Consider the following 49,248-nt stretch of genomic DNA (forward strand, 5'->3'; position numbering starts at 1 on the left):
ATAGAGCACCGCTCTCCTAAAGCGGGTGTCGGCAGTTCGAATCTGCCCTGGGGCACTCCCCGAGAAACCGCCGGTCACGACGACCGGCGGTTTCTCTCATTCCCACAACAGCGTGTGCCCCGACCACGGGATCTCGTCGGGTGTCACCTCGAACAGCTCGCCCGCCTGAAGCTGGCGCTCCTCCTCGCGTGCGTGCGGGCAGATGATGTCCACGACCGCCTCAGCCACCTGCTGCGCCTCGGAATCCGCGAAGCCGGTGGCACCCACGGGGCTGTCGGCACCCGAACCGATCGTCCGTATTCGCCGCTGCCCCACCGGCTGTCCGGGGTGCTCGATGGTCCACTGCTCCACCAGGGAAGCGGTGTCCTCTTCGTCCCCGTCGGTGAAGACCACCCCGACATCACGCCCCAGGCGTCGCTCCAGCTCGGTGATCACCTCCTGCTCCACCTCGGGCAGGATCAGCATAGTCACCAGTTCTGTGCGGCTCATGTCCACGCACCCTACCGGTTCTCCCCGGCCACCAGATCCGATCGCCGAGAATGTGCGTCAACGCCGGTACCAGGAACGAGCGCACCAGGAAGGTGTCGATCAGCACGCCCAGGGAGATGATGATCGCCAGCTGCACCAGGAACTGGATCGGGATGACCAGCAGCGCGGCAAAGGTCGCGGCCAGCACGATGCCCGCACTCGTGATCACCCCGCCGGTGCTGACCAGCCCGCGGCTGACCCCCTCGGCAGTGCCGTGGACCATGGACTCCTCGCGGACACGCGTCATGAGGAAGATGTTGTAGTCGATCGCCAACGCCACCAGGAACACGAATGCGTACAGCGGCACCGACGGATCAGACCCGCTGAACCCGACCAGCGAGAAGATCACCGCCCCCACTCCCAGCGCCGTACCGAAGCTCAGCACCGTGGTGGCCAGCAGCACCAGCGGTGCGACCACCGCACGCAGCAGCAGCGCGAGCATCACCGTGATCACCAGCAGCACGATCGGGATGATCAGCGTGCGGTCGGCGACGGAGGTCTCCTTGGTGTCCAGTTCGGTGGCGGTCGTCCCGCCGACCATCGCTCCCAGGTCCCCGACCTCCGCGCGGATCTCGCGCACGGTGTCCTCCGCCGCATCGGAGTACGGGGAGTCGGCGAGCGTGACCTCGAGCAGGACGTCTCCGTCGGCCTCGGTGCGTCCTTCCGGGGAGTCAGCGCCGGTGGCGTCCACCGACGCCACACCGTTCAGCGCGGCCACCGCCGACTCCACCTCGTCCTGGTTCCCGGCGGGTGTGAGCACGTACGTCGGTGCCCCGGAACCGCCCGGGAAGTGCTCGTCGAGGACGTCCTGCCCGTCGCGCGCGTCACTCTGTCCGATCACGTAGTCGCTGGTGGGCACGCCGTCGGCGTCCAGGGCGAACAGGCCGGCGCACCCGGCCACCAGGACGACGCCGACGCCGGCGGCGATGCGGCGCGGGTGGCGTCCGACGACCTCCGCCACACGTGGCCACAGGCCACCGCCGGACGCTGCGGCGTCCTGTGCGTCCTGTGCGTCCTGTGCGTCGTGCGGCACACGCGGCCAGAAGACCCGGCGCCCCAGCAGCGCCAGCACCGCCGGCAGGAACGTCAACGAGGTGAGGAACGCCGCAGCGATGCCCACCGCGGCCACCGGACCGAGCCCTGCGTTGGACGCCAGGTCGGACAGCAGCAGGCACAGCAGCCCCGCGCTCACCGTCGCCGCCGAGGCGAGCACCGGCTGCCACGTGCCGCGCAATGCCGCCACCGTCGCCGACCAGGCGTCCGGGTGACGTCCCAGTTCCTCGCGGTAACGTGCGGTGTACAGCAGCCCGTAGTCCGTGGCCGCGCCGATGACCAGGATGAACAGGATCCCCTGGATCTGACCGTTGATCATCACCACCCCGGAGCGCGCCAGGGCCACGTTGACCAGCACCGCGGCGCACAGGGCCACCATCGAACTCAGCAGGACGATGAACGGCAGGAACGGCGAGCGGTACACCAGCACCAGGATCACCAGGACCGCGGCGACGGCGACGAGCAGGAGCAGGCCGTCGATGCCGGCGAAGGCCTCCGAGAGGTCCGCACTGAACCCGGCGGGGCCGGTGATGCGGGCGTCCAGGGTGTCCGGGAGAGCTTCGTTCAGGGCTGAGTTCAAGGCTGAGTTCAGGGCGTCGACCGCGTCCGCCGGGGCCACACCCTCCGGCGGCAGGACGATGAGCTGCACCGCCTCACCGTCCTCCGAGGGGATCGGCGGGCTGGCCTCGGTGCCGGTGCCCTCCCCCAGCCCGTCGACGGCGGCGATGAGCCGGTCGGGCAGATCAGCGAGGCCGGCCAGGGTCGCGGGGTCCAGGGAGGTGTCGCCCTGACCGGTGAGCACCACGATCGCCGGGGCGGCCCCGGAGTCCTGGAAGTCCGCCAGCCGCTCGCCGACCTGCGTGGACTCGGCGGATTCGGGCAGGAAGGACGACTGGTCGTTGGTGGCGACCTCGCTGATCTCCCCGAACTTCGGGCCGCCGACGGCCGCGACCACGAGCCACAGCAGGATCAGCAGGGCCGGGAGCAGTCGTCGCAGCAGGGTGGTCGTTGCGGTCGCTGTAGTTGCTGAATGCACGGTGGCGTCTCCTCGGGCGTCGTCGCCACGGGAGCCCACGGCGTTGAGACCCAAGAGTGCCAGAAACCGGCAACCAGAATTCGGTGCCTAATCCATGAGCCGGAGGTCAGGAACCCGAGTGCGCCTTCAGCAGGGCCTCGAAGCCGCCGATACCGCCGGTGTCGGCGTCGCCAAAGGCGTCGTCAGTGGCGTCGTCAGAGGCGGGGGCGGCGGGAGCCACGGTTCCAGCCACCAGCCCTGTACCCAACTCTGCGGCCAACTCGCGCCCGGCGCGGGCGATGCGCTCCTGCAGGTCGCCGTCCTCCCCGTCGGACCCGGCCTCGCCGAACTCGCCGGTGGCGACGAAGACACCGGTCGGCAGGACCGTGGCCTGCAGGAACGACAGCAGCGGGCGCATGGCGTAGTCCAGCACCATCGAGTGCCGGGGTGTGCCGGCGGTGGCGACGAGGCTGACCGGAACTCCCCGCAGCGCGTGCTTCTCCAGGGTGTCGAAGAACATCTTGAACAGTCCGGCGTAGCTGCCCTGGAAGACCGGCGTGGCGGCGATCAGCGCGTCCGCGCCGGAGACGAGTGCGCGGGCACGGTCCAGCTCGGGGGTGGGGATCATGGTGGTCATGAACGTGGCCAGGTCACCGGCCAGCGAGCGCAGGTCCACGATCTCAACAGCTGCGCCAGCACCCACCGCGGCATCCGCGACCCGCACGGCGATGTCGCGGGTGCTCGACGGGTTGCTCAGCCCCGCGTTGACGACGACCAGCGTCCGGTCGTTGCCCGGACCGTTCTGCAGGTTGCTCACTTCGTGCTCCTCTCCTTCACGGGGTCAACGTCGTGGAAGGGGTCGTCCATTCCCGCGGCCACGAGGGAGGCGTGGGACGGCGGCCCGGAGGGCACGTGCGCAGGGCGCCTGGCCTCGAGCTCACGGCGCAGCACCGGGACGACCTCGGTGCCGAGGATCTCGATCTGCTCCATCACGACCTCCTTCGGCAGTCCGGCGTGGTCGACGAGGAACATCTGGCGCTGGTAGTCGCCCACGGCGTCGGCGTAGCCGAGGTAACGCTCGATGACCTGGTCGACCGTCCCCACGGTCAGCGGGGTCATGCGGGTGAAGTCCTCCATGCTGGGGCCGTGGCCGTAGACCGGCGCGTTGTCGAAGTAGGGCCGGAAGAAGTCCTTGGCCTTCTGCTCGGTGTCGCCGATGAAGACCTGCCCGCCCAGGCCCACGAACGCCTGGTCGGCCGAGCCGTGGCCGTAGTGCTCGAAACGTTCACGGTAGGTGTTCACCATCTGTGCGGTGTGCTCGATGTTCCAGAAGATGTGGTTGTGGAAGAAGCCGTCGCCGTAGTACGCGGCCTGCTCGGCGATCTCCGGGGAGCGGATCGAGCCGTGCCAGACGAACGGCGGGACGTCGTCCAGCGGACGCGGCGTGGCGGTGAAGTTCTGCAGCGGCGTGCGGAACTCGCCCTTCCAGGAGACGTCCTGCTCGCGCCACAGTCGGCGCAGCAGGTGGTAGTTCTCCACGGCCAGCGGGATGCCCCGGCGGATGTCCTTGCCGAACCAGGGGTACACCGGGCCGGTGTTGCCGCGGCCCATCATCAGGTCGATGCGTCCGCCGGTGAGGTGCTGGGCGTAGGCGTAGTCCTCGGCCAGACGGACCGGGTCGTTGGTGGTGATCAGGGTGGTGGCGGTGGAGAACCGGATGTTCTCGGTCACCGCGGCGAGGTGGGCCATGAGGATCGGCGGGTTCGCCGGGGCGACGAAGGGCGGGTTGTGGTGCTCACCGGTGGCGAAGACGTCGAGGCCGACCTCCTCGGCCTTCTTCGCGTACTCGACGGTGTCGGCGATGCGCTCGTGTTCGCTGGGGGTGCGTCCGGTGGTGGGGTCCGTTGTGACGTCACCGATGGTGAAGATTCCGAAGTCCATGTCCCAATGATCCACCCAAAGTAGATGACGTGTCAACTACTTTGGGTTTGTCCCCGGTTTTCCGAAGGTCTCCGGGTCGACCGGCCAGCGCTTCCGCGGCAGGTTGTTGGCCACCACCAGACGGTAGGACTCGGTCACCAGCTCACGCACCAGATCCTCTTCTAACCCCTCACCGTTCCCCGGTTTCAGGGTGATCCAGTGCCGCTTGTTCATGTGGTAGCCCGGCATAATCAGCCGGTACTGCTCCCGCAACGCCGTCGACTCCACCGGGTCGGACTTCAGGATCACGATCGGCTCACCGGTGACCTCCGTGAGCAGCATGAAGACCTTGCCGTGCACCTTGTGCACCTCCCAGTCCTGCCCGAAGGGCGCGGTCGGACGCGCCCCCGGCAGCTCCTCCGCGCGCTCACGCGCGACCTCCTGCGGCTCACGCATCGGCGTCCTCCTTACTCAGCGCTTCCTGCGTTTTCTGTGTTTTCTGTGTTTTCTGTGTCCTACGCGCCCACCACTGCACCAGCCGGTGCACCGCCTCGATCGCCGCACAGCCCACCGCGCCGACCACCAGACCGGTCAGCATCAGGCCGGTGTCGCCAGGCTCCAGCAGCACCAGCTCGCGCAGGAACGGCACCGTGAACAGCAGCACGTAGCCGGTCACGCAGCCCACCAGCAGCAGCATCTTCCACCACACCAGCGGCCGTGCCACGATGCCCAGCACCCACAGCCCCATCACGATCAGCGCCAACAGCACCGCCGTGCCCGCCTGGGCCCGCTCCATCGCCGGGGCGTCGCCACCGGGGTACACCACGATCCACATCGCCACGGCGATGCCGCCGACAAGCACGCCGGACGGCACGGCCAGTGCGAGCACGCGGCGCAGGAAGCCGTCCCGCGGACGCTCGTTGTTCGGCGCCAGCGCCAGGATGAACGCCGGGATCCCGATGGTGAACCAGCCGGTGATGGTCACGTGAATCGGCTGGAACGGGAAGGACATGCCCAGCACCGCCACCACAAGCGCCAGCACCACCGAGTACACGGTCTTGGTGAGGAAGAGGTTCGCCACCCGCTCGATGTTGCCGATCACCCGGCGGCCCTCCCCCACCACCCGCGGCAGCGCGGAGAACCGGTCGTCCAGCAGCACCAGCTGCGCCACGCTGCGCGTCGCCGGGGCACCCGCACCCATGGCCACGCCGATGTCTGCCTTCTTCAACGCCAGCACGTCGTTGACCCCGTCGCCGGTCATCGCCACCGTGCGCCCCGCCCGGTGCAGTGAGCCGACCATCTGCTGCTTCTGCTCGGGACGCACCCGGCCGAAGACGTTGGCGCGGGCGACCTCGGCGTCGAAGCCCTCCTCCGACAGGTCATCGAGGTCGCGGGCGTCCACGGCAACCAGCTCGTGGTCGGTGGCACCGCGGGCGACGGCGGCCACGGAGTCCGGGTTGTCCCCGGAGATGATCTTCAGGTCCACGTCCTGGGTGTCGAAGAAGTCGAGAGTCTCCCGGGCGTCGGGACGCAGCTGCTGGCCGAGCGCGACGAGCGTCGGGTCCTGGAGTGTCGGTACGGTCGAGCCGTCCTGCGCGGGTGTGCCGTCCACCCGCCCGAACGCCAGGACGCGCAGTCCCCGGTCGCCGAGCTCGCGAGCGGTCGCCGCGGCGACCCCGTCGGCGAGCAGGACGTCCGGCGCGCCGAGGATCCAGGCGGCGCCGTCCAGCTGCACGCCGGAGTACTTCCACGCCGACCCGAAGGGGATTTCCGTGCCCTCGAAAGGCTCCGGCGCGGAATCAGCGTCCCCGTAGGACGCCAGGATCGCCTCGGCGGTGGTGTTGCGGTCCTGCTGGGACGCCACCAGGCGGCCCAACGCCTCGCGCGCCGCGGGCGACGCCACGGACCCGTCGGCGGCGTAGACGCCGTCCAACTCCATCTCGTTGGTGGTCAGCGTGCCGGTCTTGTCCGTGCACACCGTGTTCACGCGGGCCAGGCCCTCGATCGCGACGAGCTCGTTGACCAGCGCCTTGTACCTGCCGAGGCGTACCACCCCGGCGGCGAAGGCGATGGACGTCATCAGCACCAGCCCCTCGGGGACCATCGGCACGATCGCCGCCGCCATCGACAGGATCGACTCGCGCACGCCGGTGCCGGAACGCACCAGCTGCGTCCAGATCGTGAGCACACCGGTGGGGATCAGCAGCCAGGTGATCACCCGCAGGATGGAGTTGATGCCGCTCATCAGTACCGAGTCGGTCAGCGAGAACTCGCTGGCCTCGGCGGCGAGCTTGGCGGCGTAGGCGTCCTGCCCCACCCGCCCGGCGCGGAACACCGCGGTGCCGGCGGAGACGAAGGACCCGGAGAGCACCTCGTCGCCGACCTGCTTGGACACCGCGTCCGCCTCACCGGTGAGCTGCGACTCGTCGACGGAGAAGCCGCTGTCGGCCACGGCCACCAGTGGGCCGTCGACCACGATCTCGTCGCCGGTGCGCACCACGACCAGGTCGTCCACCACGACCTCGGACTGGTGCACGGTGCGGCGTTCCCCGTCGCGCAGCACGGTGGGCTGCGTCTCCCCGACGATGCGCAGGTTGGACAGCGTGCGCTTGGCACGCAGCTCCTGGATTACCCCCACCGCCGAGTTGGCGATGATCAGCAGGCCGAACGCCGCGTTGATCCACGACCCGGTGGACAGCACGATCACGCACAGCACGCCGAGGATCGCGTTGACCCGGGTGAAGACGTTCGCCCGGATGATCTGCCACACGCTGCGGCCGGTACTGCGTCCGACCTCGTTCGTCCTGCCCTCACGGACGCGCTGCGCCACCTCCGCCGAGCTCAGCCCGGTCAGGTCACCGCCGATGTTCTGGGACACCGCCACCTACCTTCCTCGAAAACCTACCGTCCCTCGAAGACCGGGGGACGCTTCTCCTCACGGGCCCGGCGCGCCTCCGCGGCGTCGCGGCTGAGCCAGCAGGCCCCGCCGAGCCGGTCGATCTCCCCGGCGAGCTCCTCGTCCGGTGACGGGTTGTTCATCGCCAGCTTGAAGTAGTGCATCGGCATCGGCGCCTGGCCGGCCATGGTGCGGACCAGCTCCAGGGCGTCGTGCGCGGGACCGCCGAGTGTGGCGAACCCGGTGGACACGGCCATGGCCTGGCCCACCTGCGCCCCGGCGATCAGCACGTTGCGCGCCACCGAGCCGCCGAGCAGCTCCACCGCACGGGCGACCGTCCAGCGGTCGAGGCTGAAACCGTGGCGCACCGCGGGCACCCACACCCGTGCCTTCGGGCCCATCACCCGCAGGTCACAGGCGAGCACGAGCTGGCAGCCCGCGCCGACCGCCGGGCCCTGCACGTCGGCGACGACGGGCACCGGGGCCTCGGTGACGGCCCGGATCATACGTTCGAGACTGCCGAAGAAGTCGGTGGCGTACACCCCGCCCTTCAGGTTCGCGCCCGCGCAGAAGGCGGGTCCCTCGGCGCGCAGGAGGATCACGCGCACCGGGTCGCCGGAAGCTACAAAGCCCTCCACCGCCTCGGCGACGGCCACGCACGCGTCCGCGTCCAGCGCATTGCGCCGTTCCGGACGGCACAGCGTGATGATGCCGACTCCCGGCGTGGTGCCGTCGCGCGTGACCCGTACCCCTGATCCCGCCTGTGCCTCTGCCATACCCTCAACTGCCTTCCCGTCCGGTTGGTCTCCGGTGGCCCATTGTCCCCGAAAGTTCCGGCGGCGGTGGGGTGAACACCTCAAACGAGGGGCAGGTCACTCCTCCGGGACGCCGAAGGACGCCTCGCGCGGGTCCGCGCCGACACGCCCGGCGGCGGCCTCGTCGTCGTCCAGGGCGGTGATGCGGTCGATCTGCTCGTCGCTGAGCTCGAAACCGTCCACCGCGAGGTTCTCCTTCACCCGCTCGGCCTTGCTGGAGCGCGGGAACACCACGATGCCCTGCTGCAGGTGCCAGCGCACGATGACCTGCGCGGCGGACGCCCCGACCTCATCGGCCACGGCCGTGACGACCGGGTGGTCCAGCAGTCCACGGCCCAGCGGCGACCAGGCCTCGGTGACGATGCCGCGCTTGGCGTCGTCGGCGCGCTGCGCCTGCTGGGACAGGCCCGGGTGCAGCTCGATCTGGTTGACGGCCGGGACCACACCGGTGGCGTCGATGATCTCGTCGAGCACCTCCGGGTAGAAGTTCGACACACCGATGGAGGTCGTCTTACCCGCCTCGCGCGCCTCGATCAGCGCGCGCCACGCCTCGACGTAACGGCCGTAGGACGGCACGGGCCAGTGGATCAGCCACAGGTCGACGTGGTCGAGACCGAGGTTCGCCAGGGAGGTGTCGATCGCCCCGGCGGCCTTGCCCGGTGCCTGGTCGGCGTTCCAGAGCTTGGTGGTCACGTAGAGGTCGTCGCGGGTGACCTCACCCTCGGCGATGGCGTCGGCGATGGCACGTCCCACGTCCGTCTCGTTGCCGTAGGCCGCGGCGGTGTCGATGTGGCGGGCGCCGGCGCTAATCGCCGCGCGGGTGGAGGCGTAGGCGTCCTCCGGGGAGAGCTCCCACACGCCCAGGCCGAGCTGCGGGATCTCGTGGCCGTCGTTGAGCGTGACTGTCTGCGCTGTTTGCGCTGTTTCTGCGTTTGTCATGGCCGCCAGCGTAGGCCTGCCCCTGGTCCGTCCGCCACCTAAAATTCTTGACAAATCGTTGGGTTTATACAACACTTTGTGCCATGTCCCCGAAGAAGAAGCCCGCCACCCCGATCCACAACAGGATCCCGGTGCTGCGCGCGGAACGGGACATGTCGCGCGCGGACCTGGCGGCACTCATCGACGTGAACCCCCAGACCGTGGGCGCACTGGAACGCGGCGACCACTCTCCCAGCCTCGACCTGGCCTTCCGCGTCTGCGAGGCCTTCGACCTCCCCGTCGCCGCGGTGTTCAGCCGCACGGAGTTCGGCCCCATGTCCACCGAGATCTACCGGAAGGATCAGTGATGAGCGTCCTCACCACAGTCAACGACTGGGCGGAAAACCGAGCCGAGAACCGCGCCGAGCGCTGGCGGCGCCGCGAGGAGGCCCTTTCCACCCAGGCACCGTCCTGGCGGACCGAGGCCCGCGTCCGCCTCCTGATCAGGATCTACCTGTGGTCCCTCGTGCTCGGGGTCGCCACCACCGTGGCACAGATCTTTTGGCTGCCGCTGATCCTCGCGTGGCTGCCCTTCACCGTCATCGTCTGCGTGAGCTGGACGATGCTGCGCACCGTGATCAACACCCGCGACGTGGCCCCGGACTCCGAGCTCGACGAGTACGAGGCGAAGGTCTTGAGCACCTGGCAGTCCGTCGCCTACGGCTGGACCACCCTGTTCCTCCTGGTCGTCGCGCTGTTCATGATCTTCGTCGCCGTCGCGAACCCGGAGAGCCTGCACCGCTGGGTCTACACCGGCGGCCTGCTGACCGTTCTCTCGATGATGGCAGCGACGGCGATGCCCACCATCGCCTACGCCACGACCTTCGGCCCCGTTCCGGTTCCCCCTCCAAACAACTAGTCTGGCCACCACGTCCCCACAACCAGAGGAGCAACCCGTGCCCACCCTGGAAATCGACCACCTCAACAAGACCTTCGGCAGCGGCGACTCCGCCGTCCGCGCCCTGACCGACATGACCTTCACCGTGCGACCCGGCGAGGTCTACGGTTTCGTCGGATCCAACGGTGCCGGCAAATCCACCGCCATGCGCATCGCGCTCGGCGTGCTGACCTCGGACACCGGGGAGGCCCGCGTGGACGGCACCCCGATCAACGACGACATCCGCCGCACCATCGGATACATGCCCGAGGAACGCGGCCTCTACGACAAGGAGAAGATCGCCGACCAGCTGATCTTCTTCGGACGCCTGCACGGACTCACCAAGCAGGCCGCCACCACCGCCACCGACGAGCTCCTCGAGCAGCTCGGCCTGACCGAGCGCGCCAACTCGAAACTCCAGGAGCTCTCCCTCGGTAACCAGCAGCGCGTGCAGCTGGCCGCCTCCCTGGTGCACCACCCCGAGCTGCTCATCCTCGACGAGCCGTTCAGCGGTCTCGACCCCGTCGCGGTCTCGGTGATGAGCGAGCTGCTGCTGGCGAAGGCCGCCGAGGGCGTGCCGGTCCTCTTCTCCTCCCACCAGCTCGACCTGGTGCAGCGACTGTGCCACCGGGTGGGCATCATCACCAAGGGCCAGATGAAGGCCGAGGGCACGGTGGACGACCTGCGCGACCGCGGCCCCGTCCTCTACGAGGTCCGCACCACCGCGCGGGACTGGTACCCGGCGGGCACGCGGGTCGTCGAGTCGGACGCGGATTCCGTCGTCCTGGACGCCGGACACGTCGGCGACCAGCAGATCCTCCACGCCGCGCTCGACGCGGGCACCGTCCACGGTTTCTCCCGCCGCGTCCCCGACCTGACCGATCTTTTCAAGGAGGTCGTCTCTTCATGACCACGCGAACCCCCACGCAGACCCCAACCCCCGCCTCCTCCGGCTACTCGCGCGCCGGTGCGATCCGCACCGTCACCGAGCGTGAGATCCAGGTCGCCACGAAGAACAAGGCGATCATCGCCACCTTCATCATCGTGCTCGTCGGCGTGATCGCCGCGGTATTCATCGTCAACTTCTTCACCGGCAGAGACAGCGACAACCCCGAGCTCGTCGTCGGTGGCACGGACTCCTCCGTCGTCTCCGAGATCGCCGGCGACGGTATCGACGTCAGTGCGGTCGACGACCGGGACGCCGCGGTCTCGGCGGTCCAGGACGGGAAGGACGCTGCGCTCGTCCGCACGTCCGACGGTTTCGAGCTCATCGCCGACGGCACGCCGGCCCCGGCCGTCGCCGCTGCCGCGCAGGCCGCGGCGTCCGCCGTCGCCCAGAACGAGGCGCTGGACGCCGTGGGCGTGGATCCCGACGACTTCGCCGCCTCACTCCCCGACGCGGCGGTGACGACCGTCGACGTCTCCGAGGACGCCCAGGACGACAACATCGCCGCCGTGGTGACCACCATGCTCGGCACCTCGGTCATCCTGATGTTCATCATGATCTTCGCCGGCAACGTGGGCGGACGGGTCACCGAGGAGAAGTCCTCGCGCGTCGTCGAGATCATCCTCGCCACCATCCGTCCGATCGACCTGCTCGTCGGCAAGATCCTGGCGATGCTGATCATCGGTTCCATCGGCACGGTGGTGATCCTCGGAGCCACATTCGCCGCGCTCGGGATGACGGGCATGCTCACCGACATCCAGATCGACGCGGCGACGATTCCGGTGCTCCTGGTCTCCTTCATCCTGGGCATGCTCTTCTTCAGTGCACTGTGGGCGGCCGCCGGGTCACTGGTGAGCAAGGCCGAGGACCTGAGCAGCACACAGATGCCGGTGATGCTCGTCTTCTTCGTGGTGCTGTACCCGCCGATCTTCGGCTGGAGCGCACCGGACTCCACGGTGATGCAGGTGCTTTCGTGGGTGCCGCCGATGTCGCTGGGTGTCGCGCCGATGCGTTACGCCTCCGGAGACATGTCGCTGGGGCTGCTGGTCGCGTCCTTCGCGCTGCTGGCGCTGACCATCTTCCTGGTGCTCCTGCTGGTCGCCCGGATCTACCGTGGTTCGATCCTCAACAACGGCAAGAAGATGACCTGGATGCGCGCCATCAAGGCCGGAAAGTAAAACATTTCCGCTGTTCAGATCGCCTTTCCTTGGAAGACTGTGGTGGTCGTCGACCACCACAGGAAGGCCCTGAGAACCGTGACAGACCACCGCACCGAGGACCAGAAAGCCGCCGCCGTCGACGCGTCGATGACCATGGCCGGCCAACCCTTGAGCCAGGACACCGAGGCCGAGGTCCGGCGGATCCTCCGGGGTGAAGCCAGCGCCGACAACTCGGTGCTGGCGATGCTGGAGCACGACGGCTACGGCGATTCCGCCCGTGCCGGTGAACTGCGCGAGCGGGTGGCCGGGGCATGACGGGCAGCGCCCCGGAGAACTTTTTCAGCATCACCGACCTCGCGGAACTGGAGTCGCTGGCCGGACGGACCGCCGCCCTGCGCCTGGCCGAACTCGAGCGCGGCGATCCCCTGACCAGCTTCACCCGTGATGAACTGGTCAGGGTCCACTCGTACCTGATGCAGGACGTGTACCCGTGGGCGGGTGCTGTGCGCACCACCGAGGTCGGTGCGATGGGCATGGCGATGTGCCGCGCCCAGTTCGTCGACAAGGAACTCGACCGGGTGCTCCACGACATCGACCGCAAGCCCCCGTCGGACTCGGACCTCGACGCGGCGGTGCGCACCGTCGCCGATCACTGGGCGGAGATGACGATGGTGCATCCCTTCCAGGACGGCAACAGCCGGACGCAACGCTACTTCTTCGACCAGCTGCTCCGGCACGCCGGTTGGACGGTGGACTGGACGCGGATCAACGCCGAGCAGGTGCACGCCGCCCGCTACGTCGGTGCCGCGACGGTCGACCCATCCTACCTCGCGCAGATGCTGCGCCCGGGTGTGCTTGCCGACGGTGCAGGTCCGGACACTGATGCAACTAGTGACGACCGTTCCTCCGCCGAGATCTTCCACGACATGATGACCTTCCGGCGCAACAACCCCCGCGGAACCCCGTATATGGTGCACTAACGACCGCTGTTCGAACAGGTGCACGTTTCATGTCCGGGCCCTGGCATACACTTCATCCAACAAATGGAAGAAAGGGGAAACCAGGGATATGACCACCACCGACGAGCCAGCCACTGTCGACATCGACGCACTGCAGCGCCACATCAACATCGTCGAGATGGGCCTGATCATCCACCTGCGCCAACTACCGGCCAGCGAGCGCCTCGGCTCAGCACTGGCCCTACGCGGACGCTCCCGCAACGACGCCACCCGCTTCGCTCACGCAGGCGAACTCGCCGCACGCAACCTCGAACTCTTCTGCACTGTCGTCACCACCGGCATCCTCGCCGCCGACCACCTCGCACTGATCCGCCGGATGATCCACGCCCAACTATCCACCGTGCCCAAAGGACGCCACGACGAGATCACCGCCTGCCTCGACGCGGCAGTCAACACCCACGTCACCCCGTGGCTGCGTGAAACCACCCGCCTGGTCACCCTGCGCGAACTCGGCGACCGCGTGCGCGCAGCAATCCTCGATGCCGCACCGGTGCTGGCCGACAATACCGCCCAGGCCCAGGAAGACACCGTCACCCTCAAACGCCGCGGCAACAAGATGATCCTCACCGGCGGCGACATCGTCACCCTGGCGGCCATCGACGACGAACTCGACAAGAAAGCCCGCGTCATGCTCGCCGACGCCCGACGCCTTCAAGAAAACCTCCCCGAAGACGAACGCTCCGAGCTACCGACCCGCTCCCAGCTCAAAGCACAGGTCATGCTCGAACAACTCGGCGACAACCCGAACTCAATGGAAATCCGGGTGCACCTCTACCGCGCGACGATCGACGGGGTGCATGGCACCGGGGCGGGCTACGTCGCCGGAGTTGGGTGGATCAACCCGGCCACCGCCGAGCGCTTCGAAGGGGCCTGTGATCCGAAGAAGGTCAAGGAAATACCCGTCGACCCGCAGGACTACCCCGAGTCGCCGGGCTACCCGTTCCTGTTGGGCCACCGCACCTACCTAGAGGGCCGCGACGCGACGTGCCGATTCCCCAACTGTGACGTGCCGGCCACACTCTGCGACAACGACCACATCATCAACTCGCCACACACCGACCCCACCAGCGACGGCGCCACCCACCCGAGCAATGGGCAGAAACTGTGCCGCCCACACCACCGGTTGAAGACCGAGGGGTCCTGGCGGTGCTCCTCCCCTGATGGCGGGTTCACCATCGACTGGCAGGGCCCGGGCGGGGTGCGCTACACCACCCACGCAACCGGCCCGTTGGCCCAGGTCTATGGTCCGGACCTCAAGGACACCGGCCCTGCCCCCAGCTTCGACGACACAGACGACATCGACGAAGCCGACACCGAGGCCCCTCCCGACGGGAGCTGACCCCCGCGCACACGAAAGCCCCCGCACCATCAAAGGTGCAGGGGCCAGACGTGCGGGGGCACCACCGATCGGAGTTCACCACCGCGAAACGGATCGGAAATGCCCCGCCGGTTCACTGGGAACCATGATTGACACCGTTCCCGTCACCACAGTCGACGACCTCAACAGGATGACCCCCACCGAGGTCACAGAGATGATCGGCGCCCTGCTCTACTCGCCCCCGCTCGGCGCGGCCATTGCCGCCGCCGCACCTTTCCGCAGCCTCGAGCACCTGCTCGACGTCGCCCACCGTGAACTGCTGCGGCTGCCACGCGTCGAGATCATCACCAGCATCCAGTCCCACCCGGTCCTCGGGGAGAAGACGACCGACTCCTACTCGCGCGAGGAGCAGGCCTTCATCCTCGACTCCCCTCCCGAGGTCCTCGCCGAGATCTCCGACCTGGCACGCCGCTACGAGGCACGGTTCCACCACATCTTCCTGGTGTGCGCCCAGGGCATCGGAGGCAACGAGGTCCTCCTGCTGCTCAAGCGGCGCCTGGAAAACCCCACCGTCGGTGAATGGGAGACCACCGTGCGCGAGCTCGGCAGGATCAACGCCCTGCGGCTGCGCACGGTGGTCGGCTGATCACACGAGGCTGACCACCCCGTAGATCACGAGCACGAGGGCGAAGGCGACAACCGACTCGATGGTCTGCTGGACCGTCCACACGCGCAACGTGGTCTTCACGTCCATGTTCAGCAGGCGTCCGACCAGCCAGAAACCGGAGTCGTTGACGTGGCTGGCGATCACGGAACCCGCGGCCAGCGACATCACGACACAGGCCACCTGGACAGCCGACATGTCGCTCGACGCCACACCGTCGGCGACCAGGGCCGCCGCGGTGGTCAGCGCCACCGTTGCGGAACCCTGTGCCACGCGGATGGCCGCGGCGATGAGGAATGCTGCGACGATGAGCGGGATGCCGAGGGAGTCGAAGGACTGGGCGATCGCGTCGCCGATACCCGTCGCACGCAGCACGCCGCCGAACATGCCGCCGGCACCGGTGATCAGGATGACGGAACAGACCGGCCCGAGGGCACCGTCGATCGTCTTCTCGATGGCGGTTTCGCTCTTGCCGCGGCGCAGGCCGAGCGCGACGATCGTCACGAGGACGGCGATGAGCAGCGCGACGGGCGTCGCGCCGACGACCTGGACGGCGTGCACCCAGCTGGCGTCCGGGTCCACCACGCCGATGGAACCCAGGGCGTCCAACCCGGTGTTCAGCAGGATCAGCAGCAGCGGCAGGACCAGCAGGAAGACCACCAGGCCCGCGCTCGGCGGCTTCTCGATCTCCTCTTCCTCACCGACCATCTTCGCGAACACCGCGTCGGGCACGTCGATGCGGTGACGCTTGTCGACGACCTTGCCCCACAGGTGACCGGAGATGAACCAGATCGGGAACGCCAGGATCAGCCCCAGGATCATCACGATGCCGAGGTTCGCGCCGGTGAACTCCGTCGCGGCGACGGGCCCGGGGTGCGGCGGCAGGAAGACGTGCATCACGGACAGCGCGGCGGCGACGGGGATACCGACCGCCAGGAGGTTGAGCCCGAGGCGGCGTCCGACCGCGTAGATGATGGGGACCATCAGTACGAATGCGGCGTCCATGAAGATGGGGAAGCCGACGAACAGGGCGGCGACACCGAGGGCGAACGGTGCCCGGTCCTCGCCGAAGATGCTGATCATCTTGTCGGCGAGTGCCTTCGCGCCGCCGGACGTCTCGACGAGGGCGCCGAGCATCGCGCCGATCGCGACCAGTAGGGCGACGTTGCCCAGCGTCCCGCCGAAACTGCTCACCATGGTGTCGACCAGGTGCTCGGCGGGGATACCGGCGACGATCGCCGTCAGAAGGCTGACGATGACCAGGGAGAGGAACGCATGGAGCTTGAGCTTCATGACCATGAACAGGAGCAGCGCCACGGCGACCACGGCGAGCCCGATGAGCCCTCCGGTGCCGAGCCAGCTTTCCCAGCCGGTCTCTTCAATCCAAGGCATTGTGGGGTCCTTACGTCGTTGGGATGGGGGTTGGGCAGGGGTGCGCCGGTCGGGCGGCGCGGCGCGTCCGGGTCACCATTCGGCGAAGGACCCGTCGGCGTGCCGCCAGATCGGGTTGCGCCAGCGGTGTCCGGTCTTCGCCCGTTCGATCACGTAGTCCTCGTCGATGTCGATGCCGAGGCCGGGACCGTCCGGGATCTTCACCATGCCGTCCTCGTAGGCGAAGACGCTGCGGTCGGTGATGTAGTCGAGCAGGTCGTTGTCGGCGTTGTAGTGGATGCCGAGGCTCTGCTCCTGGATGACCGCGTTGTAGCAGTTGGCGTCCAGCTGCAGGCAGGTCGCCAGGGCGATCGGCCCGAGCGGGCAGTGCAGCGCGAGGGCGACGTCGTAGGCCTCCGCCATCGCGGCGATCTTCCGGGTCTCGGTGATGCCGCCGCTGTGGCACGGGTCGGGCTGGATGATGTCCACCGCCCCACTGGCCAGGACGTCCTTGAAGTCCCACCGGCTGAACAACCGCTCACCCAGGGCGATCGGTGTCGGGGTCGCCCGCATCGTGTCGAGCAGGGAGTCGACGTTCTCGCTGAGCACGGGCTCCTCGATGAACATGAGGTGGAACTGCTCGAGTTCGCGGATGAGGGTCTTCGCCATCGGTGCGTGCACACGGCCGTGGAAGTCCACCGCGATGCCGATGTTCTCACCGACGGTCTCCCGGATCGTCGCGACGTTCTCGACGGCGCGGGTGACCTTGTCCCAGGAGTCGATGAACTGCATCTCCTCGGTGCCGTTCATCTTCACCGCGCTGAAGCCACGGGAGACCGCGTCCGCGGCAGCCTTCGCGGTCTCCGAAGGACGGTCACCGCCGATCCAGGAGTACACGTCGATGCGGTCGCGCACGCGACCGCCGAGGAGCTGGTGGACCGGCAGGTCGTGCGCCTTGCCCTTGATGTCCCACAGCGCCTGGTCGATACCGGCGATCGCGCTCATCAGGATGGGTCCGCCACGGTAGAACCCGCCGCGGTACATGACCGTCCACAGGTCCTCGATGTTCGCGGGGTCCTGGCCGATCAGGTAGTCGGAGAGTTCGTCGACGGCGGCGCACACGGTGGCGGCCCTGCCCTCGACGACAGGCTCTCCCCATCCGACGATCCCCTCGTCGGTCTCGATCTTCACGAAGGCCCAGCGGGGTGGGACCTGGTAGGTGGTGACTGCGGTGATCTTCACTGGTTGTTCTCCTCGTGCTTTTCCTGGCTGCTTTCCTGGTGGTTGTTCCAGACGGTCATGAGGTCGCGGGCGGCCTGTTCGAGCTCACCGGTGCTGCGACCCGGGCTGTAGAGGGTCGACCCGATCCCGGCACCCCGGGCACCCGCGGCGAGCCAGTCGCCGAGGTTGCCGGCGTCGATTCCGCCGACGGGCAGGAACTGGGTTCCCGCCGGCACCACGGCCGACCATGCCTTCATCCCGGCGATACCGACGGACGGTGCGGGGAAGAGTTTCAACGCCCGTGCACCGGCGCCGAGCGCGGCGAAGGCCTCGGTCGGGGTCGCGACACCGGGATACGGTTCGAGACCGAGCTCCACCGAGCGGGCGATCACGGCCGGGTCGGCGTTCGGGGCGACGACGATGCGTCCACCGGCGTCACGGACCCGGTCGACGTCGGGGACCGTGACGACGGTCCCGCCACCGACGACGACGTCGGGAAGACGCTGCGCCAGCAGCTCGATCGAGGTGAAGGGGTCGGGAGAGTTGAGGGTGACCTCAAGCCGGCGGAAACCCGCCTCGCGCAGGGTGTCACCCACCGCGGGCGCCTCGGCGGGAGTGAGCCCCCGCAGGATGGCGATGAGGCCGGTGGGCGGAAGCTGGTCTGTTCTGGTCACGGGTTGACTCCAGGATCGGGGGACGAAGGGTGTGCGGGTTCTCGTGTCTCGACGGGCACCACCTGCACACCGGTGGGTGCATGTGCCGACAGCTCGTCGCGCAGGTACGGGCCGAGTTCCGCACGCCGCGCGTCGGTCATGCGGTCCGCCGGCCCGGTGATGCTCACGGCCACGTCCGCGCCGTGGGGTCGGGTCAGGGCGACGGCGACGCAGCTGATGCCGCGTTCGTTCTCCTCGACCTCCTCGGCCCACCCGCGGGTACGTGCCTGGTCAAGGGCCTCGGCGAGCCGGTCGACGCTGACTTCCGGGGCGGCGTTCACCGGCAGGTCCGTCTGCGCCCGGGCATCTGCGACGTAGGTTTCGAGGTCGGACGCGCCGGCGCCCTGCGCGGCGAGGAGTGCCCGGCCGAGGCCGGTGCGTGCCGACGGCGCCAGGTTGCCGACGCGCGACCAGACCCGCAGCGGACGGTCGGGGTCGACCTTGTCCAGGTAGAGCACCTGGGTCCCGGACAGCGTGCCGAGGTGCACGAGTTCACTCGTACCCTGCGAGAGGTTCTCGAGCAGGGGCCGCATCATCGCGGGCAGGTTCTCGTCGCGGTGGAACTCGAGTCCGAGTCTGAGCGCGCTCGGGCCGAGCCGGTAGCGCTTCCCCTCGGATTCCCGGGCGGCGTAGCCGCGGAAGACCAGGGCGCCGAGCAGTCGGTGCGCCGAGGGCTTCGTGAAACCGGTCTCCCCCGCCAGTTCGGCGAGCGTGGACCCGTCGGGACCGGCCTGGGCGAGGAAGCCGAGGAGGATGAGCGCCTTGTCGACGCTCGCCACGGGGCTCACGTCCTGTTCTGCCGACATCGGCGCCTCCTGGTCGCTCGCCGGCTCCCCGGCGACACTGATACTGTGTTACGTAATGCAGAATGTACGTTACGCTATGCGGAACGTCAATGCCGAGATCTCCGCCCCAGACGCTCGAGAAGGACACCCCATGAACGCCCCCACACCCACCCCACGCCGAGACCCGACGGACCGTCCGGTGAGCGCGCAGGTGGTGACCATCGGCGAGACCATGGCGATGATGCGCAGCGGCCAGGTCGGATCCCTCGCGCACCTGCCGTCGGTCGACATCTCCCTCGCCGGCGCGGAGTCGAACGTCGCCACCGGACTGCAGCGCCTCGGCGTACAGGCCGCATGGGTCAGCCGGGTCGGCCACGACCCGCTGGGCACCCGGGTGATGCGAGAGATCCGGGCCGAGGGTGTCGGGGTGCACTGCCGGGTCGACCCGGAGCGTCCGACCGGCCTGATGCTGAAGTCCCGCCCCACCGCGACGACGACCCGCGTCGACTACTACCGGGCCGGCTCCGCCGCCTCGGCGCTCTCCCCCGCGGACCTGCCGGACGCACTCGTCGAGGACGCCGACGTCCTGCACCTCAGCGGCATCACGCCGATGCTGTCGGAGTCGGCGGCGCGCGCGATGACCGCGGCGGTGGACCGCGCCGTCGTCGCAGGGACCCGGATCAGCCTGGACGTGAACTACCGTTCCCGGCTGGGCTCCCGCGAGCGTCTGGGTGACCTTCTCGCCGGCGTCCTGCCCCACGTCGACATCGTGTTCGGCGGTCCCGAGGAACTCACGATCCTCGCACCGGATCACGCCGAGGACGACAACGAGTACGACGTGGCCGACCTTGCGGCGCTGCTGCGCGCGGTGGCGAGCCTGGGGCCTGCCGAGGTCGTGGCGAAGCTCGGCGCGGACGGGGCGACCGCCCTACGCCACGGAGAGCTGACACACGGCCCCGGACAGGTCGTCGACGTGGTGGAAACCGTCGGCGCCGGCGACGCCTTCGTGGCCGGCTACCTCAGCGCCGTCATCGCCGGCGCGGACACGGCCACGCGCCTGGACCGGGCGAACTCCTGCGGCGCCTTCGCGTGCACCACCCCGGGGGACTGGGAGAGCGCACCGTTCGCCGAGGACCTCGCGGCCCGGCAGGACGGCGGGGACCCCGTCTCCCGCTGAGCCCCTCCTGAATCCCCCCCCAGTACGTTGCCGGTGAACCTAGCGGGCGTCCACCAGGTCGATGATGAAGACCAGGGTGCGCCCGGCGAGCGGGTTGCCGGCACCGGCCGGGCCGTAGGCCAGCTCCGGCGGGATGGTCAGCTTGCGACGACCGTTGACCTTCATGCCGGGGATGCCGTCCTGCCAGCCCTGGATCAGGCCGGTCAGCGGGAACTCGATGGTCTGGCCACGGTCCCACGAGGAGTCGAACTCCTGGCCGGTCTCGTAGTCCACGCCCACGTAGTGGACCTCGACCATGCCGCCGGGCACGGCTTCGGCGCCGTCACCGACGGAGATGTCCTCGATCACCAGGGAGGACGGGGCGGGGCCGGACTGGGGCTCGATCGTGGGCTTGCTCATGGAGGTACTCCTGTGGGTTCGCGGTCGTGCTAACCGAACCAGATTAGCAGGCCTGCGTGACGCGCAGCCCGCGCAACGCGAAAAGGCAGGACGCCCCGTCCCGCGTGGTGCGGGACCGGGGCGTCCTGCCCGTGTGCGGACGGTGCGCGCACCGTCCTGCGTTCCTGCCTGTGTTCCTGCTTGGGAGGCGGTGTCTAGCGCTTGTCGCGCGGGACGAAGGAGCGCTTGCTCTCGCCGGTGTAGATCTGGCGCGGGCGGTTGATCTTCGCCGACGGCTCGTTGATCTGCTCCAGGTAGTGGGCGATCCAGCCCGGCAGGCGACCCATGGCGAACAGCACGGTGAAGAAGTCCGTGGGGAAGCCCATGGCCCGGTAGATCAGGCCGGTGTAGAAGTCCACGTTCGGGTACAGCTTGCGGGAGATGAAGTAGTCGTCGTTGAGGGCGATGTCCTCGAGCTTCATCGCGAGGTCGAGGAGGTTGTCGCCACCGAGGTGCTCCAGGATCTCGTGTGCGGACTCCTTGACGATCGCGGCGCGCGGATCGTAGTTCTTGTACACGCGGTGACCGAAGCCCATGAGCTTGACGCCGGGCTCCTTGTTCTTCACGCGGTTCATGAAGTCGGTCGCGTCGCCACCGTTGGCGTGGATCTCCTCCAGCATCTCCAGGACGGCCTGGTTGGCGCCGCCGTGCAGCGGGCCGGACAGGGCGTTGACGCCCGCGGCGATGGAGGAGTAGATGTTCGCGTGCGAGGAGCCGACCATGCGCACGGTGGAGGTGGAGCAGTTCTGCTCGTGGTCCGCGTGCAGGATGAGCAGCTTGTCCAGTGCCTTGGACAGCACCGGGTCGACCTCGTAGTCCTCGGTCGGGTAGCCGAACATGTTGCGCAGGAAGTTCTCGCGCGCGTTGAGGTTGTTGTCCGGGTACATGTAGGGCTTGCCCTTGGACGCACGGTAGGCGTAGGCCGCGAGCATCGGCACCTTCGCCATCAGGCGGTGGGTGTTCTTGACCTGGAAGCCCTTGTCCAGCGGGTCGAGCTCGTCCTCGTAGTAGGTCGCGAGGATGTTGACGGACGAGGCCAGGACGTTCATCGGGTGCGCGTTGCGCGGGAAGATCTTGAACTGGCTCTTGAAGTCCTCGTCGAGCAGCGTGTGGCGCCGGATGTTCGCGTTGAACGTCTCCAGCTCCTCGTTGTTCGGCAGCTCTCCGTTGATGAGCAGGTAGCTGACCTCGTTGAACGTGGCGTTGTTGGCCAGGTCGGCGATGTCGTACCCGCGGTAACGCAGGATGCCCTCGCCACCGTCGATGTAGGTGATCTCGGAGAGAGTGGAACCTGTGTTCACGTAGCCGGGGTCAACGGTGGTCAGACCGGTCTCGGCGAGCAGCTTGCCCAGCGCGAATCCGGAGTTGCCCTCGTTGGCCTTGACGATCGGCATTTCGTATTCGCCACCGGGGTAGTGGAGAACGGCCTTGTCCTGGTTGTCGGAAGCCATTGACAGCCCTTTCGTTTATTCAGGTACTTCGATGCTTTCGGTTATGCCCCGGGACGGAGATCACCGTCCCGGGGCCCGCCTCGAACCGAGCGGCCCGAGGTGAGGAAATCTCACGGAGCGGACCGTCGACGATCGTGGGATAGGACACACTGTACCGAATCCCCCCGGAGCCGACACAGTAGGGTCGTACGGTATCCCCGTCAGCCACCCCCGTTGCATCCCGGAGTGTGGGACAACATGTCCCAGAGACGCCCTCACCGGCTAGGCTGGCGGAGTTCCCGAACCACCGTGCTTGGAAGACTAGGAAGAGAGCCAGGAAAGCCGATCATGAGCGACCAGTTCCCCACCCTGCCCGAGAACCTCCTGCCCGCCGACGGCCGATTCGGTTGCGGCCCCTCGAAGGTCCGCCAGGACCAGATCGACGCCATCGTCTCCGGAGGCCGGGACGTCATCGGCACCTCCCACCGCCAGCCGGCCGTGAAGAACCTCGTCGGTTCCGTCCGCGAGGGTCTGTCGGACCTGTTCAACCTGCCCGAGGGCTACGAGATCATCACCTCCCTCGGCGGCGCCACCGCCTTCTGGGACTCCGCCTCCTTCGGCCTGATCCGCAACCGCTCGGCGCACCTGACCTACGGTGAGTTCTCCGGCAAGTTCGCCTCGGTCTCCAAGAAGGCCCCGTGGCTGGACGAGCCGCAGGTCTTCGCCTCGGAGCCGGGCACCGCCCCCTCCCCCTCCGAGCTCGACGGTGTTGACGGCGTCGACCTGGTCGGCTGGGCGCACAACGAGACCTCCACCGGCGCGATGGTGGACGTGAAGCGTCCCGCGACGGACGCCCTGGTCGCCATCGACGCCACCTCCGGTGCCGGCGGGCTGCCCGTCGACATCGCCGAGACCGACGTCTACTACTTCTCGCCCCAGAAGTGCTTCGCCTCGGACGGTGGCCTGTGGTTCGCCGCCTTCTCCCCGGCCGCCCTGGAGCGCGTCGAGGAGATCGCCGCCACCGACCGCTACATCCCGGCCTTCCTGGACCTGAAGACCGCGGTGGACAACTCGCGCAAGAACCAGACCTACAACACCCCGGCCGTGTCCACGCTGCTGATGATGGACGCGCAGGTGAAGTGGATGAACGCCAACGGCGGTCTGGACGGCATGGTCGCCCGCACGTCCGAGTCGTCCTCCACCCTGTACAGCTGGGCGGAGGCCCGCCCGGAGGCCTCCCCCTTCGTCGCCGAGGCCGCGAGTCGTTCCCTGGTGGTCGGCACGATCGACTTCGACGACTCGGTGGACGCCGACGTCATCGCCAAGACGCTGCGCGCCAACGGTGTGCTGGACACCGAGCCCTACCGCAAGCTGGGCCGCAACCAGCTGCGCGTCGGCATGTTCCCGGCGATCGACCCGGAGGACGTCAGGACGCTGACCTCCGCGATCGACCACATCCTCGACTCGGGCATCGCCTCGCGCTAACCCGAACAGGACGTACCGTCAGGTCCAGACCCCTGACTCACCCCCGGAAGCTCACCGTCTTCCGGGGGTTTTTGCGCTACTGTGGCGGAAAACACCGAGTGGATGATGGAGGTCCCACCGATGCAGGAACTGCGGTTCGTCCAGGACGACAGCGACCGGGCGTCCCTCGTTCTCCGCGTGGCCGACAGTGGCGCCGAAGGCACTGACGGGGAGGACGCGACCCCCGGGTTCTTCCTGCCGGTCACCGACGAGCTCACCGAGTTCCTGGGCACCCTGGTCCAGCCTGCGGCGGAGTCCGTCTCAGCGGACGCCGCACCGGAGACCGCCCAGGACGCCACCCAGGAGACCACCACGGCGGCCGAGGCGCCGGACGCGGCGGAACCCGCCGTCATCCCGGTGCGTGAGCGCGTGCACCTGCGCCCGCGCGACATCCAGGACCGCATCCGCCACGGTGAGACCGTGGAGCAGATCGTCGCGGAGACCGGCATGGAGGACCGTCGCGTCCGCCCCTTCGCCGTGCCGATCGCGATGGAGCGCCACCGCATCGCCGAGATGGCGCGCGACGCCCACCCGGTCCGGGCCGACGGGCCGACGGACGCACCCCTGCGCGAGGTGCTCGCCGGCGCCTTCGCCGCCCGTGGCGAGAGCCTGCGCGCCGCCGAGTGGTCGGCGGCGATGGACTCGTCCGACCACTGGGTGATCTCGGTGAGCTGGACGAAGGGCAACCGGGAGGGCGCGTCGCGGTTCGTCGCCGACTTCCGCTTCGTCCCGGGTGAGGACGGTCCGGCGACCGCCGAGCCGGTGAACTCCGTGGCGTCCGACCTCATCGACCCGCGCTTCGAGCGTCCGGTGCGCACGGTCTCACCGGTGGTTCCCTCCAGCCGCGGGGAGGACGACACCCCCGCGACCGAGGAGACCCGGCCGGACACCGCCGCCGTCCAGGACCCCGCCGAGGACACCGGGCCGGCTGAGACCGACGGGTCCGACGAGCCCACCGGCGACTCCTCCTCCGGGGGCGGCGCCGACGCCCCCGTCGACCTCTTCGGCCGCCGCTCCCACCCCGCGGGCGGTGGCGAGGACCCTGCCAAGCGCAAGAAGAAGGCCGTCACGCCCCACTGGGAGGACGTGCTTCTCGGGGTCCGTACGAACCCGCGGGCAAACGGCCGGAACAAGAAGAAGTAGACCACGGTGGGATCCCCTGACACCGTCGTCACCCTCTGGTTCGCCAGCGCCGCCGTCCCGGTGCAGGTGCTGCGCGCCGAGCCGACGCCCGACCGTGGCTTCGCCCGCAAGTACCTCGCCCAGCTCGGCGTGCGCCTGAGCACCGAGGGTTCGGCGAACACCTTCGGCGACTTCTCCTCCCCCACGCACATCGGCGACTTCGACATGAACCGCTCGGCCCCGCCCGGCCGCGCCGAGTTCTACATCGGCGGCTACCCCGGCCTGTCGCTGGTGCAGACCGTGCTGCCGGAACCCTGTCTGATGTCACAGGTCCCGGCACCGCTACGGGAACTCATCGCCGCCGCGGACCTCTACGTGACCTGCCGGACGCCGGACGACCCGGACGGTCTCGGCGGTTTCGCCCACTGGTCCGGCGGCACGCTGAAACGCGCCTTCACCGCCACCCGCGACAAGATCTACGAGGACACCGGCCTGCCCGAGCCGTTCGAGGCCCCGTTCTGGGAGGGCAACGTGGAGGCCACGGGCATCCAGCTGCCGTTCCGTCCCGGTGAGTTCGCCGCCGCCGCCGAGGAACACTGGCTGGGGTTCCGGGTGGAGCGCGAGGGCATCGACATCCCGGTGTGCGCCTTCGCACTGGACGGACGCGCCGCACCGCGTGCGGTGCCCGGCGACTCCCGGCCGGCGTCGCGGCCGCGGACCTCCCAGCACCCGCAGCGCCCGCCCAAGCCCCAGAACCCGCTCCCCCCGGGCTACGACGACTACGCCGAGGGCAAGGAGTCGGCGGTGCGTTCGACCTCCGACCTGCTCAAGGGCGCCACGGTGTCCGCGGTGACCGGGGTCGGGCGCGGCGTGGTCGGCGGGGTGCGTCTGCTGCAGACCGGGGCGCACAGGATCGGCGACGAGGTACGCCGCCGTGCCCGCAACACCGGGCGGTAGCGTCAGAACTGTGCGGCGTAGAAGCCGATCGCCGCGGACGTCGCCACGTTGAGCGAGTCGGTGCCCGGGGCCATCGGGATCTTCGCCCGCACGTCCGCCGCGCGCATGGCGTGCTCGGTCAGCCCGGGCCCCTCCGCCCCGACCATCACGGCGACCTTGTCGGCGCCCGCCACGGCCTCGGCCAGGGTGTTGTCCGTGTTCGGTGTCATCGCCACCACCCGGTAGCCACGCTCCTGCAGGTCGGCGAGACTGTGCTGCCACGTCGTCGGCCGACTGCCGAGGTGCGCGAACGGGGTGCGCAGCACGTGCCCCATCGACACGCGCACCACCCGCCGGTACAGCGGGTCGGCGCACCCGGCACCCAGCAGCACCGCACCGACGTCGAGGCCGGCGGCGTTGCGGAACAGCGCGCCGATGTTCTCGTGGTCGCCGACTCCCTCCAACACGGCGACGACCCGGTTGCCGGCCGGCAGGGCGTCCAGCACGTCACTGGCGTCGGGCTCGTCGACCCGGTCGGCGGTGGCCACCAGCCCGCGGTGCATGTCGAAGCCGGCGACCTCGGCGAGCACCTCCCGGGTGACCTCGTAGAAGGGCACGCCGTCGAGCCCACGGGCGACGTCGGGGTCGGACGCCGCGGCGTCCTGCAGCTGTTCCAGCCGGTGGGCGAAGCCCACCACGCAGCGCACCGGGAAGCGCGACGCCGCCAGGCGAGGCACCACCAGGTTGCCCTCGGCGACGACGAGACCGCGGCCGCCGGGCAGGTCGGGACGCTTGTCGGAGGAGTTCAGGTCACGGACGTCGTCGAGACGGGTGTCGGACGGGTCGGTCACGGGGACGGTGCGGCTCATGGCGTCCTACCCGATCGCATCCATGATCGGGTCGATGCCGAAGAAGACCACGAACAGTGCGGCGACCAGGTACATCAGCCAGTGCAGTTCCTTGGCACGTCCGGTGACCAGGTACATCACCACGCAGGCGATGAAGCCCATGCCGATGCCGTTGGCGATGGAGTAGGTGTACGGCATGATCACGATCGTCAGGAAGGCCGGCAGGGCGACCTCGAAGCGGGTGAAGTCGATGTCTGCGACCTGGGCCATCATCATCGCTCCCACGATGACCAGCACCGGGGCGGCGGCCTCGATCGGCACCACGGAGTACAGCGGGGTGAGGAACATCGCCGCCAGGAAGATCACGCCGGTGACCACGTTGGCCAGGCCGGTGCGTGCACCGTCGCCGATGCCGGCGGCGGAGTCGACGAACACGGTGTTGGACGACGCCGACACCGAACCGCCGACCGCCGCGCCGGCACCCTCGATGATCAGGGCGGTGCGCAGGTTCGGCAGGTTGCCCTGCTCGTCGACGAGCTGCGCCTGCTTGCCCAGCGCGGTCATCGTGCCCATCGCGTCGAAGAAGTTCGCCAGCACCAGGGTGAAGATCAGCAGGCAGGCCGACAGTGCGCCGATCTTGCCGAAGGCGCCGAAGAGGTCCACCGCGCCGACGAGGCTGAGGTCGGGCATGCTGCCCAGGGAGTCCGGGATCGCCGGGGTGGCCATCTGCCAGCCCTTGCCGGCGTCGCTGTCGAAGGGGCCGGCGAGCGCCTCGACGATCATGGCGAACACGGTGGTGGCGATGATGCCGATGAACAGTCCGCCGCGGACCTTCTTGGCCACCAGGATGCCGCAGACGATCAGGCCGACCACGAAGATCAGGGTGGGCCAGGAGGCGATGGAGCCGCCGTCGCCGAGGCCGACGGGCACGGTGGTGCCGGCGGCGTCGGGCACGCGGCGCACGAAGCCGGCGTCCACCACGCCGACCATGGCGATGAACAGGCCGATGCCCACGCTGATCGCGGCCTTCAACGAACCCGGGATGGCGTTGAACACCGCCTCGCGGAACCCGGTGACGGCGAGCAGCACGATGATCACGCCGTCGATCACCACCAGGCCCATCGCCTGCGGCCAGGTCAGGCCCTCCGTCGCCACGAAGGTGACGGCCACCAGGGTGTTGATGCCCAGGCCGGCGGCGATGCCGAAGGGGTACTTGGCGAAGACGCCGAAGGCGATGGTCATCACGCCGGCGGCCAGGGCGGTGACCGCGGCCACGCGCGAGGTGCCCAGCACGTCGCCGTTGCCGTCCTCCACCGTCCCCAGGATGAGGGGGTTGAGGATGATGATGTACGCCATCGCGAAGAACGTCACGACACCGGCACGGACCTCCGTGCCGACCGTGGAGCGACGCTCCGTGATGTGGAAGTACCGGTCGAGGGCGCCGGTGGGTTCTGCGCCGGACTCTTCTGCGCCGGTCGTCTCGACCGAGGATCCCGTGGAAGCTGACATAAGAAGTAAGAATCGCACCAGGCAGGCCCGTGTGCAACCGGTGTGGCAGCATGGGACACATGACCCCCCGCGTTCCCCTGGCACCGCGCGGCGCACCCGGCGCCCTCACCCTGGCCGGCACCGTCCTGACCTCCACCGTCCTGGTCGGCGCGCTGGCCGCGTGCGCGACCGACGGGCAGGACGGTACCCCCGGCGGTTCCGGCACCGGGTCGGTGCCGGAGTTGTCCGCCGAGGTCCTCGCCGAGCACCCCTTCGACCCCGACGCCTTCACCCAGGGCCTGGAGGTCATGCCGGACGGCGACCTGCTGGTGTCCACGGGGCTGAACGGACAGTCGCGGATCTACCGCGCCCCGGTCGACGACGCGACGTCGCCCACCGTCAGCGAGGACCTCGACGAGCGCTACTTCGGCGAGGGTGCCACCGTGCACGACGACACCGTGTGGCAGCTGACCTGGAAGTCCGGGGTGGCCTTCGCCCGCGACGCCGAGACCCTGCAGGTCACCGACGAGGTGTCCTACGACGGTGAGGGATGGGGGCTGTGCTCCGACGACGAGCGCCTGGTGATGTCGGACGGCTCCTCGGAGCTGACCTTCCGCGATCCCGAGACCTTCGCCGCCACCGGCGGGGTGGAGGTCACCCTCGACGGCGAGCCCGTCGACCAGCTCAACGAGTTGGAGTGCACCGGCAGCGGGGACGACCGTACGGTGTGGGCCAACGTGTGGCACTCCGACCGGGTGCTGCGCATCGACCCGGACTCCGGGGAGGTCACCGGCGTGGTCGAGCTCGACCTGCCCGCCGGTGACCGCGACGGGGCCGACGTGCTCAACGGCATCGCCGCCGTGCAGGACGAGCAGGACGGCGACAGTTTCCTGGTGACCGGCAAGCTGTGGGACACCCTCTACGAGGTGCGTTTCAGTGAATGACCGTGGGGCTCGTGCTGGGGTGTCCAGGGGTGGAGCTCGGGGTGGGGTGATGGCCCGCTCCGCCAACCGGGTCTCCGGGTTGATGGGCGCCGACGGTGCCCGCGAGTCCGGGCTCACCGCCCTGATGTACACCTCGATCGCCAATTTCGCGGTGGACGCCGTGCTGGCGGTCTCCCTGGCCGGCACCCTGTTCTTCTCCGCCGCCGAGGCGGAGTCCCGGACCTCGGTGGCCGCCTACCTGCTGGTCACGATCGCCCCGTTCGCACTGCTCGCCCCGTTGATCGGCCCGGCGTTGGACCGGCTGCGCACCGGCCGGCGTCTGGCGTTGTCGTTGACCTTCGCCGGACGCGTCCTGCTGGCCGCCGTCCTGCTGCAGAACTTCGACTCGTGGATGCTCTACCCCGCCGCACTGGGGATGCTGGTGCTCAGCAAGTCCTACGGGGTGCTGAAGTCCTCGGTGACCCCACGTGTCGCGCCGGACGGCCTGGACCTGGTGCGCGCGAACGCGCGGCTGACCATCGCCGGGCACATCGGCGGCTCGCTGGTCGCCGGTGGCCTGGCCGCGGCGATCGCCTACCTCTTCGACCCGCGGGCGGCACTGTGGCTGCTGATGGTGGTCGCGTTGTCCGGCATCTACGGCTGCGCGCTCATCCCGGCCAGCGCCGAACGCGGACGCGACGAGGTGACGGTGAGCCCGTTCGTGCCGGAGGGGCAGGCAGGCGGCCGCGCGGTGACCGGCTGGCGTCGGGCCGTACGCGTGCGCTTCCCCGACGCCGCCCGGACCTGCCTGTGGGCCACCGCCCTGCAGCGCTGCGGCACCGGGTTCATGACGATCTACATCGCCTTCGTCGCCAAGTCCTCGACCGACCTCTCCGGGTTCGAGCAGTTGTCCATCCTCGCCGCCGTCGGTGCGGCCGGCGGAGTCGGCACCTTCGCCGGCAACGCGCTGGGCTCGCGGATCCGTTTCGCCCGCCCGCAGGCGGCCGTCCTGGTGCTCGGCGCGGTGTCGATCGCCACGGTGGTGCTCGCCGCGGTGTGGGACGGCACGCTGACCGCGGCGGTGGCGACCGCGGTGCTCTCCCTGGGCAGCGCGATGTCGAAGGTGTGCCTGGACGCGGCGATCCAGTCCGGGCTCGACCAGTCCGCGCAAGCCTCGGCCTTCGGCGTCTCCGAGACCGCACTGCAGCTGTCGTGGGTGTTCGGAGGCACCTTGGGCATCCTGCTTCCCCCGGAGCTCACCGTGGGTATGGCTGTGCTGGCCCTCGCCGGTACAGTGATGTACGTCAACGTCATCGCCGCGTCACGGGGTGTCGGTGCCGGGGCCCTGATCGGCCGGGCGAGGAGTTCCCGCTGAGCCGGTCCACCCCGGCCCCCGCACACCCGATCCGACGCCGACAGGAGTTCCCCACCGGATGAGCACGGACAACAACAACCCGCCGAAGAAACAGACGAAGAAGCAGCGTCGTCGGGCCGCCCAGCGCAAGCAGCTGATGACCTTCGGCGCGATCGTGCTGCTCGTCGTCGTCGTGGCCGCCGCGGTGCTGGGATACCAGCACTGGAGCAACAACCGTCCCGGTACCCAGCCGGAGGATCTGCGGGTCACCGTCACCGACGCCTCCGGCGAGGAGCAGGAGTACGCCCCGTACTCGGTGTGCCAGCTGTTCACCGGCGACTGTGACGAAGGTGAGCCGACCGAGGTCGAGCTCGGGCCGGACGACGAGATGACCGTCTCGCTGCCGGAGGAGGTCTACGACCACGACTGGACGATGCTCCAGATCTTCGACGACCCGGCGGTGAACACGGAGAACACCTACACCGGCAACGAGAAGACCGAGGTCACGATCAAGGGCTCCTCGGACACCGCGGGCGAGGACGACGAGAACCCGCGCCTGGCCGTGGTGGAGATCCACTCCTCGCTGGTCGGTGACGACGACGGCGAAGAGGTCGCCTTCGGCGCAGTCTGGTCGTTCACCCCGGCCGGGTAACCGGCCCCTCCCCCTCTACCCGCCCCGCCCCAGTTCAGAGAGCAACCCCACAGGATGGTTCCACCAACCTGTGGGGTTGCTCTCTGCGTCAGTTCTCTGGGTCAGCTCTCCAGCTCGCTGGCGATGGTGCGCAGGATCTCGGCGACCTGGCGTCCTTCCTTACGGTCGGGACGCCGCCCGGCCTCCAGGCTGGGCTGCACCCGCGACTCCAACAGCGTGACGGTGTCCTGGACCAGCTCGTGGAGCTGGTCGGGGCTGTAGCGGTGGCCGCGCGCGCCGCGCTGGCCCCGGGCACCCTTGCCCGCACCCTTGCCAGGACCCCTGCCACCGGACGTCTCGGCGGACGGCGGCGGCCCGTCGTCCAGCACCGAGATCCGCATGGCCTGGGGTCCCTTGCGGGCCTCGGCGAAGTCGTACTCGATGCGCTGGCCCTTGTGCAGTTCGCTGGTCCCGTCGGGCAGCACCTGCGACCCGACGTAGACGTCCTCACCCTCGGGGTTGGAGACGAAGCCGAATCCCCGGTCCGGGTCGTACCACTTCACTCTTCCGGTCGGCATGATCCTCGCCAGTCCTCTCTCTACTGCTCTCTGCTGCTCTGTCGGACTCTGTCGAGCCCTGTACTCAATGTCTGATGGGGAACCCGCTATTTTACCCGTGGGGCGCGTGGGGTTCGCATCGCAACGTCCGCCATGGATGTGACGAAGGTCACAGTCATAAAATAACGGTTCGGTAACGGTCGGGACACGGAACGATAACGCGCTGGGCACACCCGGTTTCGGACGCCACCACGAGCCAACTCACATCCGCAACGTTCCGCCGCTACACCGCCTGAACAGCCACGAATCCGCCCAATCAGCGTGACTCAATCGTGACAAACCGTTAGTGTCGGGTCCCAGCAATGAACACCGCGGTGATCCACGGGACCGGATCCCCGCACCAACGACTCCGAAAGGAATCAACCCACATGGGACGACACACCATCCGTAAGAGCACCTTCAGCACCAAGCGCCTCGCCGTCGCCGGCATGGCCGCACTGGCACTCGGTGCCGCAGCCGCCCCGGCCGCCAACGCCGCCCCCGACTCCGACTGGGACCGCCTCGCAGAGTGCGAGTCCGGCGGCGACTGGTCCATCAACACCGGCAACGGCTTCCAGGGTGGACTGCAGTTCTCCCCGAGCACCTGGAGCGGCTACGGCGGCGACGAGTTCGCGGCCTCCGCCGACCAGGCCTCCCGCGAAGAGCAGATCGTGGTCGCCGAGCGCGTCCTCGAGGGCCAGGGCTGGGGCGCATGGCCGTCCTGCTCCTCCCAGCTGGGGCTGAACTCCGCCGCCGAGCAGCGTGAGGCCCCGGGTGCCGGCACCCAGGAGAGCATCCAGGACAACACCGGCTCCACCGACGACTACGCCGAGAACACCGGCGAGGCCGCTGCCGACCTGAGCAGCCAGACCGACGTCCTGGCGATCGACTCCGTCTGGGAGCAGATCACCGCAGCCTTCGCCGCCAACGGCATCGAGGTCCCGACCGAGCTCCAGTCGCTCTACCAGGACAACCGCGAGGCCCTGAACGACAACTACTCCGCCGCCGTCGACCAGGCACAGGGTGCCGCCGACCAGGCCAAGGCCGCAGGCGACCAGTACGCTGCCCTCGCCGGCAACCTCTTCTAGTTCTCCGCGCCGCCCGGCGGGCACACCCCTCCACACGAGGATGGCCTGCCGCGGTCGCACCGGGCCCACCATCTGACGGGCCCAAGGTCCCACTCGTCGACGCACGACACCGCACGACGAAAACGTCGCCCAGCCCATACCCCGTGAAGAACGGGTATGGGCTGGGCGACGTTCGTGCGCGCGGGGAAAACCGGCTAGCGGTTGACCACCGTGTACGGGTGCACGTACGACAGCTTCTCGGCGGGCACCGGGAACTCGGCGTCCCCGAAGGGGCTCAGTGCGCCGGCGTCCTCGGCGACGAGCTCGGTGACCGCGTGCTTACCCTCGGGCAGGTTCTGCGGCCAGCCCGGATCAACGTAGTGCTTCTTCTTTGCGTGAGCCATGTCCCCGATCATTCCACATCCGTGCCCGTCAGGCGACTTTCCGGCACCGTCCCCCACACCGGCGCCTACACCCGCGGCCCCGCCGGCGGGTAAAGTGACCGGCGTTATGCCTGACTCCTTCCCCACCTACGCCGAGTGGCTGTCCGGCCACTCCGACGACGAGCTCGTCGACCTCCTCTGGCGTCTGCGCGCCTTCTACCCCGGGTCCCTGGGCTCGGTGTCGGACGTGGCGGCGTTGCGTCGTCTCGACGCGACCGGGCTCGCCGTCCTGCACGCCCTGGTGGACGCCGGCGCCGCCCACGACCCGGTGGGCGTCGACGTGCTGGAGGAGACGCTGACCGGACTGTGGGACGCCGCGGGCACCGCCGCCGACGCGCGCGCGGACGCGGCGACGGTGACCGCCACGGTGCACGTCCTGGCGTCCTGGGGCCTGGCCTACGGCCCCGACCTCACGGTGTCGCACGCAGAAGGTACCGCCGACCCGGGCCAGGTGAAGGTGCCCTCGCACCTGCCGCCGCTGTTCTCCGCGACGACGGACCTGCCGTGGGTCCTGGTCGACGGCTACCGCTGCCCGGTGCCCACCGAGGAGCTGCCCGAGGTCCTCGACGCCCTGCCCACCCGGCAGCGTCGCCTGCTCGACACCCTGGAGCTCTCCGGCGGCATCGGCCACTCCGCCACGCTCGACGATCCGGAGCGCCCGCTCGCCCGGATGATCTCCGCGGGCCTGCTCGACCGCGTCGACGCGCAGACCGCCCGGCTGTCCCCGCGCGTCGCGGCGTCCATCACCGGACGCGTCGTCCCCCCGCCCGGCGGGGACTTCCGTGCCCGCGCCGCGTCCGGGCGCCCCGACCAGCGCACCGACGCCACCGCGGTGGCGCGCGTGGTGGAGACCGTCCGCCTGGTCGCCGACGTCCTCGGGGAGGTCGGACGCGCCCCGGTGCGTCCGCTCAACGCCGGCGGTGTCGGCGTGCGCGAGATCGCGCGCCTGTCCAAGGCCCTCGGGCTGGACGCCGCGGTCGTCGGCGACACCCTCGTGCTGTGCCGCCACGCCGACCTCATCGCCGTCGGCCTGCCGGTGCCCGCCCCGCAGGACGCCGTGGGCAGCGGCGACTTCTGGACGCTCACCGAACGCGGTGCGTCCTACCTGTCCGCCCCGCTGTCGCGGCGCTGGGCGATGCTGCTCGACGGCTGGCGCCACAGCACCCACGCCCCGTGGCTGGCCAAGGATCCGTCCGGCGCCGACTCGCACCTGCTGCAGGAGTCGCTGGACGCCCCGGAGGCCGCCGCGCTACGCGGCGTCTTCTCCGGTGCCGCCGGCGGCAGCGCCGTTGTGCCGACCGGTGCCGACCTGTGGCGGCTGCGCCCCTCGGTCGCCGCAGTCACCTCGGACGAGGCGGTGGCCAGCATCGTCGACGAGGGCGTGATCCTGGGGCTCAGCGCCGAGGGGCAGGCCTCGTCGGCCGCACTCGCGCTCGCCGCCGTCGCGAACTCTGAAACCGACGGGACCGAGGGTGCCCAGGATGCAGAAGACCGCCTGGCCGCCGCGCTGGCGAAGATCCTGCCCGAGCCCGTCCGCATGCTCATCATCCAGGCCGACATGACCATCCTCGCCCCCGGCCTGCTCGACGGCGACACCGAGGCCCGGCTGCGCACCTTCGCCGACGTGGAGTCCACCGGCATGGCCAGTGTGTGGCGCGTGACCCGCCAGAGCATGCAACGCGCCGTGGAGCAGGGCGAGACCGCCGCCGGTATCGAGGACTTCCTCGCCGGCATGGCCCCGGACGTGCCGCAGTCCATGTGGTACCTCGTGCAGGACACCTTCCGCACCCACCGTCCGGAGAACCCCGTCGTCGGCAGCACCGCGGCCAGCGTGCTCACCGCCCCCGACGAGAAGTCCATGGCCGCCATCATGGACACCGACGCCGCCGAGGAGACCGGGCTGCGCCTGCTCTCCCCCACGGTCGCCGCCAGTTCCGTGCAGCTCTCCCTGGTCGTCGAGGCGCTGGAGGACGAGGGGGTGCGCATCAGCGTCGACGGCGACAACGGCGTGGGACGCGCCACCGCCGGACCACTGCTGTCCACCGTGCCCGACCCCGAACGTCCCGTGAGCTCGCGCGGGCAGGTCGCCGACCAGCTCGCCGGCGCCGTCGAGGGCTTCCGCCGCAGCCGGCAGGCCGGCGCCGACGGCGGCGGCAGCGGCAACAGCGCCGATGCGTCCGGCCACGACGGGGAGACCACGCGCGTGCACGAGCCGCGGGCGATCATGACCGCCCTGCGCCACGCCTACGACTCCGGCACCCCGGTGGAGATCAGCTACGTCGACGCCACCGGCTCCGCGGTGCACGAGTGGATCTCCGTGGTCACGATGAGCCCGGTGTCCATCGTGGGCGTCACCGAGGCCGGCGGGCAGTCGCTGCAGATCCAGCCGCACCGGGTGGCCTGGGTTGGAACCCCGGTGGGAACCCCGCTGGAGTGAGCCGGAACGGGTAGAATGGTCGGGTTGCTTTTCGACCGCCCAACAACCCCTCAAGGAGGCACCCGTGGGACTCGGTGACGGACCCCTGATCGTCCAGTCGGACAAGACCGTGCTGCTGGAGACCGGACACGCCCAGGCGCAGGAGGCCCGCACCGCCCTGGCCCCCTTCGCCGAACTCGAACGCGCCCCCGAGCACGTCCACACCTACCGGATCACCCCGCTGGCCCTGTGGAACGCCCGCGCCGCCGGGCACGACGCCGAACAGGTCGTCCACGTCCTCGAGACGTACTCGCGTTTCCCCGTGCCCCAGCCGCTGCTCGTCGACGTCGCCGAGACCATGGACCGCTACGGCCGGCTGATCCTGTCCAGCCACCCCGCCCACGGGCTGGTGCTGGAGTCCACCGACCCCGCCGTGCTCGCCGAGATCCGCCGGCACAAGAAGATCCGCCCCATGCTCGGCGAGCCCATCGACCCCGAGAACCCCGACACCGTGGTCGTGCACCCCTCCGAACGAGGACGCCTGAAGCAGGAGCTCGTGAAGGTCGGCTGGCCGGCCGAGGACCTCGCCGGCTACGTCGACGGCGAGGCCCACCCCATCGCCCTGTCCACCGAGCAGGAGAACTGGGAACTGCGCGACTACCAGGAGATGGCGGCCGAGTCCTTCTGGGCCGGCGGCTCCGGCGTGGTCGTGCTGCCCTGCGGCGCCGGCAAGACCATGGTCGGTGCCGCGGCGATGGCGAAGTCGCAGACCACCACGCTGATCCTGGTGACCAACACCGTCGCCGGACGCCAGTGGAAGGACGAGCTCATCCGCCGCACCACCCTCACCGAGGAGGAGATCGGCGAGTACTCCGGCGAGCGCAAGGAGATCCGCCCGGTCACCATCGCCACCTACCAGGTCGTGACCCGCAAGACGAAGGGCGAGTTCCGCGCCCTGGAGCTCTTCGACTCCCGCGACTGGGGGCTGATCATCTACGACGAGGTCCACCTGCTGCCCGCCCCGGTGTTCCGCATGACCAGCGACCTGCAGTCACGCCGACGCCTCGGCCTGACCGCCACACTCGTGCGCGAGGACGGCCGGGAGGACGACGTCTTCAGCCTCATCGGCCCGAAACGCTACGACGCCCCCTGGAAGGACATCGAGGCCCAGGGCTGGATCGCCCCGGCGGACTGCACCGAGGTCCGCGTGCAGCTCGGCGAGGAGGAACGCATGGTGTACGCCACCGCCGAGCAGAACGAGAAGTACCGCCTGGCCGCGTGCTCGCCGACGAAGACCGGCATCGTGCGCCGCATCCTCGACCAGCACCCCGACGAACCCACCCTCGTCATCGGCGCCTACATCGACCAGCTCGAGGAACTCGGCGAGAAGCTCGACGCCCCCGTCATCGACGGGCGCACCACCACCCACCGCCGCGAGGAGCTCTACGACGCCTTCCGCCACGGCGAACTGCGCGTCCTGATCGTGTCGAAGGTCGCCAACTTCTCCATCGACCTGCCGGGCGCCTCCGTCGCCGTGCAGGTCTCCGGCACCTTCGGCTCGCGCCAAGAGGAGGCCCAGCGCCTGGGACGCATCCTGCGCCCCAAGCCGGACGGTGGCCCGGCGTTCTTCTACTCCGTCGTCGCCCGCGACACCCTGGACGCCGACTACGCCGCGCACCGCCAGCGCTTCCTCGCCGAGCAGGGCTACGGCTACCGCATCATCGACTCGGACGAGCTGTAGCCCGGCCTGTAGGATTATCCACCGTGGTCAGCTTCAACTTCCCCGTCGACGAGTCCTTCGCCCGCAAACACAACGAGTTCTTCCGTGACGCCCGCCGGTTCCAGTGGTCCGCCGGGCTGATGGGTGCGATCCTCGTCGTCGCCGCGGTGGTGCTGTTCGTGGCCGTCGACGCCGGCTGGGCCGTGATCGTGGGCGCCGCCGCCCTGGTGATGGGGCTGATCTGCTTCATCATGGTGCCCGTCTTCCCCCGCCAGCTCGGCTCCCCGCAGCGCTACTACGACTCCTACGCCCTGGTCCCGACCGTGATCGCGCAGGTCAACCCACGCGACGTGGTGCTGATGTCGCTGGTCGACACCGCCGCCACCGAGTCTGCGTCCTCGCGTCCCGCCCTCGCGCTGCGCACCGTGACCTCGATCCCCGGGGTGGAGCGGCGCGTGGGTGAGCGTGTGCCCGCCATGGCCGTGACCGGGATGCGCTCGGTCGGTCAGCAGGAACACTGGGAGCAGGTCTCCCCGATGCCCGTGGCGTGGGGGACGCAAGACCGCTCGGTGATCGCCGCCGCCGAGGACGCGATCCCGGCAGAGCGCTGGGCGCAGGTGGAGTCGTTGGTCGACCGTCTCGCCGACGTGCAGAAGACCCGGCACCTGCTCCTCGAGCTGGACTAGGTTCCGGTCGCCGCCCACACCCGCCGCCGCCCCGCTGCCCGTCCAGATTTCGCACCCCATCACCTACTTGACTAAATCTGACCTGGGGTTTTGCGAGTGTTAGGGGCTTATCAGGTGCGAAAGTTGAGTCAGCTGAGTCGGTTCAGTCAGCCGAGTCACGTCCGGCGACGGCACAACGCAATCCCCTCCGCCACCGTGCGTTGCAGCAGGTCCAGGTCCCGGAGATGCCCGTAGGTCAGCCGCAGGACGTGCCAGCCGAGGTTCGCCAGCGCCGCGTTCACCCGCGAGTCCGTGTCGCGTCGGCGCCGTTCGAGGTGCCCTGAACCGTCGTACTGCAGCGCGAGCTTCAGCGTCGGAGACCCCAGGTCCACCCTGGCAACCACACCACGACCGGCAACATCCGTGGTGTGCACGGGGTCTGCGACCGTCCCGTCCTGCCGGATCACCAGCTGGGAGATGAAGCCCTCCCCGAACAGTCGCTGCACCTGCAGGCGCATCACGGTCTCCATCGGAGACTCCGCGCCCCGGTCCGCCATCGCCACGAGTTCGGCCAGGTGGCGTTGGGGGTAGTGGTCCCCGCAGGCGGCGACGAGCCGGAGCGGATCACAGCCGGACAAGGCGCAGAAGGCGTCGATAAACTGTACGGCCCGCAGCTCGTTTCCGTCGAGCCCCGTACCGTCCGGCACACGCCAGGCGTGCGACCCGGCGCGCAGCGAGCGCAGGCAATGGATGGCCGTGAGGATCGGCGGAGTGGTCCGAAGTCCCGGCATCCCGGAGTCCACCCGAACCCGCGTCGGCACCGTGGCCAGCGTCCTTTCCCCGCGAAACCTCGAAACCTGCTGCGGGGTCGTCGCCGGCCTGCTCCGCCCACGGGAGAGGACGCACGTGTCGGCGTCGTCGCAGAAGTACGGCATTCCCCAGACCCGCGCCGCACTCCAGCTGTGCGCGATCCAGTCCGGGCGTCGGGTGAGGGCGATCCGAATCCTGGTCAATGCGTCCAGCTCATAGGCGAGCCCCCGCGGATGCCCGGAGGCGCCCCAGTTCACCTGCGCCGGGTCCCGGACCGCCGCCCGGGGAACCCAGAGTTCGCCGACCTGCACGTAACCGTCACCGATATCGCCGCCCGCCAATCGGCCCGCCTCGATGTTCGCCTCGATGTTCGCCCTAGTGTCCGGCCGACGGAGCCACCGCCCCTCGTCCAGCCTCGGCCATTGCCGGATGAGCTCCTCGTCGAGCGTCGTCCCCCGATAGGCCATGGCGTTGTCCCTCCCTCATCGCCGCCCACCCCCCGTGGACTCCGCACCAGGCTATCCGACGTCGCTCGCGCCAGGAGCCACCCTGCACATTTCGCACCAGATCAGCCACTTACACTTACAAAACCCCAGGTCAGATTTAATGAAGCCGGTAATGGGGTGCGAAAGTTGCCCGACTCCCCGGCAATGCACCCCGATCTTCCGCTATTCTGGCGATTGTTCAACAATCCTGAACGCAGCGACGGGAAGGCACTCCCATGACCACCACCGCCACCATCGACCTGAACGCCGACCTCGGGGAGACCACCGACGGTGTCCCCGTGGCCGACGACCCCGCGATGGTCGCCCTGGTCTCCAGCGCCAACATCGCCACCGGTTTCCACGCGGGTGATCCCCATGCCATCGCCGCCACCGTGCGCGCCGCCGCCGACCGTGGCGTCACCGTGGGCGCACACATCGGCTACCGCGACCCCGCCAACTTCGGACGCACCCCGGTGGACATCGACCCCGCCCGCCTCGCCGACGAGACGCTCTACCAGATCGGTGCCCTCGATGCCCTGGCCAGGGCCAACGGCACGAGGGTCAGCTACGTCAAACCGCACGGGGCGTTGTACAACACCATCGTGCACGACGAGACACAGGCCCGCGGCGTCGTCGAGGGGGTGCGCGCCTTCGGCGAACTGCCGTTGATGCTGCTGCCCGGCGGGGTGGCCGTCGACGTCGCCGAGCGGGCCGGGCTGCGGGTGATCCGGGAGGCCTTCGCCGACCGCAACTACCTGCCGGACGGCACGCTGGTCCCCCGCTCCCGGGCGGACGCGGTCATCGCCGACGCGGACGCGGTCGCCCGACGCGTCCTGCAGGTCGCCACGTCCGGCGCGGTCACCGCCGTGGACGGCACGGTGCTGTCCGTGGACGCGGAGTCGGTGTGCGTGCACGGCGACTCACCCGGCGCGGTGGAGCTGACCCGCGCGGTGGTCGGGCGGTTGCAGGCGGAGGGCGTGGCGGTCAGGGGGTTCCTGTGAGCGGCGTCCATCCTGTCGGCACCCGCGCGCTGCTGGTCGACCTGCCGGACCTGGACACGGTGACGGCGTGGCACGGTGCGCTCAGTGCCGCGCCGCTGCCCGGGCAGACCGGCGTGGTGGCCGCGGCGCGCACGGTGTTGCTGCAGTTCAGCACGTCGGCGCACACCCGCACCGCGGTGGAGGCGCTGCGGGGGTTCCGTCCGGCGGCGGCCGCGACGTCCACCCCGAAGGAGGTCACGGTGGACGTCGTCTACGACGGCGAGGACCTGGCCGACCTCGCCGACACACTCGGCATGTCCGGCCAGGCGCTGGTCGACTGGCACACCTCCACCACGTGGGTCGCCGCCTTCGGCGGCTTCGCCCCCGGCTTCACCTACTGCGCTCCGCAGGACGCCTCGGGCGCGCTCAGCGTCCCCCGGCGCGACAGCCCGCGCACGGCAATCCCGGCCGGGGCGGTGGGCCTGGCCGGCGGCTTCTCCGCGGTCTACCCGCGCACGTCGCCGGGTGGCTGGCAGTTGATCGGCACCACCGCCGAACGGTTCTGGGACGCCGACGCCGAGCCGCCGGCGTTGCTCGCCCCGGGCGACGTGGTGCGCTACCGGGCCGTGCGCGACCTCGCCGAGGTGCCGCGTCCCACCGAATCGGGGACGCCGGCCAACGCACCGGCACGCCCGGTGCTGCGCCTCGACGACGCCGGGTTGCAGACCCTCGTCGAGGACCTGGGACGTCCCGGCTTCGGCGACCTGGGGGTGTCTGCCACGGGGGCGGCGGACCGCGCCTCCGCCGTCGCCGCCAATGACGCGGTGGGCAACCGGCGCGGTGCCGGGGTCCTCGAGAACGTCGGCGGGCTGACGCTCACCGCGCTGGTCGACACCGTCGTCGCGGTCACCGGCGCGCAGGCCCCGGTGAGCGTGGGCACCCGGACCGTGGCGTCCGGCGTCCCGCTGCTGCTGACGGCGGGCAGCCGGCTGAGCGTCGGCGCGGCGACCGCCGGGCTACGCAGTTACGTCGGCGTGCGCGGCGGCATCGCCGGACGCAGCGTCCTGGGGTCGGTGTCCACTGACGTCATGTCCGGCCTCGGGCCGGCACCCCTGCAGGACGGCGACACGGTCCGCGCGGGCGAGGCCCGCGGCGTGGTCGGGGCGTCCTGCGCGGCAGTCCGTGCGCCCGCCGATGGACCCGTGGTGCTGCGGGTGGTCGCCGGCCCGCGCGCCGACTGGTTCACCGACGGCGTCGATGCGCTGACCGGCAGGACGTGGCAGGTCAGCGGCGCGTCCAACCGCATCGGCCTGCGGCTCACCGGCGAGCCCGTACAGCGCGCCCGGGACGGCGAGATCCCCAGTGAGGGGATGCTGCCCGGCTGCGTGCAGGTGCCGCCGGACGGCAACCCCGTGGTCTTCCTGCGCGACCACGCCGTCACCGGCGGCTACCCCGTCATCGCCACCGTGGTCCCCGAGGACCTCGACCTGGCCGCCCAACTCGCCCCCGGCACCGAGATCACCTTCCAGACCCTCCAGACCTTCCAGGAGCTACCGTGACCACCCGAACCGTCCTCATCGCCAACCGCGGCGAGATCGCCGTACGCATCGCCCGGGCCGCCCGCGACCTGGGAATCCGCTCCGTCGCGGTGTACTCCGAACCGGACGCCGGCGCGCTGCACACCCGCGTCGCCGACGAGGCCCACGCCCTGCCGGGATCCAACGGGTCGGAGACTTACATGAACATCCCCGCGCTGCTCGACGTCGCCGCGCGGGCCGGGGCGGACTGCGTGCACCCCGGCTACGGCTTCCTATCGGAGAACTCCGACTTCGCCCGCGCCGTCGCCGAGGCCGGGCTGACCTGGATCGGGCCCACCCCGGAGACCATCGACACCCTGGGAGACAAGGTCGCCGCCCGCCAACTCGCCGAATCCGTCGGCGCGCCCCTGGCGCCGGGCACCTCCGAACCGTTGGAGTCCTGGGAGCAGGCGCGGGACTTCGCCGAGGAACACGGCCTGCCGATCGTGATCAAGGCCGCCTTCGGCGGGGGCGGACGCGGACTGAAGTTCGTCCGGGAATCCGACGGCGTCACTTCCATCGAGGACGCCTTCCTGTCCGCCGCGCGCGAGTCCGAGGCCGCGTTCGGACGCACCGAGTGTTTCGTGGAGAAGTTCCTCGAGCACCCCCGGCACGTCGAGGCGCAGGTGCTCGCCGACACGCACGGCAACGTGGCCGTGCTCGGCACCCGCGACTGCTCGACGCAGCGTCGCTTCCAGAAACTCGTCGAGGAGGCCCCCGCCCCCTTCCTCACCGACGCCCAACACGAGGAGATCACCGAGGGTGCCCGCGCGATCTGCCGCGCCGCCGGCTACGTGGGTGCGGGCACGGTGGAGTTCATCGTGGCCGGTGGTGGGGACGGCGGAGGCGACGGCACGGTGTCTTTCCTCGAGGTCAATACGCGCGTGCAGGTCGAGCACCCCGTCACCGAGATGACCAGCGGGGTGGACATCGTGGCCGAGCAGTTCCGCATCGCCGCCGGGGAGGAGCTCAGCTTCCTGGGCTCAAGCGGCGCTGATGGGACCGATCCAGTGGTGCACGGTCACGCCATCGAGTTCCGCCTCAACGCCGAGGACGTCGCCAACGGGTTCGTCCCCTGCCCCGGCACCGTGAGCACCTTCGAGGTTCCGACCGGCCCCGGCATCCGCGTCGACGCCGGAGTGCGCGCCGGCGGAACCGTGCCCGGGTTCTACGACTCCCTGCTCGGCAAACTCATCGTGTGGGGGCCGACCCGCGAGGTCGCCCTGCGGCGCGCGACGGCGGCACTGGACGAGTTCCGCATCGAGGGCGTGCGGACCGTCCTGCCGTTCCACCGGGACATCGTGCGCCACCCCGTGTTCACCGCCGACGGGCCGGACGCCCACTTCGGCGTCTACACCGACTGGGTGGACACCTGCTACACCCCGGGTGCCGTTGGGGCCTTCGGCGACGGCTTCGTCGAGGACGCCTACACCGAGCGCACCGAGATCTCCGTGGAGATCGACGGACGCCTGCACCGCGTGGGCATCCCGTCCGACCTGCTGACACGTGGCGTGGCCTCCGGCGGTGCTCCTGCCGACGCCGCAGCCCCGGAGTCCGCAGCCCTGGAGTCCGCCGGCTCCGGGACCGCCGTGACGGCCCCCTTCGCCGGCACCGTCGTCGCCTGGAAGGTCGACGACGGTGACCGGGTCGAGGAAGGCCAGGCCGTGGCCACCGTCGAGGCGATGAAGATGGAACGCACCGTGAGCTCCCCTGCCGACGGCGTCCTGAGCATCGCCGCGCAGGCCGGGCAGGCCGTGACGGCGAAGGAGACTCTGGCGACGGTGGAGACGGCGGGGTAACCGGCGCACCCCCTCGTTTACACTGGACCACCATGCGCGCCCAGTCAGCCTCCACCCGCCTGCGCCACGCCGTGTCCGCCGGCGAGTACGCCCCCGGGGCCAAACTCAACGAGGTTGTCCTCGCCCAGCAGCTCGGGGTGTCGCGCAATACGCTGCGCGAGAGTTTCGCCACACTCGCCGCCGACGGCATCATCGACCGCATCCCCAACCGCGGGGTGTTCATCGCCTCCCCCACCGCCGAGGACATCGGAGACCTCTACCGCGAGCGCGCGGTTATCGAACCTGCCGCCCTGCTGTGGGGCGAGATGCTCGACATCGCCGCACTTGACCAGGTTGTCGCCGACGCCGAACGACACCTGGCGCTCGGCAACCTCACTGAGCTCGGACGGGCGAACCAGCAGTTCCACCGCAGCGTCGTTACGGCCGCGGGCTCCCGGCTGCTGGATCAGGAGATGGACCGACTGCTCGCCCGCATGCGGCTGGTGTTCCTGCTCGCCGAACGGGCCGACCCTGATTTCCACCGACCCTTCGTGGCGCAGAACCGGGAGATCGTCACCCTCCTGCGCTCCGGGGACCGCCCCGGTGCGGCGACGGCTCTGCGTACCTCGATCACCGAGACCGGGCACTCGCTGCCCTCGCTGATCGCCGGACGGTGAGCCTAAGACGCTGAGCGCCTGCGCTCAGTTCTTCTTCGAGAAGTGCTCGCGCAGGAAGATCACCGCCGCGACCAGAAGGACGATCGGGATCCCGACGTTGAAGAGGAGAGAGAAGGCCATCAGCAGGATTTCCATATCGCCGATCCTGTCACAGAGGGGATGGAAGTGTTACCACTTTTCGGCGGCGAGATTTTCCGCGACCTGGGGTTTTGCCGGAACGCCGGCCGAGAAAGTGGTAACACTTCTGAACACAACGCCCACAGCACCTACCGCTGCGCGAGCCACCCCGCGTCGTCGCTGACCCGGCGGCGCCACACGTCCGGCGCGCCGATGATGTGCTCCGACAGGTAGGCCCGGAACTCCGACGAGGGGGCACAGGCGGAGAAGAAGTCGCGGACCTCGGCGGCCGGCGTCCCCCGGGAGTCCTCGGAGGCCACCGAGACCAACGTCGGCACATCAGCCAACACCGGCGGGGCATCCACCAGCTCCGGGGAGATGCGCGGCGACATCGCCAGCAGGAACGCCGCGTCCTGCAGCACCTGGGTGGCCAGGCCGAGGCCGGAGCCGAAGGTGATCAGCCCGGTACGCTGACCCGGCCGAGCCCAGCCCTGCACCTCGCGGAAGGCGGCGGCCACGGCATCCTGCGTCGCGGCCGCCGAAGCGTCCTGCCCGAAGGCGGGCAGCGGGTACACCAGGTCCACCACGGTCACCCCGGAACGCTCCGCCAGGGCGGCGAACAACGGCAGCCACAGCTGGTCGTGGGCCTCGGCGTCGCCGAACCAGCCCGGCCCGCCGTGCAGGCTGACGGCCACCGCGCCGGTCGGTTCGCTGGGGCGCAGCACCGTGGCCGGCAACCCCGCCACCACCGTCGGTTCCGCAGTCGGGCCGGTCTTCAGGAACGCCGCGGTGGGCATCGCATGGTCCAGACCGGCGCCGAGCACCAGCAGGCTGCAGTGCGTGATCAGGTCGGGCACGCGCGCCCACATGCGCTCGGTGCGGTCCTTGAGCTCGGCGGTCACGCCACCCGGCGAGGTGGCGGCCTCGTCGGTGGTCAGGGAGCGGAAGATCTCCGGGTAGTTGTCCTCGAAGTAGTTGAGCAGCTGCGTGAGCTGCGCGCGCGGGCTGATGCCGTCCTTGCCGGCCTGGGCGTCGACCGGGTGGCCCTTCGGCAGGGTCGTGGGGTCGGTCTGTTCCAGGGCGACGGGCTCGTCCGGGTCCGCCCCGGTGGCGGTGATCGGCTGAATGCTCATGACCCCATACTATGGCGGCATGTCTCTTCCCCCTCACAGCACCCGCTCCCCGGCCATCCGCGTCGCCGGCGTGGGGCCCACCGTCTTCGCCACGATCACCGCCGAGGCGGTGCGCACCGGTTCAGCGAACCTCGGCCAGGGTTTTCCGGACGAGGACGGCCCCGAAGAGATGCTGCGCCGCGCGGCGTCGGAGATCACCGGGGGCAACAACCAGTACGGGCCGGGACGTGGCCTGCCGGTGCTGCGCGAGGCGGTGGCCGCCGACCGCGCCCGGCGGCTCGGCCACGTCGTCGACGCGCAGGACGTCCTGGTCACCGTGGGCGCGACGGAGGGTATCGCCGCCTCGGTGCTGGGGTTGGTGAACCGCGGGGAAGAGGTCGTGGTCCTGGAGCCGACGTACGACGCCTACTCCGCGGCGATCGACCTGGCTGAGGCCGTCGCCCGCCCCGTCCGGCTGCTGCTGGACGACGGGCCGCAACGTCGGTGGCACCTGGACCGAGAAGTTTTCGCCGCAGCCATCGCCGAGGGCCCGGCCGCGCTGATCCTCAACTCCCCGCACAACCCCACCGGCACGGTGCTGGACCGCGACGACCTGGAGTTCATCGCCAGGCAGTTACGCGGCACCGACACGGCGGTGATCAGCGACGAGGTGTACGAACGCCTGGCCTTGGACCGTCCGCACACCGCCTTCGCCACCCTCGACGGCATGGCCGAGCGCACGGTCACGCTGTCCAGCGCGGCGAAGAGCTTCAACGTGACCGGTTGGAAGACCGGCTGGGCCATCGCCCCGCCGCACCTGCTGGAGGTGGTGACCGCGGCGAAGCAGTTCCTGAGCTACGTCGGCGTCACGCCGCTCCAGCCGGCGGTCGCCTGGGCGCTCGACAACGCCGGGGGCTGGAGCGACGCCTGGACGGCGACGCTGCGCGGGCGCCGCGAACGCCTCGCAGGCGTCCTGCGCGACACCGGGCAGGACGTCCTGGCGTCCGACGGCACCTACTTCCTGGTCACCGACATCGCCGCACTGGGTATCGGGCTCACCGGCGAGGAGTTCTGCCGGGCGCTGCCCGCCGCGGTGGGTGTCGCGGCGATCCCGGTGAGCAGCTTCGTGGAGGAACCCGACGAGCAGGTCAGCACGCTGGTGCGCTGGACGTTCTGCAAGTCCGCCGAGACCCTGGAGCTCGCCGAGGAGCGGCTGCGTGCCGCCGACTGGACGCGACTGATTAGCAGCTGAACATAAACACTACGATGGTGTGCATGACTTCCATCCGCACCACCCACGTGGGCTCACTGCCCCGCACCCCCGAACTGCTGGACGCCAACCTGCGTCGCAGCACCGGCGACATCAGCCAGGACGACTTCCACGCCATCCTCCAGGACGGCGTGGACAAGGTCGTCCAACGTCAGGTCGACCTCGGCCTCGACATCATCAACGAGGGCGAGTACGGCCACGTCACCTCCGGCGCGGTCGACTACGGCGCCTGGTGGAACTACATCTTCTCCCGCTTCAGCGGCCTGACCATGACCGACACCGATCGCTGGGCCAACGCCGAGCAGGTCCGCTCCACCCCGGGCAACATCCGGCTGACGTCCTTCCCGGACCGCCGTGACCGCGCCGCCTTCTCCGCCGCCTACGAGGACCCGGAGTCCGGCATCTTCACCGGCCGCAACAAGGTCGGCAACCCGAAGTTCACCGGCGAGGTCGGCTACATCGGCGGCGAGCAGGTCGACGCCGACGCCCGCCTGCTGACCCACGCGTTGGACGCCGCGGGCAGGACGTCCCGCGACGGCTTCATCGCCGCGATCTCGCCGGGCTCCGCCGCCCGCCTCACCGACGAGCACTACGGCGACGAGACCGCCCTGGTCAACGCCTGCGCCGACGCCCTGCACCACGAGTACAAGGCCATCACCGACGCCGGACTGACCGTGCAGATCGACGCCCCGGACCTCGCCGAGGCCTGGGACCAGATCAACCCGGAGCCCAGCGTCGCCGACTACCAGGCCTGGATCCGCGTGCGCATCGACGCCATCAACCGCGCCCTGGCCGGACTGCCGAAGGAGCAGACCCGCCTGCACATCTGCTGGGGTTCCTGGCACGGCCCGCACACCACAGACATCCCGCTGGCCGACATCATCGACGAGGTGCTCCGCGCCGAGGTCGGCGGCCTGTCCTTCGAGGGCGCCAGCCCCCGGCACGCCCACGAGTGGCGTGTGTGGGCCGACCACGAACTCCCCGCGGGCTCGCTGATCTACCCGGGCGTGGTCTGCCACTCCACCAACGTGGTCGAGCACCCGCGCACCGTGGCCGACCGGATCCTGACCTTCGCCGAGGTCGTCGGCCCGGACCGCGTGGTGGCGTCCACCGACTGCGGTCTGGGCGGGCGCCTGCACGAGCAGATCGCCTGGGCGAAGCTGGAGTCCCTCGTCGAGGGTGCCCGTCTGGCCTCGAAGGACCTCAATGGCTAGCGTAGGCTGACCTCCATGACGTTCAGACTCCGCAATCATCGCCGCAGCGTCGGCATCCTCGCCGCGGCGAGTGTCGCCCTCGCCCTCACCGCCTGCTCCGACAACGACTCCGCCTCCGACGGGGAGGACGCCGCCTCCGGCGCCGACTCCTCCGCCGTGGAGACCGCGGGCACGTTCCCCCAGACGGTGTCCACGAAATTCGGTGACATCACCGTCGACGAGCAGCCCACCCGCGTGGTCGCACTCGGCTGGGGCGACGCGGAGACCGCGCTGGCCCTGGGCGTGCAGCCCGTCGGCGCATCCGACTGACTCGCCTTCGGCGGCGACGGGGTGGGCCCCTGGCTCGAGGGCGCCTACAAGGAGTCCCCCGAGATCATCGGGACCATGGAGCCCGAGTTCGAGACGATCGCCTCGCTCGAGCCCGACCTCATCCTCGACGTGCGCAGCTCCGGCGACCAGGACCGCTACGACAAGCTCTCCGAGATCGCCACCACCGTGGGTGTGCCTGAGGGAGCCGACTCCTACCTGACCCCGCGCGCGCAGCAGGTCGACATGATCTCCACCGCGCTCGGTCTACCGGACGAGGGCGACGAACTCAACGACAGCTACGAGGCCATGGTCGCCGGCATCCGCGACGACCATCCCGAGTGGGCAGACAAGACCGCCGCGACGGTGGCCCTGTCGTCGGAGGGCTGGGGCGCCTACATCCGTGGCTCCGAGCGCTACGACACCCTGCTCGACCTCGGATTCCAGGAGAACGAAACCTTGGCCGAGGAGGAGACCGGGGACACCGGCTTCTCGGTGAAGCTCAGCGACGAGACCCTGTCGCTGGCCGACTCGGACCTGGTCGTGGCTTTCGCCGTGGGAACCACCCCGGAGGACGTGGAAGCCAACAGCGCCTGGCAGCGTCTGTCCGCCACGGAGGAAGGCCACTCCTTCCCCATGCCGAAGGAGATCTCCAGCGCCTACGCCCTGGGCTCCCCCGCCGCCATCGAGTACGCCCTCGGCCAGCTCGTGCCGCTGCTGGAGGAGCACACAGAGTAGGACCGCACGGTCCTACCTTCTGCTTTCCTGCTCGCCTTCACCCTTCCCCTTCGGGATCCCGGCCCCCGCGACCATCCGGTCGCGGGGGCTTCGTTTTGCCCTGGACAGATCCGGGGCGAGGAGCTGT

General features: G+C 69.7%; 47 protein-coding genes and 1 tRNA gene (1 of these 48 cut by a window edge). 28 read left to right on the plus strand and 20 right to left on the minus strand.

Going from position 1 to position 49,248, the window contains the following annotated elements; all coding sequences use genetic code 11:
* A tRNA-Arg gene (locus tag ACT3UN_RS11580) sits at positions 1 to 55 on the plus strand; it begins 18 nt to the left of the window's first position.
* A gap of 41 nt (positions 56 to 96) precedes the next feature.
* On the opposite strand, the gene ACT3UN_RS11585 is transcribed toward ACT3UN_RS11580, so the two are convergent.
* The 8 genes from ACT3UN_RS11585 to ACT3UN_RS11620 all read right to left on the minus strand — a co-directional run bounded on the left by ACT3UN_RS11585 (position 97) and on the right by ACT3UN_RS11620 (position 9,166).
* A complete protein-coding gene (locus ACT3UN_RS11585) occupies positions 97 to 489 on the minus strand; it encodes a hypothetical protein (RefSeq protein ID WP_444657139.1) in 393 nt (130 codons plus the stop codon).
* Entirely contained in the window at positions 401 to 2,617 is a 2,217-nt protein-coding gene (locus ACT3UN_RS11590) for an MMPL family transporter (RefSeq protein WP_444657140.1), read from the minus strand. The genes ACT3UN_RS11585 and ACT3UN_RS11590 overlap by 89 nt, the downstream gene beginning before the upstream one ends.
* Positions 2,618 to 2,723: 106 nt before the next feature.
* Positions 2,724 to 3,413, minus strand: a complete 690-nt coding sequence (locus tag ACT3UN_RS11595; RefSeq protein ID WP_444657141.1) for a CE1759 family FMN reductase — start codon at positions 3,411 to 3,413, stop codon at positions 2,724 to 2,726.
* On the minus strand, positions 3,410 to 4,537 hold the full coding sequence (locus tag ACT3UN_RS11600; RefSeq protein ID WP_444657142.1) for an LLM class flavin-dependent oxidoreductase: 1,128 nt from the start codon (positions 4,535 to 4,537) through the stop codon (positions 3,410 to 3,412). Before ACT3UN_RS11600 ends, ACT3UN_RS11595 begins: the two co-directional genes overlap by 4 nt.
* A gap of 36 nt (positions 4,538 to 4,573) precedes the next feature.
* On the minus strand, positions 4,574 to 4,972 hold the full coding sequence (locus ACT3UN_RS11605) for an MmcQ/YjbR family DNA-binding protein (protein ID WP_444657143.1): 399 nt from the start codon (positions 4,970 to 4,972) through the stop codon (positions 4,574 to 4,576).
* On the minus strand, positions 4,965 to 7,394 hold the full coding sequence (locus ACT3UN_RS11610) for an HAD-IC family P-type ATPase (RefSeq protein WP_444657144.1): 2,430 nt from the start codon (positions 7,392 to 7,394) through the stop codon (positions 4,965 to 4,967). Before ACT3UN_RS11610 ends, ACT3UN_RS11605 begins: the two co-directional genes overlap by 8 nt.
* 23 nt (positions 7,395 to 7,417) lie before the next feature.
* Positions 7,418 to 8,188: an enoyl-CoA hydratase gene (locus tag ACT3UN_RS11615; protein ID WP_444657145.1), complete on the minus strand. Its 771-nt coding sequence runs from the start codon at positions 8,186 to 8,188 to the stop codon at positions 7,418 to 7,420.
* 96 nt (positions 8,189 to 8,284) lie between these two features.
* Positions 8,285 to 9,166, minus strand: a complete 882-nt coding sequence (locus tag ACT3UN_RS11620) for an aldo/keto reductase (RefSeq protein ID WP_444657146.1) — start codon at positions 9,164 to 9,166, stop codon at positions 8,285 to 8,287.
* Positions 9,167 to 9,249: 83 nt separating this feature from the next.
* Here ACT3UN_RS11620 and ACT3UN_RS11625 point away from each other — a divergent pair, with 83 nt between their 5' ends.
* The 8 genes from ACT3UN_RS11625 (at position 9,250) to ACT3UN_RS11660 (ending at position 15,171) form a co-directional block, all read left to right on the plus strand.
* Positions 9,250 to 9,513, plus strand: coding sequence for a helix-turn-helix transcriptional regulator (locus ACT3UN_RS11625; RefSeq protein WP_444657147.1), 264 nt, complete (start codon positions 9,250 to 9,252; stop codon positions 9,511 to 9,513).
* Entirely contained in the window at positions 9,513 to 10,064 is a 552-nt protein-coding gene (locus ACT3UN_RS11630; RefSeq protein ID WP_444657148.1) for a hypothetical protein, read from the plus strand. The genes ACT3UN_RS11625 and ACT3UN_RS11630 overlap by 1 nt, the downstream gene beginning before the upstream one ends.
* 37 nt (positions 10,065 to 10,101) lie before the next feature.
* Positions 10,102 to 10,992 carry an ABC transporter ATP-binding protein gene (locus ACT3UN_RS11635; protein ID WP_441583008.1) on the plus strand — a complete coding sequence of 297 codons (891 nt, stop codon included), beginning with the start codon at positions 10,102 to 10,104 and terminating at the stop codon, positions 10,990 to 10,992.
* Positions 10,989 to 12,206 (plus strand): ABC transporter permease, encoded by a 1,218-nt coding sequence (locus ACT3UN_RS11640; protein ID WP_444657149.1) that lies wholly within the window; start codon positions 10,989 to 10,991, stop codon positions 12,204 to 12,206. The genes ACT3UN_RS11635 and ACT3UN_RS11640 overlap by 4 nt, the downstream gene beginning before the upstream one ends.
* 78 nt (positions 12,207 to 12,284) lie before the next feature.
* A complete protein-coding gene (locus ACT3UN_RS11645; RefSeq protein WP_444657150.1) occupies positions 12,285 to 12,503 on the plus strand; it encodes a hypothetical protein in 219 nt (72 codons plus the stop codon).
* A complete protein-coding gene (locus ACT3UN_RS11650; RefSeq protein ID WP_444657151.1) occupies positions 12,500 to 13,168 on the plus strand; it encodes a Fic/DOC family protein in 669 nt (222 codons plus the stop codon). The genes ACT3UN_RS11645 and ACT3UN_RS11650 overlap by 4 nt, the downstream gene beginning before the upstream one ends.
* An 88-nt stretch (positions 13,169 to 13,256) precedes the next feature.
* Complete coding sequence (locus tag ACT3UN_RS11655) at positions 13,257 to 14,546, plus strand: HNH endonuclease signature motif containing protein (RefSeq protein WP_444657152.1); 1,290 nt, start codon at positions 13,257 to 13,259, stop codon at positions 14,544 to 14,546.
* Between the two features lie 124 nt (positions 14,547 to 14,670).
* Positions 14,671 to 15,171, plus strand: a complete 501-nt coding sequence (locus ACT3UN_RS11660; protein WP_301444259.1) for a 2-oxo-4-hydroxy-4-carboxy-5-ureidoimidazoline decarboxylase — start codon at positions 14,671 to 14,673, stop codon at positions 15,169 to 15,171.
* On the opposite strand, the gene ACT3UN_RS11665 is transcribed toward ACT3UN_RS11660, so the two are convergent.
* The 4 genes from ACT3UN_RS11665 to ACT3UN_RS11680 form a co-directional block, all read right to left on the minus strand.
* Complete coding sequence (locus ACT3UN_RS11665; RefSeq protein ID WP_444657153.1) at positions 15,172 to 16,581, minus strand: GntP family permease; 1,410 nt, start codon at positions 16,579 to 16,581, stop codon at positions 15,172 to 15,174.
* A gap of 72 nt (positions 16,582 to 16,653) precedes the next feature.
* A complete protein-coding gene (gene dgoD, locus ACT3UN_RS11670) occupies positions 16,654 to 17,802 on the minus strand; it encodes a galactonate dehydratase (RefSeq protein ID WP_441579087.1) in 1,149 nt (382 codons plus the stop codon).
* Positions 17,799 to 18,455 (minus strand): 2-dehydro-3-deoxy-6-phosphogalactonate aldolase, encoded by a 657-nt coding sequence (locus tag ACT3UN_RS11675; RefSeq protein ID WP_444657154.1) that lies wholly within the window; start codon positions 18,453 to 18,455, stop codon positions 17,799 to 17,801. The genes dgoD and ACT3UN_RS11675 overlap by 4 nt, the downstream gene beginning before the upstream one ends.
* Positions 18,452 to 19,300 carry an IclR family transcriptional regulator gene (locus tag ACT3UN_RS11680; RefSeq protein WP_444657155.1) on the minus strand — a complete coding sequence of 283 codons (849 nt, stop codon included), beginning with the start codon at positions 19,298 to 19,300 and terminating at the stop codon, positions 18,452 to 18,454. The genes ACT3UN_RS11675 and ACT3UN_RS11680 overlap by 4 nt, the downstream gene beginning before the upstream one ends.
* A gap of 130 nt (positions 19,301 to 19,430) precedes the next feature.
* Between ACT3UN_RS11680 and ACT3UN_RS11685 the strand changes: the two genes are divergently transcribed.
* Complete coding sequence (locus ACT3UN_RS11685; protein ID WP_444657156.1) at positions 19,431 to 20,456, plus strand: sugar kinase; 1,026 nt, start codon at positions 19,431 to 19,433, stop codon at positions 20,454 to 20,456.
* A gap of 39 nt (positions 20,457 to 20,495) precedes the next feature.
* Here ACT3UN_RS11685 and ACT3UN_RS11690 read toward each other — a convergent pair whose 3' ends face one another.
* Both ACT3UN_RS11690 and ACT3UN_RS11695 read right to left on the minus strand, forming a co-directional pair.
* A complete protein-coding gene (locus ACT3UN_RS11690; protein ID WP_441588244.1) occupies positions 20,496 to 20,855 on the minus strand; it encodes an FKBP-type peptidyl-prolyl cis-trans isomerase in 360 nt (119 codons plus the stop codon).
* A 194-nt stretch (positions 20,856 to 21,049) separates the two neighbouring features.
* The gene (locus tag ACT3UN_RS11695; RefSeq protein ID WP_444615062.1) at positions 21,050 to 22,345 is read right to left on the minus strand and encodes a citrate synthase; all 1,296 of its coding nucleotides are present in this window, start codon (positions 22,343 to 22,345) and stop codon (positions 21,050 to 21,052) included.
* Between the two features lie 327 nt (positions 22,346 to 22,672).
* On the opposite strand from ACT3UN_RS11695, the gene serC reads away from it, so the two are divergent.
* The 3 genes from serC to ACT3UN_RS11710 all read left to right on the plus strand — a co-directional run bounded on the left by serC (position 22,673) and on the right by ACT3UN_RS11710 (position 25,927).
* A complete protein-coding gene (gene serC, locus ACT3UN_RS11700) occupies positions 22,673 to 23,809 on the plus strand; it encodes a phosphoserine transaminase (RefSeq protein ID WP_444657157.1) in 1,137 nt (378 codons plus the stop codon).
* 81 nt (positions 23,810 to 23,890) lie between these two features.
* Complete coding sequence (gene sepH, locus ACT3UN_RS11705) at positions 23,891 to 24,991, plus strand: septation protein SepH (protein WP_444657158.1); 1,101 nt, start codon at positions 23,891 to 23,893, stop codon at positions 24,989 to 24,991.
* Positions 24,992 to 24,997: 6 nt separating this feature from the next.
* Entirely contained in the window at positions 24,998 to 25,927 is a 930-nt protein-coding gene (locus tag ACT3UN_RS11710) for a DUF6928 family protein (protein WP_441579092.1), read from the plus strand.
* Between the two features lie 2 nt (positions 25,928 to 25,929).
* Here the strand turns inward: ACT3UN_RS11710 and ACT3UN_RS11715 are convergent, their stop codons facing one another.
* On the minus strand, positions 25,930 to 26,775 hold the full coding sequence (locus ACT3UN_RS11715; protein WP_441588246.1) for a TrmH family RNA methyltransferase: 846 nt from the start codon (positions 26,773 to 26,775) through the stop codon (positions 25,930 to 25,932).
* 6 nt (positions 26,776 to 26,781) lie between these two features.
* Positions 26,782 to 28,263, minus strand: a complete 1,482-nt coding sequence (locus tag ACT3UN_RS11720) for an NCS2 family permease (RefSeq protein WP_301443627.1) — start codon at positions 28,261 to 28,263, stop codon at positions 26,782 to 26,784.
* A gap of 59 nt (positions 28,264 to 28,322) precedes the next feature.
* On the opposite strand from ACT3UN_RS11720, the gene ACT3UN_RS11725 reads away from it, so the two are divergent.
* The 3 genes from ACT3UN_RS11725 to ACT3UN_RS11735 are packed head-to-tail and all read left to right on the plus strand — an operon-like array spanning position 28,323 to position 31,171.
* The gene (locus ACT3UN_RS11725) at positions 28,323 to 29,186 is read left to right on the plus strand and encodes a glutaminyl-peptide cyclotransferase (RefSeq protein WP_444657159.1); all 864 of its coding nucleotides are present in this window, start codon (positions 28,323 to 28,325) and stop codon (positions 29,184 to 29,186) included.
* A 49-nt stretch (positions 29,187 to 29,235) separates the two neighbouring features.
* Positions 29,236 to 30,540, plus strand: coding sequence for an MFS transporter (locus ACT3UN_RS11730; protein WP_301443625.1), 1,305 nt, complete (start codon positions 29,236 to 29,238; stop codon positions 30,538 to 30,540).
* A 58-nt stretch (positions 30,541 to 30,598) separates the two neighbouring features.
* Entirely contained in the window at positions 30,599 to 31,171 is a 573-nt protein-coding gene (locus ACT3UN_RS11735; protein ID WP_301443624.1) for a DUF2771 domain-containing protein, read from the plus strand.
* A 101-nt stretch (positions 31,172 to 31,272) separates the two neighbouring features.
* Here ACT3UN_RS11735 and ACT3UN_RS11740 read toward each other — a convergent pair whose 3' ends face one another.
* The gene (locus ACT3UN_RS11740; RefSeq protein WP_444657160.1) at positions 31,273 to 31,728 is read right to left on the minus strand and encodes a cold-shock protein; all 456 of its coding nucleotides are present in this window, start codon (positions 31,726 to 31,728) and stop codon (positions 31,273 to 31,275) included.
* Between the two features lie 407 nt (positions 31,729 to 32,135).
* Here ACT3UN_RS11740 and ACT3UN_RS11745 point away from each other — a divergent pair, with 407 nt between their 5' ends.
* Entirely contained in the window at positions 32,136 to 32,834 is a 699-nt protein-coding gene (locus ACT3UN_RS11745) for a resuscitation-promoting factor Rpf1 domain-containing protein (protein WP_444657161.1), read from the plus strand.
* A gap of 194 nt (positions 32,835 to 33,028) precedes the next feature.
* Here ACT3UN_RS11745 and ACT3UN_RS11750 read toward each other — a convergent pair whose 3' ends face one another.
* Positions 33,029 to 33,217, minus strand: a complete 189-nt coding sequence (locus tag ACT3UN_RS11750; protein ID WP_301443299.1) for a hypothetical protein — start codon at positions 33,215 to 33,217, stop codon at positions 33,029 to 33,031.
* Positions 33,218 to 33,323: 106 nt separating this feature from the next.
* Between ACT3UN_RS11750 and ACT3UN_RS11755 the strand changes: the two genes are divergently transcribed.
* From ACT3UN_RS11755 to ACT3UN_RS11765, 3 genes are all read left to right on the plus strand, one after another.
* Entirely contained in the window at positions 33,324 to 35,693 is a 2,370-nt protein-coding gene (locus ACT3UN_RS11755) for a helicase-associated domain-containing protein (RefSeq protein WP_444657162.1), read from the plus strand.
* Between the two features lie 64 nt (positions 35,694 to 35,757).
* Complete coding sequence (locus ACT3UN_RS11760; protein ID WP_444657163.1) at positions 35,758 to 37,413, plus strand: DNA repair helicase XPB; 1,656 nt, start codon at positions 35,758 to 35,760, stop codon at positions 37,411 to 37,413.
* A 23-nt stretch (positions 37,414 to 37,436) separates the two neighbouring features.
* Positions 37,437 to 38,078, plus strand: coding sequence for a DUF3239 domain-containing protein (locus ACT3UN_RS11765; RefSeq protein WP_444657164.1), 642 nt, complete (start codon positions 37,437 to 37,439; stop codon positions 38,076 to 38,078).
* Positions 38,079 to 38,233: 155 nt separating this feature from the next.
* Here the strand turns inward: ACT3UN_RS11765 and ACT3UN_RS11770 are convergent, their stop codons facing one another.
* The gene (locus tag ACT3UN_RS11770; RefSeq protein ID WP_444657165.1) at positions 38,234 to 39,334 is read right to left on the minus strand and encodes a hypothetical protein; all 1,101 of its coding nucleotides are present in this window, start codon (positions 39,332 to 39,334) and stop codon (positions 38,234 to 38,236) included.
* 254 nt (positions 39,335 to 39,588) lie between these two features.
* Between ACT3UN_RS11770 and ACT3UN_RS11775 the strand changes: the two genes are divergently transcribed.
* Genes ACT3UN_RS11775 through ACT3UN_RS11790 form a run of 4 tightly spaced genes read left to right on the plus strand, consistent with a single transcriptional unit; the run spans position 39,589 to position 44,364 of the window.
* Positions 39,589 to 40,353 carry a LamB/YcsF family protein gene (locus tag ACT3UN_RS11775; RefSeq protein ID WP_444657166.1) on the plus strand — a complete coding sequence of 255 codons (765 nt, stop codon included), beginning with the start codon at positions 39,589 to 39,591 and terminating at the stop codon, positions 40,351 to 40,353.
* On the plus strand, positions 40,350 to 41,891 hold the full coding sequence (locus ACT3UN_RS11780; RefSeq protein ID WP_444657167.1) for a carboxyltransferase domain-containing protein: 1,542 nt from the start codon (positions 40,350 to 40,352) through the stop codon (positions 41,889 to 41,891). The genes ACT3UN_RS11775 and ACT3UN_RS11780 overlap by 4 nt, the downstream gene beginning before the upstream one ends.
* Positions 41,888 to 43,708, plus strand: coding sequence for an acetyl/propionyl/methylcrotonyl-CoA carboxylase subunit alpha (locus ACT3UN_RS11785; protein ID WP_444657168.1), 1,821 nt, complete (start codon positions 41,888 to 41,890; stop codon positions 43,706 to 43,708). The genes ACT3UN_RS11780 and ACT3UN_RS11785 overlap by 4 nt, the downstream gene beginning before the upstream one ends.
* A gap of 32 nt (positions 43,709 to 43,740) precedes the next feature.
* The gene (locus ACT3UN_RS11790; RefSeq protein WP_444657169.1) at positions 43,741 to 44,364 is read left to right on the plus strand and encodes a GntR family transcriptional regulator; all 624 of its coding nucleotides are present in this window, start codon (positions 43,741 to 43,743) and stop codon (positions 44,362 to 44,364) included.
* 266 nt (positions 44,365 to 44,630) lie between these two features.
* Here the strand turns inward: ACT3UN_RS11790 and ACT3UN_RS11795 are convergent, their stop codons facing one another.
* Positions 44,631 to 45,614 carry a hypothetical protein gene (locus ACT3UN_RS11795; protein WP_444657170.1) on the minus strand — a complete coding sequence of 328 codons (984 nt, stop codon included), beginning with the start codon at positions 45,612 to 45,614 and terminating at the stop codon, positions 44,631 to 44,633.
* 19 nt (positions 45,615 to 45,633) lie between these two features.
* On the opposite strand from ACT3UN_RS11795, the gene ACT3UN_RS11800 reads away from it, so the two are divergent.
* From ACT3UN_RS11800 to ACT3UN_RS11815, 4 genes are read left to right on the plus strand one after another with little or no spacing between them, the layout of a single operon-like run.
* A complete protein-coding gene (locus tag ACT3UN_RS11800; RefSeq protein ID WP_444657171.1) occupies positions 45,634 to 46,845 on the plus strand; it encodes an aminotransferase class I/II-fold pyridoxal phosphate-dependent enzyme in 1,212 nt (403 codons plus the stop codon).
* A 23-nt stretch (positions 46,846 to 46,868) separates the two neighbouring features.
* Positions 46,869 to 48,077, plus strand: coding sequence for a cobalamin-independent methionine synthase II family protein (locus ACT3UN_RS11805; protein ID WP_444657172.1), 1,209 nt, complete (start codon positions 46,869 to 46,871; stop codon positions 48,075 to 48,077).
* A 15-nt stretch (positions 48,078 to 48,092) separates the two neighbouring features.
* Positions 48,093 to 48,386: a hypothetical protein gene (locus ACT3UN_RS11810; protein WP_444657173.1), complete on the plus strand. Its 294-nt coding sequence runs from the start codon at positions 48,093 to 48,095 to the stop codon at positions 48,384 to 48,386.
* Between the two features lie 21 nt (positions 48,387 to 48,407).
* Entirely contained in the window at positions 48,408 to 49,121 is a 714-nt protein-coding gene (locus ACT3UN_RS11815; RefSeq protein WP_444657174.1) for an ABC transporter substrate-binding protein, read from the plus strand.
* Positions 49,122 to 49,248: the final 127 nt, after the last annotated feature.

This window comes from Corynebacterium sp. AOP12-C2-36 (genome assembly GCF_052379185.1).
Taxonomy (GTDB): Bacteria; Actinomycetota; Actinomycetes; order Mycobacteriales; family Mycobacteriaceae; genus Corynebacterium.

Coding starts and splice junctions, on each gene's coding strand:
- ACT3UN_RS11615 (WP_444657145.1), bottom strand. CDS start 8,188: ATGGCAGAGGCACAGGCGGGATCAGGGGTACGGGTCACGCGCGACGGC.
- ACT3UN_RS11695 (WP_444615062.1), bottom strand. CDS start 22,345: ATGGCTTCCGACAACCAGGACAAGGCCGTTCTCCACTACCCCGGTGGC.
- ACT3UN_RS11805 (WP_444657172.1), top strand. CDS start 46,869: ATGACTTCCATCCGCACCACCCACGTGGGCTCACTGCCCCGCACCCCC.
- ACT3UN_RS11720 (WP_301443627.1), bottom strand. CDS start 28,263: ATGTCAGCTTCCACGGGATCCTCGGTCGAGACGACCGGCGCAGAAGAG.
- ACT3UN_RS11640 (WP_444657149.1), top strand. CDS start 10,989: ATGACCACGCGAACCCCCACGCAGACCCCAACCCCCGCCTCCTCCGGC.
- ACT3UN_RS11730 (WP_301443625.1), top strand. CDS start 29,236: ATGGCCCGCTCCGCCAACCGGGTCTCCGGGTTGATGGGCGCCGACGGT.
- serC (WP_444657157.1), top strand. CDS start 22,673: ATGAGCGACCAGTTCCCCACCCTGCCCGAGAACCTCCTGCCCGCCGAC.
- ACT3UN_RS11665 (WP_444657153.1), bottom strand. CDS start 16,581: ATGCCTTGGATTGAAGAGACCGGCTGGGAAAGCTGGCTCGGCACCGGA.
- ACT3UN_RS11775 (WP_444657166.1), top strand. CDS start 39,589: ATGACCACCACCGCCACCATCGACCTGAACGCCGACCTCGGGGAGACC.
- ACT3UN_RS11795 (WP_444657170.1), bottom strand. CDS start 45,614: ATGAGCATTCAGCCGATCACCGCCACCGGGGCGGACCCGGACGAGCCC.
- ACT3UN_RS11620 (WP_444657146.1), bottom strand. CDS start 9,166: ATGACAAACGCAGAAACAGCGCAAACAGCGCAGACAGTCACGCTCAAC.
- ACT3UN_RS11660 (WP_301444259.1), top strand. CDS start 14,671: ATGATTGACACCGTTCCCGTCACCACAGTCGACGACCTCAACAGGATG.
- ACT3UN_RS11735 (WP_301443624.1), top strand. CDS start 30,599: ATGAGCACGGACAACAACAACCCGCCGAAGAAACAGACGAAGAAGCAG.
- ACT3UN_RS11585 (WP_444657139.1), bottom strand. CDS start 489: ATGAGCCGCACAGAACTGGTGACTATGCTGATCCTGCCCGAGGTGGAG.
- ACT3UN_RS11680 (WP_444657155.1), bottom strand. CDS start 19,300: ATGTCGGCAGAACAGGACGTGAGCCCCGTGGCGAGCGTCGACAAGGCG.
- ACT3UN_RS11655 (WP_444657152.1), top strand. CDS start 13,257: ATGACCACCACCGACGAGCCAGCCACTGTCGACATCGACGCACTGCAG.
- ACT3UN_RS11630 (WP_444657148.1), top strand. CDS start 9,513: ATGAGCGTCCTCACCACAGTCAACGACTGGGCGGAAAACCGAGCCGAG.
- ACT3UN_RS11800 (WP_444657171.1), top strand. CDS start 45,634: ATGTCTCTTCCCCCTCACAGCACCCGCTCCCCGGCCATCCGCGTCGCC.
- ACT3UN_RS11750 (WP_301443299.1), bottom strand. CDS start 33,217: ATGGCTCACGCAAAGAAGAAGCACTACGTTGATCCGGGCTGGCCGCAG.
- ACT3UN_RS11715 (WP_441588246.1), bottom strand. CDS start 26,775: ATGAGCCGCACCGTCCCCGTGACCGACCCGTCCGACACCCGTCTCGAC.
- ACT3UN_RS11755 (WP_444657162.1), top strand. CDS start 33,324: ATGCCTGACTCCTTCCCCACCTACGCCGAGTGGCTGTCCGGCCACTCC.
- ACT3UN_RS11790 (WP_444657169.1), top strand. CDS start 43,741: ATGCGCGCCCAGTCAGCCTCCACCCGCCTGCGCCACGCCGTGTCCGCC.
- ACT3UN_RS11605 (WP_444657143.1), bottom strand. CDS start 4,972: ATGCGTGAGCCGCAGGAGGTCGCGCGTGAGCGCGCGGAGGAGCTGCCG.
- ACT3UN_RS11810 (WP_444657173.1), top strand. CDS start 48,093: ATGACGTTCAGACTCCGCAATCATCGCCGCAGCGTCGGCATCCTCGCC.
- ACT3UN_RS11625 (WP_444657147.1), top strand. CDS start 9,250: ATGTCCCCGAAGAAGAAGCCCGCCACCCCGATCCACAACAGGATCCCG.
- ACT3UN_RS11650 (WP_444657151.1), top strand. CDS start 12,500: ATGACGGGCAGCGCCCCGGAGAACTTTTTCAGCATCACCGACCTCGCG.
- ACT3UN_RS11770 (WP_444657165.1), bottom strand. CDS start 39,334: ATGGCCTATCGGGGGACGACGCTCGACGAGGAGCTCATCCGGCAATGG.
- ACT3UN_RS11685 (WP_444657156.1), top strand. CDS start 19,431: ATGAACGCCCCCACACCCACCCCACGCCGAGACCCGACGGACCGTCCG.
- ACT3UN_RS11725 (WP_444657159.1), top strand. CDS start 28,323: ATGACCCCCCGCGTTCCCCTGGCACCGCGCGGCGCACCCGGCGCCCTC.
- ACT3UN_RS11740 (WP_444657160.1), bottom strand. CDS start 31,728: ATGCCGACCGGAAGAGTGAAGTGGTACGACCCGGACCGGGGATTCGGC.
- ACT3UN_RS11600 (WP_444657142.1), bottom strand. CDS start 4,537: ATGGACTTCGGAATCTTCACCATCGGTGACGTCACAACGGACCCCACC.
- ACT3UN_RS11745 (WP_444657161.1), top strand. CDS start 32,136: ATGGGACGACACACCATCCGTAAGAGCACCTTCAGCACCAAGCGCCTC.
- ACT3UN_RS11690 (WP_441588244.1), bottom strand. CDS start 20,855: ATGAGCAAGCCCACGATCGAGCCCCAGTCCGGCCCCGCCCCGTCCTCC.